The 57,671-nt window shown below is 45.1% G+C and carries 49 protein-coding genes and 1 other RNA gene (2 of these 50 cut by a window edge); 15 read left to right on the top strand and 35 right to left on the bottom strand.

Annotated elements, in window-relative coordinates; all coding sequences use genetic code 11:
* The 7 genes from LZZ85_RS20775 to LZZ85_RS28695 all read right to left on the bottom strand — a co-directional run.
* Positions 1 to 248, bottom strand: partial view of a M13 family metallopeptidase gene (locus LZZ85_RS20775; RefSeq protein WP_237875283.1) — the beginning only. 1,771 nt of this gene lie to the left of the window's left edge; only the first 248 of its 2,019 coding nucleotides appear in the window; the start codon lies at positions 246 to 248; its stop codon lies off the left edge, out of view.
* A gap of 190 nt (positions 249 to 438) precedes the next feature.
* Entirely contained in the window at positions 439 to 1,830 is a 1,392-nt protein-coding gene (locus tag LZZ85_RS20780; RefSeq protein WP_237875284.1) for a TlpA family protein disulfide reductase, read from the bottom strand.
* Positions 1,831 to 2,158: 328 nt separating this feature from the next.
* On the bottom strand, positions 2,159 to 3,112 hold the full coding sequence (locus LZZ85_RS20785) for a purple acid phosphatase family protein (protein ID WP_237875285.1): 954 nt from the start codon (positions 3,110 to 3,112) through the stop codon (positions 2,159 to 2,161).
* 22 nt (positions 3,113 to 3,134) lie between these two features.
* Positions 3,135 to 4,769, bottom strand: coding sequence for a RagB/SusD family nutrient uptake outer membrane protein (locus LZZ85_RS20790; RefSeq protein WP_237875286.1), 1,635 nt, complete (start codon positions 4,767 to 4,769; stop codon positions 3,135 to 3,137).
* 19 nt (positions 4,770 to 4,788) lie between these two features.
* Positions 4,789 to 7,764: a SusC/RagA family TonB-linked outer membrane protein gene (locus LZZ85_RS20795; protein WP_237875287.1), complete on the bottom strand. Its 2,976-nt coding sequence runs from the start codon at positions 7,762 to 7,764 to the stop codon at positions 4,789 to 4,791.
* A 489-nt stretch (positions 7,765 to 8,253) separates the two neighbouring features.
* Positions 8,254 to 9,201 carry a nitrilase family protein gene (locus LZZ85_RS20800; RefSeq protein ID WP_237875288.1) on the bottom strand — a complete coding sequence of 316 codons (948 nt, stop codon included), beginning with the start codon at positions 9,199 to 9,201 and terminating at the stop codon, positions 8,254 to 8,256.
* A gap of 63 nt (positions 9,202 to 9,264) precedes the next feature.
* Entirely contained in the window at positions 9,265 to 10,062 is a 798-nt protein-coding gene (locus tag LZZ85_RS28695; RefSeq protein WP_237875289.1) for a DUF6597 domain-containing transcriptional factor, read from the bottom strand.
* A gap of 375 nt (positions 10,063 to 10,437) precedes the next feature.
* Between LZZ85_RS28695 and LZZ85_RS20810 the strand changes: the two genes are divergently transcribed.
* Complete coding sequence (locus LZZ85_RS20810) at positions 10,438 to 10,815, top strand: DUF3574 domain-containing protein (protein WP_237875290.1); 378 nt, start codon at positions 10,438 to 10,440, stop codon at positions 10,813 to 10,815.
* Positions 10,816 to 10,917: 102 nt separating this feature from the next.
* On the opposite strand, the gene LZZ85_RS20815 is transcribed toward LZZ85_RS20810, so the two are convergent.
* Complete coding sequence (locus tag LZZ85_RS20815; protein ID WP_237875291.1) at positions 10,918 to 12,147, bottom strand: multidrug effflux MFS transporter; 1,230 nt, start codon at positions 12,145 to 12,147, stop codon at positions 10,918 to 10,920.
* A 144-nt stretch (positions 12,148 to 12,291) separates the two neighbouring features.
* Positions 12,292 to 13,542 carry a hypothetical protein gene (locus LZZ85_RS20820; RefSeq protein WP_237875292.1) on the bottom strand — a complete coding sequence of 417 codons (1,251 nt, stop codon included), beginning with the start codon at positions 13,540 to 13,542 and terminating at the stop codon, positions 12,292 to 12,294.
* 501 nt (positions 13,543 to 14,043) lie between these two features.
* Between LZZ85_RS20820 and LZZ85_RS20825 the strand changes: the two genes are divergently transcribed.
* Positions 14,044 to 14,757, top strand: coding sequence for an SMI1/KNR4 family protein (locus tag LZZ85_RS20825; RefSeq protein WP_237875293.1), 714 nt, complete (start codon positions 14,044 to 14,046; stop codon positions 14,755 to 14,757).
* A 280-nt stretch (positions 14,758 to 15,037) separates the two neighbouring features.
* Positions 15,038 to 16,117: an acyltransferase family protein gene (locus tag LZZ85_RS20830; RefSeq protein WP_237875294.1), complete on the top strand. Its 1,080-nt coding sequence runs from the start codon at positions 15,038 to 15,040 to the stop codon at positions 16,115 to 16,117.
* Between the two features lie 353 nt (positions 16,118 to 16,470).
* Here LZZ85_RS20830 and LZZ85_RS20835 read toward each other — a convergent pair whose 3' ends face one another.
* The 7 genes from LZZ85_RS20835 to LZZ85_RS20865 all read right to left on the bottom strand — a co-directional run bounded on the left by LZZ85_RS20835 (position 16,471) and on the right by LZZ85_RS20865 (position 22,240).
* Entirely contained in the window at positions 16,471 to 17,202 is a 732-nt protein-coding gene (locus LZZ85_RS20835) for a glycoside hydrolase family 25 domain-containing protein (RefSeq protein WP_237875295.1), read from the bottom strand.
* Positions 17,203 to 17,307: 105 nt separating this feature from the next.
* Positions 17,308 to 18,171: an alpha/beta hydrolase family protein gene (locus LZZ85_RS20840; RefSeq protein WP_237875296.1), complete on the bottom strand. Its 864-nt coding sequence runs from the start codon at positions 18,169 to 18,171 to the stop codon at positions 17,308 to 17,310.
* A 169-nt stretch (positions 18,172 to 18,340) separates the two neighbouring features.
* Positions 18,341 to 19,387 (bottom strand): alpha/beta fold hydrolase, encoded by a 1,047-nt coding sequence (locus tag LZZ85_RS20845; protein WP_237875297.1) that lies wholly within the window; start codon positions 19,385 to 19,387, stop codon positions 18,341 to 18,343.
* Positions 19,388 to 19,533: 146 nt separating this feature from the next.
* A complete protein-coding gene (locus tag LZZ85_RS20850; RefSeq protein WP_237875298.1) occupies positions 19,534 to 19,893 on the bottom strand; it encodes a nuclear transport factor 2 family protein in 360 nt (119 codons plus the stop codon).
* 54 nt (positions 19,894 to 19,947) lie between these two features.
* The gene (locus LZZ85_RS20855; protein ID WP_237875299.1) at positions 19,948 to 20,622 is read right to left on the bottom strand and encodes a hydrolase; all 675 of its coding nucleotides are present in this window, start codon (positions 20,620 to 20,622) and stop codon (positions 19,948 to 19,950) included.
* 147 nt (positions 20,623 to 20,769) lie between these two features.
* Positions 20,770 to 21,354 carry a Crp/Fnr family transcriptional regulator gene (locus LZZ85_RS20860; protein WP_237875300.1) on the bottom strand — a complete coding sequence of 195 codons (585 nt, stop codon included), beginning with the start codon at positions 21,352 to 21,354 and terminating at the stop codon, positions 20,770 to 20,772.
* Between the two features lies 1 nt (position 21,355).
* Positions 21,356 to 22,240, bottom strand: coding sequence for a pirin family protein (locus LZZ85_RS20865; RefSeq protein WP_237875301.1), 885 nt, complete (start codon positions 22,238 to 22,240; stop codon positions 21,356 to 21,358).
* A 229-nt stretch (positions 22,241 to 22,469) separates the two neighbouring features.
* Between LZZ85_RS20865 and LZZ85_RS20870 the strand changes: the two genes are divergently transcribed.
* A complete protein-coding gene (locus LZZ85_RS20870) occupies positions 22,470 to 23,237 on the top strand; it encodes a hypothetical protein (RefSeq protein ID WP_237875302.1) in 768 nt (255 codons plus the stop codon).
* Between the two features lie 107 nt (positions 23,238 to 23,344).
* On the opposite strand, the gene LZZ85_RS20875 is transcribed toward LZZ85_RS20870, so the two are convergent.
* Entirely contained in the window at positions 23,345 to 24,097 is a 753-nt protein-coding gene (locus LZZ85_RS20875; RefSeq protein WP_237875303.1) for a PIG-L deacetylase family protein, read from the bottom strand.
* A 69-nt stretch (positions 24,098 to 24,166) separates the two neighbouring features.
* Between LZZ85_RS20875 and LZZ85_RS20880 the strand changes: the two genes are divergently transcribed.
* Complete coding sequence (locus tag LZZ85_RS20880) at positions 24,167 to 24,325, top strand: hypothetical protein (protein ID WP_237875304.1); 159 nt, start codon at positions 24,167 to 24,169, stop codon at positions 24,323 to 24,325.
* A 60-nt stretch (positions 24,326 to 24,385) separates the two neighbouring features.
* Here the strand turns inward: LZZ85_RS20880 and LZZ85_RS20885 are convergent, their stop codons facing one another.
* From LZZ85_RS20885 to LZZ85_RS20925, 9 genes are all read right to left on the bottom strand, one after another.
* Entirely contained in the window at positions 24,386 to 24,919 is a 534-nt protein-coding gene (locus LZZ85_RS20885) for a hypothetical protein (RefSeq protein ID WP_237875305.1), read from the bottom strand.
* A gap of 8 nt (positions 24,920 to 24,927) precedes the next feature.
* Positions 24,928 to 25,251 (bottom strand): hypothetical protein, encoded by a 324-nt coding sequence (locus LZZ85_RS20890; RefSeq protein WP_237875306.1) that lies wholly within the window; start codon positions 25,249 to 25,251, stop codon positions 24,928 to 24,930.
* Positions 25,252 to 25,917: 666 nt separating this feature from the next.
* Positions 25,918 to 26,973, bottom strand: a complete 1,056-nt coding sequence (locus tag LZZ85_RS20895) for a hypothetical protein (RefSeq protein ID WP_237875307.1) — start codon at positions 26,971 to 26,973, stop codon at positions 25,918 to 25,920.
* A 23-nt stretch (positions 26,974 to 26,996) separates the two neighbouring features.
* Positions 26,997 to 28,490: a hypothetical protein gene (locus tag LZZ85_RS20900; RefSeq protein WP_237875308.1), complete on the bottom strand. Its 1,494-nt coding sequence runs from the start codon at positions 28,488 to 28,490 to the stop codon at positions 26,997 to 26,999.
* Positions 28,491 to 28,517: 27 nt separating this feature from the next.
* A complete protein-coding gene (locus tag LZZ85_RS20905; RefSeq protein WP_237875309.1) occupies positions 28,518 to 29,243 on the bottom strand; it encodes a hypothetical protein in 726 nt (241 codons plus the stop codon).
* A 10-nt stretch (positions 29,244 to 29,253) separates the two neighbouring features.
* Positions 29,254 to 29,586 carry a hypothetical protein gene (locus tag LZZ85_RS20910; RefSeq protein WP_237875310.1) on the bottom strand — a complete coding sequence of 111 codons (333 nt, stop codon included), beginning with the start codon at positions 29,584 to 29,586 and terminating at the stop codon, positions 29,254 to 29,256.
* Between the two features lie 2 nt (positions 29,587 to 29,588).
* Entirely contained in the window at positions 29,589 to 31,109 is a 1,521-nt protein-coding gene (locus tag LZZ85_RS20915; protein ID WP_237875311.1) for a hypothetical protein, read from the bottom strand.
* 678 nt (positions 31,110 to 31,787) lie between these two features.
* Complete coding sequence (locus LZZ85_RS20920) at positions 31,788 to 32,261, bottom strand: MlaD family protein (RefSeq protein WP_237875312.1); 474 nt, start codon at positions 32,259 to 32,261, stop codon at positions 31,788 to 31,790.
* Between the two features lie 692 nt (positions 32,262 to 32,953).
* A complete protein-coding gene (locus LZZ85_RS20925; RefSeq protein WP_237875313.1) occupies positions 32,954 to 33,583 on the bottom strand; it encodes a TetR/AcrR family transcriptional regulator in 630 nt (209 codons plus the stop codon).
* 415 nt (positions 33,584 to 33,998) lie between these two features.
* Here LZZ85_RS20925 and LZZ85_RS20930 point away from each other — a divergent pair, with 415 nt between their 5' ends.
* The gene (locus LZZ85_RS20930; protein ID WP_237875314.1) at positions 33,999 to 34,247 is read left to right on the top strand and encodes a hypothetical protein; all 249 of its coding nucleotides are present in this window, start codon (positions 33,999 to 34,001) and stop codon (positions 34,245 to 34,247) included.
* Positions 34,248 to 34,769: 522 nt separating this feature from the next.
* Here the strand turns inward: LZZ85_RS20930 and ssrA are convergent.
* The 4 genes from ssrA to LZZ85_RS20950 all read right to left on the bottom strand — a co-directional run bounded on the left by ssrA (position 34,770) and on the right by LZZ85_RS20950 (position 39,742).
* Positions 34,770 to 35,143, bottom strand: a transfer-messenger RNA (tmRNA) gene (gene ssrA, locus LZZ85_RS20935).
* A 104-nt stretch (positions 35,144 to 35,247) separates the two neighbouring features.
* The gene (gene rseP / locus LZZ85_RS20940) at positions 35,248 to 36,633 is read right to left on the bottom strand and encodes an RIP metalloprotease RseP (protein WP_237875315.1); all 1,386 of its coding nucleotides are present in this window, start codon (positions 36,631 to 36,633) and stop codon (positions 35,248 to 35,250) included.
* A 219-nt stretch (positions 36,634 to 36,852) separates the two neighbouring features.
* The gene (locus LZZ85_RS20945; protein WP_237875316.1) at positions 36,853 to 38,019 is read right to left on the bottom strand and encodes a 1-deoxy-D-xylulose-5-phosphate reductoisomerase; all 1,167 of its coding nucleotides are present in this window, start codon (positions 38,017 to 38,019) and stop codon (positions 36,853 to 36,855) included.
* A gap of 220 nt (positions 38,020 to 38,239) precedes the next feature.
* Positions 38,240 to 39,742 carry a GH3 auxin-responsive promoter family protein gene (locus LZZ85_RS20950; protein WP_237875317.1) on the bottom strand — a complete coding sequence of 501 codons (1,503 nt, stop codon included), beginning with the start codon at positions 39,740 to 39,742 and terminating at the stop codon, positions 38,240 to 38,242.
* A 299-nt stretch (positions 39,743 to 40,041) separates the two neighbouring features.
* On the opposite strand from LZZ85_RS20950, the gene rplU reads away from it, so the two are divergent.
* From rplU to LZZ85_RS20965, 4 genes are all read left to right on the top strand, one after another.
* Entirely contained in the window at positions 40,042 to 40,341 is a 300-nt protein-coding gene (rplU, locus tag LZZ85_RS20955) for a 50S ribosomal protein L21 (RefSeq protein ID WP_237875318.1), read from the top strand.
* Positions 40,342 to 40,418: 77 nt separating this feature from the next.
* Entirely contained in the window at positions 40,419 to 40,679 is a 261-nt protein-coding gene (gene rpmA / locus LZZ85_RS20960) for a 50S ribosomal protein L27 (RefSeq protein ID WP_237875319.1), read from the top strand.
* Between the two features lie 105 nt (positions 40,680 to 40,784).
* Positions 40,785 to 40,916 (top strand): hypothetical protein, encoded by a 132-nt coding sequence (locus tag LZZ85_RS28505; protein WP_255724194.1) that lies wholly within the window; start codon positions 40,785 to 40,787, stop codon positions 40,914 to 40,916.
* Between the two features lie 796 nt (positions 40,917 to 41,712).
* Entirely contained in the window at positions 41,713 to 43,401 is a 1,689-nt protein-coding gene (locus LZZ85_RS20965; protein WP_237875320.1) for a DNA polymerase/3'-5' exonuclease PolX, read from the top strand.
* Between the two features lie 87 nt (positions 43,402 to 43,488).
* On the opposite strand, the gene LZZ85_RS28700 is transcribed toward LZZ85_RS20965, so the two are convergent.
* From LZZ85_RS28700 to LZZ85_RS20980, 3 genes are read right to left on the bottom strand one after another with little or no spacing between them, the layout of a single operon-like run.
* On the bottom strand, positions 43,489 to 47,262 hold the full coding sequence (locus tag LZZ85_RS28700) for a sensor histidine kinase (protein WP_237875321.1): 3,774 nt from the start codon (positions 47,260 to 47,262) through the stop codon (positions 43,489 to 43,491).
* The gene (gene mazG, locus LZZ85_RS20975; RefSeq protein ID WP_237875322.1) at positions 47,259 to 48,044 is read right to left on the bottom strand and encodes a nucleoside triphosphate pyrophosphohydrolase; all 786 of its coding nucleotides are present in this window, start codon (positions 48,042 to 48,044) and stop codon (positions 47,259 to 47,261) included. Before mazG ends, LZZ85_RS28700 begins: the two co-directional genes overlap by 4 nt.
* An 11-nt stretch (positions 48,045 to 48,055) precedes the next feature.
* Positions 48,056 to 49,141 carry a DUF3667 domain-containing protein gene (locus tag LZZ85_RS20980; protein WP_237875323.1) on the bottom strand — a complete coding sequence of 362 codons (1,086 nt, stop codon included), beginning with the start codon at positions 49,139 to 49,141 and terminating at the stop codon, positions 48,056 to 48,058.
* Between the two features lie 225 nt (positions 49,142 to 49,366).
* On the opposite strand from LZZ85_RS20980, the gene LZZ85_RS20985 reads away from it, so the two are divergent.
* From LZZ85_RS20985 to LZZ85_RS20995, 3 genes are all read left to right on the top strand, one after another.
* Positions 49,367 to 50,206 carry a hypothetical protein gene (locus LZZ85_RS20985; protein ID WP_237875324.1) on the top strand — a complete coding sequence of 280 codons (840 nt, stop codon included), beginning with the start codon at positions 49,367 to 49,369 and terminating at the stop codon, positions 50,204 to 50,206.
* A gap of 204 nt (positions 50,207 to 50,410) precedes the next feature.
* Positions 50,411 to 52,738, top strand: a complete 2,328-nt coding sequence (locus LZZ85_RS20990) for a TonB-dependent receptor (protein ID WP_237875325.1) — start codon at positions 50,411 to 50,413, stop codon at positions 52,736 to 52,738.
* A gap of 6 nt (positions 52,739 to 52,744) precedes the next feature.
* Positions 52,745 to 53,575, top strand: a complete 831-nt coding sequence (locus tag LZZ85_RS20995) for a DUF4249 domain-containing protein (RefSeq protein ID WP_237875326.1) — start codon at positions 52,745 to 52,747, stop codon at positions 53,573 to 53,575.
* 358 nt (positions 53,576 to 53,933) lie between these two features.
* On the opposite strand, the gene LZZ85_RS21000 is transcribed toward LZZ85_RS20995, so the two are convergent.
* Positions 53,934 to 54,995 (bottom strand): PAS domain-containing sensor histidine kinase, encoded by a 1,062-nt coding sequence (locus LZZ85_RS21000; RefSeq protein WP_237875327.1) that lies wholly within the window; start codon positions 54,993 to 54,995, stop codon positions 53,934 to 53,936.
* A 4-nt stretch (positions 54,996 to 54,999) separates the two neighbouring features.
* A complete protein-coding gene (locus LZZ85_RS21005; RefSeq protein WP_237875328.1) occupies positions 55,000 to 55,677 on the bottom strand; it encodes a LuxR C-terminal-related transcriptional regulator in 678 nt (225 codons plus the stop codon).
* Between the two features lie 123 nt (positions 55,678 to 55,800).
* Here LZZ85_RS21005 and LZZ85_RS21010 point away from each other — a divergent pair, with 123 nt between their 5' ends.
* Together LZZ85_RS21010 and LZZ85_RS21015 are read left to right on the top strand one after the other, a co-directional pair.
* The gene (locus LZZ85_RS21010) at positions 55,801 to 56,820 is read left to right on the top strand and encodes a sensor histidine kinase (RefSeq protein ID WP_237875329.1); all 1,020 of its coding nucleotides are present in this window, start codon (positions 55,801 to 55,803) and stop codon (positions 56,818 to 56,820) included.
* 174 nt (positions 56,821 to 56,994) lie between these two features.
* Positions 56,995 to 57,671, top strand: partial view of a hypothetical protein gene (locus LZZ85_RS21015; RefSeq protein WP_237875330.1) — the 5' portion only. The gene runs 544 nt beyond the window's last position; only the first 677 of its 1,221 coding nucleotides appear in the window; the start codon lies at positions 56,995 to 56,997; the stop codon falls past the right edge of the window.

Consider the following 57,671-nt stretch of genomic DNA (forward strand, 5'->3'; position numbering starts at 1 on the left):
TCCAGGATCCCCTGTAACCGGATCCGCTGGGGAAAATTCAGGAACGAATACGAACCCACCCCAGTCTGGCTGGCAGGTATCACAGCACTGTCATACCAGGTGCTGTTGACGTACATAAAAAAATCATCTCCCGGTTTCTTTGTGGAATCAACCCCTGTAATTACAACGCGGTCGGGGTTTTGGTCAGCTGCCTGCTTACAGCTTAGCGCCAGCAGTACAACCAGCGACAACAAACAGAGTCTTGTCATACGTATTGATTTAAGGAATGTAGGAATTCTTTAAATGTACGTCAATGAGCTTAATAATGAATACAATATCAAACTTTCCTGCAACCGCTGATGGAATGACCGGCCTTCAGGAAACCTTCGCCGGAAACACATTCATCTCAAACCGGAAGTTTACTCCGGGCATTGACCTGTCACCAATCAGTCCTGAACTTTACAAATACCTCCCGATTAATTTCTTCAACTCCAAACTACCCGGGTGCGGTGAATCTGCTGCTATAACCTCACCCGTTTTTCCGATCAGAACATAACGTGGGATCGCCTGAATTTTAAATTTCTTCTTTATTTCAGATCGTTGGAAATCGGCAATAATGAATGAATGAGCCGGGCTGTCAATACGCTCCACCCGGGAAGCCTTTATCCAATCACTGTACCTTTCGTCAATAGAAATGTACAACACCTGTAGCTGATCATATGCCTGCGCCAGTTTCCGGGTATCCGGCATCGTTTTGCGGCAAGGTATACACCAGCTCGCCCAAAAATCGATCAGCACAAGTTTACCGCGTGAACCTTCGATCAATGCATCCAAACTGGTAGATGCCTGATCCATCGACACAAGCTCCTTTTTATTACTGACTGATTTTTTGAATTCAATCTCCCTTTTAAGATATTCGACATACAAAAGATTGTTCTCATTCTGATGGGTGATATATTCTGTAAGATGAGACCGGTCTGACCCTGTACCGTATTTCAGCTGTTCCTTCAGTGTTATAAACAATAAGAACTCTTTCGTCCTGCCCGAAAATACAGAGTCAATAATGTCATGCGCGCTCTCACCGGCCTTGTGGCCATTGTCGATCTTTTTAGCGCTGACCAGGTACTGCAGATAATGATACGCACCCATTCTGTAAGCCAAATCAGGCAGACAACTATCACAGGAAAAACTGCCGCTATCAGCGATCTTTCCTGTATCAGCAAAAGCCGGCCAGCCTTTGACCTGGATCGCAGGCGAACTTAAAATTGCAAAAAGGTTTGCCTGTTTTAAATAATAAAAGAACTGTTTTGCATACTGGTAGAATTCGTCCGACACAGGATTGGGGATCATATATTTCTCCAGAAACTCAAGCGCCTTCTTTTCTTTTTCGCGCTCGAACTTTTCCACCACCGGGTAATCTGCAGACCTGATCACCTGCTTCATCCTCATGGACGCATTAGTTGTAAAAAAATCCGGGTATTGTGCATTGAGCTCAGCAAAGAAGTTAAGCTCGTTATTTCTTTCTTTGAAAGAGGACAGAAATTTGATGCTATGATCATTGGCAGTTAAATAGAGTTCTTCGCCTGGTATTATATAGTACGGTATCCCGCTAAAAGCATCAAATAGCAAAACAGGTTTTTCAATCACTATTTGCTTTTCTTTACTGTCTTTGGAGAGAGGAAAGGGAGGGCTTGTATCATTAAATTGATCGGCATAAAAGAAGGAGACACTAACCTTTGCTGAATCTGCAAGTCTTATCGTCGTGGAGGAACTCACCACTTCCTGGCCGGACGACCTGACAGCTACCAGGAGCAGCATGAACATAAAGAAGCGCGTTTTGACCTCCGGCATATGATTTCATTTAAATGTCGTTTAGTTAATTAATTTCCCGAAAGTTCATTCGATGGACATCGGCCCTCGAACTACTGAAGGCCCTTTGTTTTACAGCTGAAATGTGATGTAAATAACGCTAAATTCCATACTTCACCGGATGAATATCCGGGGAGAGTCAGGATTTCGCGGTGATCTGCGGGAATAATATCCGACAACGAATCACACACCCGGAACGCAGCTCACCTGTTATGTATGATCTTACTAAAGCCTTTTGCGGAATGACCGTCGCGCAAAAAAAAGCCGGCCCACTTTCAGGTGGACCGGCGGGAAATATGATCGTATTCGTTTACTGTTTGATCAATTGCGTCTCATACAGTATCTGATCTTTATAATCGATGAACTGCACCAGCACCTTCTCTTTCGTCACGGAAAAAGTGGCAAAGCCCTGGGTAGGTGCGGCAAACTTACCAATCCCGGGATAGACCGTAACAGGCCTTGCTTCTGACGCAGCACCTGAAATGATATGGTGTGTCGGACCTTCAGGTTTTGTATACTCAAGATGATGTTCATGACCCGCGAGATAAACATCTACTTTATATTTTGTAAAAATGGGTTCCAGGAATTCCCGCATCTTTTTGGTATCAGGGGAATCTTTCCTCCATCCGGCGGTATACAACGGATGATGACCTACCACGATCTTCCAACGCGCTTTACTGGATGCCAGTGTTTTCTCCAGCCATTCACGCTGTTGCTTCACAGCGCCGGCCTTGTATTTAACACCATCATACGCCTGCCCCCTCATTTCCTTTTCCATCGGATCTGTGTCAAGAAACACCATCAGCACAGAATCGTCCTCCACACGGAAGGTTTTTGTATAGTATCTCGAAGGCATGGTCCAGCGGCTGCTGATCTTACTGTACTCCACTTCTGCATCAGGATTCGAGGCATAGTCGTGATTCCCCAATACAGGATACCACTTCACATGCAATGATTGCGCTGTATAGATCGTTTCATAGGAAGCGATCCAATGGTAATCCTGCACGCTGGCCACGCCATACGGATAGAAGTTATCACCGGTTGCCACCACGAACGACGCGCTCAGATCATGCGCAGCCTTGCCCATTCCTGCCGCAACCTCTTTCTGATGATTTTCGCCATTCCTTCCCCAATCTCCCATCGCAATAAAGTGAAGCGCATTGGGCAGCTTTTTAAGTCCGGGTATAGATCCCCCGGTATATCCCTGATCTCCCTCAAGCGGAGCCTGGGCAAAAAGTCCGGCGCCCGCAATAACGATGATCATTATGGTCAATAAGTACCTCATATTAATAGCCCGGGTTCTGTGCAAGATTCGTGTTTAGTGAACGCTCTACCGTCGGGATCGGGAAGATCCTGCGGTAAGTCTGATTGCTTACGACAGGATTTACCGCCGTTACAGTTGATGTCTTAAAACCCCAATCCGATTCAAATTTGCCAAAGCGGATCAGGTCATTACGGCGCCATGCTTCCCAAGAGAATTCACGTGCCCTTTCAGGAAGAAGATCATCCAGCACAACGGAGCCAGCCAGTGTCGCCTTTGCTCTTGATCTGATCTTATTCAGTAAAACCAGCGGGGTTTGCAGCTCGCCGTTCACTGTTGTAGCCGTCGCCCCACGAAGGATCGCTTCCGCTTTCATCAGGATCACATCGGCAAGCCGGAATACGGGAACATCATTTCCCTGGTAGCGCGTACTGGCATTGCCGTTAGGATCGGGATAGTACTTGATGGAACGGATTCCCTTATGCTGTCCGCGGATATCATTACCGATGTCCATCGTCGGTGCATTTTTCAAGGTCAGTTCTTCCCCGATCTCCACATGCCAGTTGATCGCATTGTTGGTGGCAGACGTTTCATCCAGGCTTCTCTCCGTAGTAGCAAAAAGAACAGGCGTTCCATTGAAGTTATTCTGCTTGCCGCGGATCCATAATGTATCACGGATATCACCAGGGAACTTATTGAAGTTGTTATGATAAAAATCCGGGATCGTACTGAGTGCAATACTTGAACGGAATGGGATCCGGTATTTATCCTGCAGGGTGGTCAGCAAACCAAATCGCGTAAAATGGTTTCCCTGGATAAGGTTTGCATCATAAGGAACCGCCATGATCGTTTCGCGGATCGCCGGTCCGTTGGTTGGCGCAAAGATCGACGCATAGTTTGGCTCCAGTACAAATGGCCCGCGCGTGAGTATACTGTCTCCCATCGCCACCGCATCTGTATACCTTGCCGTGCCGGTGTAGTATTCTGCATTGAGATACATCTTCTGCAATAACGCAAATGCCATCCATTTCGTAGCATGACCGTAAGTAGATGCGCCACTTGCCTCTGACAGGTTTGGTAATGCTCTGCGCAGGCTTGTTTCAATAAAATTGAAAACGTCCTTACGGGCAGCGGTAGGCGGGTTCATCTGGGCCGGAAAAGTATCAATGATCGGAATATTACCATACAGATCCATCATGAAGAAATAAAATAAAGACCGCATCGCCGTTACCTCCGCAATAGCAGACTCTCTTACCGGGCCAGCCGGTGAAGCGGCAAATAGGTTAAGAAGTGTATTACACCTCGTGATCGCACCAAATCCCCATTTCCAGTTGCCCACCACATTCGGATGGTCTGCGTTCCAGGAATGTAAGTGTAAAAAACGGTATTGACCGCCATCATCATAGTTACCGCCTCTTGCCGGAATGATCGCTTCGTCGGTTGACAACTCCTGCATTCTCCAGTAATCCACTGCGTAACTGAATCCGGTATTGTTATAAGAAAGATCGGTATACATCGGCCCCATCACCGCTGCATAAGATGCCGCGTTGGTTGGAAAGTTCTCATTGGTATACTGTGACTCCACCGGCACATCGAGCTTTGTGCAACTGGCGAACAGCAGCATTGCAGCGATGATATAAAAGAAAAATATTCGTTTCATTGATTTCGTTTTAATGCATTTAGAAAATAACATTCACACCAAAAATGAATGACCGTGTTTTAGGATAGAAATTGTTATTATCAATTCCAGGTTCAATACCACCCATATTAATCTCAGGATCTATACCGCGGTATTTCGTAATAACGAATGCGTTGTTCACACTTGCATACAGCCGCAACTTGCGGATATACTGACTCTTCACAGGAAGAGAATAACCCAGCGTTGCGTTATCCAGTCTTAAATAAGAACCGCTCTCAATATACCTGTCTGACAAAAGATTGGTAAACAGATCCGCCACCTGATCTCCCTCGTCAATGGTGTATTGAGGAACATTTGATGGTGGATTACTGGTTACCGCCGGGCTGTTCAGTGAGGCAAGGGTAGAGTTCAGGATCTTATTGCCAGACACGCCGCGCACAAAGATGTTCAGATCAAGATTCCTGTAAGTAAAGCTGTTGTTCCAGCCATAGATGAACTTAGGCTGCGCATTGCCAAGGATCATATGATCCGCAATAGTTGGCTGAGCAGCTTTTACGCTTCCATCTGCAAACAGGAAGGTTGAAAGACCTGCCTGGTTTTTTCCCGCATAATGCCATGTATTGAACGTACCGATAGGATATCCTTCACGCAATACCTGCTTTGGAATACCTGACTGCCCTTTTCCGCCTACATATGCCGTAAGGAATTCTGTAACCGCCAGAACATCATTTGACAGGGATACTACTTTATTCTTATTCGTAGAAATGTTGAAAGAAGATTTCCAGGTAAAACTCTTCGACTGAACAGGTGTTGCGTTCACTGCAAACTCAAATCCGGTATTACGGATCTTACCAACATTGGCGATCAGGCTTTCGTTCACATACTGCGTGTTACTTACGGTGTAAGTAGCGATCAGGTCAGACGTTTCTTTAATGTAGTAATCCATCGTTGCCGTCAGACGTCCTTTCAGGAAAGAGGCATCGATCCCTATGTTGCTTGTAGCGGTCTTCTCCCATTTCAGGTTCGGGTTGCTGTTTTGCACAATACCGAATGCATTCGCCATGGCGCCGTTCAGGTAGAAGGTTCCGGTACGATCATAACGATAAACAGCGATCAGCGAAGGAAACCCTAAAGAATTCCCAGTAGCCCCATACCCTGCTCTGAGCTTCAGATCATCGATGAACGTAACATTGTCCATGAAACGCTCTTTGCTGATCCTCCAGCCTGCGGAGAATGCAGGGAAGTATCCCCAACGATTGTTCATACCAAATGCAGATGATCCATCTCTGCGCAATGATGCCTGGAACAGAAAGCGGTCATCAAACTGATAATTTACCCTTCCATAAAAAGAGATCAGTCGCAAGGTGCTGATCCCCGTATTGTCAAACAACACTGTTCCGTTCGGAGGATTACTGAAATAAAGGTTGTTATAAGTCAGGTCGTCTGTGGTAAAGTTTTGTGTACGGACACCAAATCCATCTCCGCGACGGTCTTCCTGCCATGAATAACCTGCGAGCGCCTGTACATAATGGCGACCGAATCCTTTATCAAAATTGAAGTAAGACTCCAGCACCTTTTTATTATTCTCATAAGTACTTCTTCTCGCCATACCGTTTGCACCGGGCGCCAGCATCGAAATGCTGTTGAAGTAAAGATTGCGGTCTTCCTGGTGGTTCTGCGCGGCAAGGCTGAGCGTATATTTCAGGAAAGGAAGGAGCTTCAGCTCAGCAAACCCGTTGATCAGGGTCTTCCGGTCCTTTGTTCTGTCGATATTATTATCAATATAAGCAACCGGGTTATACCAGCTGATCGCTACATCTTCGTTATACTTTCCAGCTGCGTTCTTCACTCCCACTGTGGGAACATAGTTGATCATTGATCCGAATACCTGCGAAGGGATATTGTCTTTGTTATCTGTATTATTCAGAAAGCTTAGTCCCAGTTTCAGGCGGTCATTCAATGCTCTTGTTTCCACGCTCAGGCGGGCAGTGATCTTCTCAAGGGCTGATCCTTTCATCACCCCCTGGTTTTCCAGGTAGTTGATGCTGGCTGCAAAGTTGCTGGTAGCAGAACCTCCTGAGAAAGAGATATTGTGATTATGGGAAAATCCATCCCGCTGCACCTCATCCTGCCAGTCTGTATTTGATCCATCATCATACTGTGGAAGAAGTGAACGGTTGATCGATGTCATATAATTGCGGAACTCCTGCCCGGTCAGCATGTCAATCCTGTTAGACACGCGTTCTGATGCGATATAACCGTTATAAGCTACGCGGACCTGTCCGGCTTTCGCTTTCTTGGTCGTGATCATGATAATACCATTCGCCGCCCGTGCTCCATATATCGCCGTAGCGGATGCATCTTTCAGGATGTCTATGGAAGCGATATCATCGGGAGAAACCAGGTCAGGTGATGCATCCGGCACTCCATCTATCACATAGAAAGGTTCCTGCGCACCATCATCCGTTCTCAGGGTCGATGGGCCGCGTAATAACACCGCAGGCCGTGCATTGGGATTGCCGCTCCTGGTAATATTCAGACCGGCTACCTTGCCCTGCAGCATCTGTGCGGGAGAGGAAAGAACACCCACGTTCATTTCTTCCGCCGGCACTGAAGTAACCGATGCTATAAGATTTCTTTTAGATGAACGTCCGTATCCGGTAACCACCACATCTTCGAGACTGGTTGCTTTCAGTTTCATCGTTAAAGTGATGGTAAGTACCCCTGAGGAAGGAATGGTATTGCCTTCAAGCGTATCTGTTTCATACCCGATCATGCTGACAATAATATTGTAGGGACCGTTATCGGGAAGTTTCGCAACGTTGAAAGAGCCGTCTTTAGTGGAGCTGGCCGATACGGCGTAATGCGTTACCGGGTTTTCTACTCTTACGGTGGCATTGGCCAACCGCTCACCGTTTTCGTTGTTGACCGAGCCGGTGATCGACTTGTTGTTCTGCGCCATCAGCTGCCAGGAGGTAAGTAGCAAAAGACCTACTCCTGCCAATAATTTTCGCATAAGTAATTAGTTTGGTTTAAAAATGAAAACACCGGACGTATCGTTCGGGTCACGATCGTCCATTGAAAGTCTATAAATCAACTACAAACATATCAGAAAGCTGCACGGACAAAGACAGCCTCACATTACGGTATTATTACCTTAATGTTACTCTTCATTAAATTTTGGGAGATCCATTAAAAGTTAAGAATTTCTCAGGAATTTTCTTTATCCGGCCGGGCAGTTAGCCGAAAAATCAGGTAAAAGTCTTTGCTCATGGCCTGATAAGAATTCTTTTAGGATGTCCGTTGTCCATCCACCGTTCACCGTTGTCCGTTGTCCGTTGAACGGATCCCGATGAAATGAAAAGACAAAATAAAAAAGCCTTCCGTCAGCGGAAGGCTCCATATCAAAAACGATTTCAAAAAATCGGACAACGGACAACGGTCAACGGTCAACGCTGAACGGACAACGGACAACGGTGAACGGTCAACGGTCAACGGTCAACGGTCAACACTTCAGCCAGCTGACTGACTGAAAAGACTGGTGATCTTGTCCCAGTATTTCTTTGTACAACGCCGGTCTTCGCGCTTTGATATAGCGGCTACCACCGGCCAGTTGAAGTTTTTCTTTTGTCAGGCAGGCTGTAACCAACGATTCATCCAGTTCTGTACATTCTGCCACCACGTCTCCAAACGGATCGATGATCATCGACCGCCCGTTCTTCAGCTGATCATCATCCATACCGATCGGATTGGAGAAGATACAATACACCGCGTTATCATAAGCCCTGGCGGGCAACCACTTCATCAGCCAGTCACGCCCCTTCATTCCTTCAAATTCCAACCGAAGCGATGTGGGATCAGTGTGCCGCTTTTCCCACAATGCCGGATCAACAAAGCCCGCTCCCGGCCTCGTTGATGGCGTACACATCGTTACATGCGGCATAAAAATGATCTCCGCCCCCAATAGCTTTGTAGCCCGGACATTCTCCATTATATTATTGTCATAACAAATAAGGATCCCGCATTTCCAGCCATACAGATCAAAAACACAATAGGAAGAGCCCGGCTTCAGATGCGGATTGATAAAAGGATGAAGCTTCCTGAACTTCGCAATAAGTCCGTTCTTATCAACGCAGATATATGCTTTGTAAAGATCTCCGTCACCCTCTCTCTCAAACAGGCCCGCACAGATCGCGATATCATACACAGACGCGATCCTGATCAGCTCCCGCACACTCTGCCCATCCGGGATCTCTTCGGCCAGGTCAGTTAATTCCTCTTTCGAAAGTTTACGCGCAAACGTATAGCCTGTTACGGAGCATTCATGAAAGGCGACTACCCTCGCTCCTGCGGCTTTAGCTCTGCCGGCGAACTCCTCTATTTTTGCAAGATTGTATGCCTTGTCCCCACTCCTGTTTTCGAATTGCACTGTGGCTACTGTAATAAGACTCATGTTTTTTCCACAAAGCTAAAGTCAGTAACAGGTGGAAAATTGTAAGAACGCGACAGTTCCATTCTAAATACTGAAAAAGTTCACTGCAAGATGTTCGCGGTCGCGGAAATAATCAGTCGGGGTAATACCGGTAATTGCTTTGAATTCATGATTCAAATGTGCCTGGTCAAAATAACCGCTTGACAAAGCTCCTGCTGTAAATTTTGCCGCAGACATTTCTTTGCGGCTTTCATGAATAAAATTATGTATACGGTTGAGGGTACAAAGTTTCTTGGGGGATAGCCCGACATATTCGCGAAACAGGCGTTCAAGATTCCGTTGGTGGCAGCCCGTCAGCAGCGATAATTCATTTACCCCAATATCACCTTTCCGTTGCCTGATCAACTGCAAAGCGGCATTCACCAGGCTCAGTTTTTCCGGGGTCTTTACAAAAACTTTGTTCAAAATAAATGCCTCGATCAACTCCAGGTTTTCCGTAAGGGTATTTTCCTGTAAAAAACGGCAACTGGTCCTCAGGTCTTTTTCAAGGATCAGATCAGTGCCTGTGATCTGATCGGTCATCATAAAAGCCGGAGTTCTTAGCAAGGACATCATTGCCGCCGGGTAGAACAGGACGATCATCAGCTTTGTACCCGGTCCGGCATATACATCCAGGTATTTTGTAAGTTGGCCGTATACAAAACATTCGGGATAGCCTGTACCGGAAGAAGAGGAAGCCATTAATCGTCCGCTTAATGTAAAGACCATACCCGGATGTCCATCGGGAAAAAGCCGGAAACATTTCACCTCCTTGCTTTTGTTTTCCAAAAAAAGGAAATGCCTGATGATGTTGGTCAGTGCAGGTGAAGGCGGTAGTTGCACAACTTCAATTTTGATGATGAGTAAATCAATCGGACCTTATCGGGCTATCCCTTAGCGTGACAAAATACGCAAAGCGATCATGCAAAGAAAATAAACCGGTTGAACTGCCAGATAGCTCCTGTACATCGTATAAAACCTGCGATGATCTGTATTACCAGTTGAAAGCGGTGATCCGTCAGCAATCAGATCTACCGGTCAGTTGAAATAAGTTCAATCCAATTGCGGCACCTGGTCAACGGTCCCCTGTATGCTGCCAATGACTAAATAACCATTGCCTGAATGGTCTGCTGCGCGCAACTTTGCTCCCGGTTCTAATTATTCAAAGGCTGCGGCACCTTGTGCACGTAGTCTTGCTTCACCCGCAATATAATTCTCATGTTGATCAGGATTATTGTATGCTGCATGATCTTTTGTTCCTGCAGCTCTTCCAAACAGGTAGAGACAAAGCTCTACTTCGGTCAGTTTAAGCTGGACGGAGGCACCGTCTCCGAAAAGGAATGGAACGAATTTATAGCAAATTATGTAAGCAAAGTATTTCCCGGAGGAAGTACGGTTGAGAATGCTTCCGGGAACTGGTATGATACAGCCATGCACAAACTGGTAGTAGAGCCGTCAAAGGTTATTACAACGGTTAATATGCCTTCAGCCAGACTGGATCAACAGATAGACAGCCTGGGGTACTGGTATAAAAAACTCTTCCAGCAGCAATCAGTGTTGCGGGTGGATAGAAAGGTGAATGCGAAACTGTTCTGACCACGGGTATTAAATGCCGGTAAGTTCTGTAGCAGATTGATGGCCGATGACCGATGGCCGATAGATGATGGATCACGGATGATGGACGATGGCCTTCTATCATCAATGACCTGCCACCACTGAATCTCCTGTTACGCCGGTGAACTTCCCTCTGTTGATACGTGTGCTGATCAAAAATACCAGGTATGCGATAACAGCGGTGATGCACATCACGGCGGCCAATGGTACTGCTGACAGACTGTCAAACAAGCTTACGCTGGTTGAGATCAATGCGCCAATACCCAACTGCAAGGCGCCGAACAATGACGATGCAGTACCTGCATTTTTAGAGAATGGAGCCAGTGTTAAAGCAGCTGCGTTAGGGTTCGTCATACCTAAGCAGGAAAGAAACAAAAAGATCATTACGATCGTTCCCCAAAAACCCAGCACACCCAATACAGAACCGGTCAGGAACAGTATACCCACAATTGCCTGTGCAGGCAATGATACTTTCACGATCTGCTCGCTGGTAAAACGTCGCAGCAACAATGTGTTCACCTGGCTGGAACCTATAAAACCAACAGATAGTCCTGCGAAGATCCAGCCATATACTTTATCGTTCACACCAAACACTTCCATGAATACCAATGGAGAGCCCGCCACATAGGCGAACAATCCAGAGAAGGCAAATGCACCTGTTAAAGTGTAAGTATAAAACTGCGGAACTTTCAACACGTTCATAAATCCGGTTATGATCGGCTTGGGCTTCAATGATAAATTCGGATCAGGCTTATAACTATTAGGCAGTACGAAAACAACGCCCAGCATAATCACCACCGCCATGCACGCAAGTATTACAAACACCCATTGCCAACCCGGACCGGCGGTTACATAGCCTCCAATGGCTGGCGCCACCATTGGCGACGCACCCACCACCAGCATCAGGAGGGCAAACACTTTTGCATTGTCCTTCACCGGGAACAGATCCCGTACCATCGCCATGGAAGCAACCGCAGCGGCGCAGCTCCCGAGCGCCTGGATGATCCTTAAAATGATCAGCGCATTCAACGAAGTGGCCATCGCGCAGCCGATAGAAGCAATAATATAAAAACTAAGGCCGAACAACAGGGGTTTGCGGCGACCGAATTTGTCGAGCAATGGGCCGTATAAAAGCTGGCCGGCTGCCAGACCGATGAAAAAACTTGACAGAGATAAGGCCACCCCGGCTACGTCCGTATCAAGATCTTTTGCGATCGCGGGAAAACCGGGAAGATACATGTCGATAGAAAATGGCCCCAGAGCAGTAAGAGTTCCTAATACCAGGATCAGCGAGATATAGCGTTTTCTTCCCATGATAGAGTTGATGATTGTAGGTAGACGATAACAATGATGTGCGAGGTAAGTTTGAAAAGCTGGAAATTATATTACAATTGAGTCGTGCCGGGCTATTACCTGCCCGTCTTTTCTTTGCAAAGACCTGCTTGCGTAAGCGTTCATTTACCAGATAAGCGGCTGCTTTTCTGTTTTCCAGAAAATGATCCTGAATTCTTCGTAGTGATCTCCTGTGCCAATTACATGCTCGTCCCTTTTTCCAGCATCGAGCTTTAGCTTATGAATAATTCCAGCATAAGAAGCGACCCACAAAGTTTTCCCGTCTTCAGAAATTGACATCCCACTTATAGTCGAACCCAGAAAGTAACGCCAAAGATTCCTGCCATCTTTGCTAAATGCTTTTACATAGCCTCCAGCATCCCCCAAAATATAATAATCAGTTGTTGCCACTGCCGCGTACACCCGGCATCCCTCATCGATCACTGTATATCTGTCATCTTCAGTATACGGTTCGATTTTTAAGCCATGAATGTCAGCAGTAGGCACACCAATTGTAATGCCGTTATAGAAATGACATGAATTTAGAATAACCTGCCCACTGTCCTTGGAAAACAGGGCATAATGCGGATAGGACGATTGAGGACCGATTTCAGCAATTTCAACCCCATCTGAATTTAAAATTCGGTGTTCGGAATTCTGGTCACCTACAGCTATAAGGTTATTGTCAAAAGATAACGCCGCATGTTCCATATCAATATCCGACGTCCATTCCTCATCCTCCGGATCTGGAACCGGGTGAATCATAGAGCTTCCCGCTAACCCGAGTAAATAAATCCCTTCCGAAGAAATAAGTAAAACGGAAAGTCCGTCATTGAAAGGTATCATTTGTTTAATGGACAACGATTTATCTTCCGGTAGTTGAAATTCAGCTATTACCTCACCTCTCCACCCCTTATAAGTAGTAATCTTTTTAGCTTCAGCAACTGCGAATACTTCATTTTGATGTGACTTGCCAATGGACTCAATGTGACCCGATAACTTTTCAACAGTTTTACCTGTTAAAACATACGCTTGCCTCTGTTCATAAGAGGTTCCTACAACAAAGGCAATTGAATCATCGCTGATAACACACAAACTTTCAATACTCTGGCCCTGTTCTTCGAGGATGCTGATAAATGGAGCATGTGCAGGCGAAAACATATCTCTGAATTCATCATTTTTCCCGGTTATGTTCGCTTCCCGCAAGAGTGAAAGTACCTGTGATGCAAGATGGTCTCTGTTATCAGACGGCTCTTTTCCTTTCCAGTTTTCCCAACCATGGGTTTCGCCGAATTCAACCATTTCGTTTATGTCATTGGCAAACGATTTTCCCAGATTATCCCATTCTTTTCTAAGCTGCTCAAAACTGACCGGCATTGTTCGATATTGAAATGATAAATTTAATTTTTGTCTCAATAGAAAACTTCTTCTATAACAGCTTCTATGTTTTCCGCTGGAAGTAGCAATCTACAAAATTTGAGAGGCTGAAGATACAGTGAACCATCATCAACTCCAGTACAAGTAGCTAACATTTTCTGCTGATCTTTGCTCAGATCAACTTATCGTGCAGGTCAATTCACGAACAGTAAAGTTATCGAACAGCATTCCTCTCCTTTCCGGCATAAATCCAATCTTTCAAAATACTTTTCTAAAGTCATGGTTATCAAAACAAATGAATTTTAAGTCCCGTTTCCGGAAAAGCAAAGGTGTAGAAAGCTAAATGTTGCTCATTGGGGTTGAAAGGTAAATTAGTAATAGCGAATGATAAACGGGATCACAAGATCGGAACGGCGAAGAATTTAATCTCCTATTGAAGACCATCCGCATCAAGCTCCCGCCAGTTTGCCCCAATGTTATCTTATTCCTATATTAGCAATCATGAACGAACAGGTCAACAGGATAAAAGGCAAACTCAAGCAGCTTAAACAATTAGATAATATCAATAGTTTGTTCGGCGCACAGAAACACCGCTACAAGATCAATCCTCCTATTTCATCAAATACAATCCAGCAGTTTGAGGCTACCCACCAGGTTAAACTACCGGACGACTATATTACATTTCTAACAGAGATCGGCAATGGTGGCGCAGGACCATATTACGGGCTCGAGCCACTGCAAAATTCCATATACGCAGATCTTGATTACCCAACGCAGGATTTCTTGCTGAATCCCGGTAAACCTTTCGTACACACAGAGCCCTGGAATCTAACATTTGAACCTTCGGTTGACGAAGATGAATACGAAGAGGAATATGAAAATGAACAGGCCGCATTTGAAGAAAAATATTTTAACATTGAACACATGAACGGAGTCGTGGCTATTTGCAATTTCGGATGTGCGATTAGCCTGAATCTGGTCGTCAATGGTGCGGAGTATGGGAATATCTGGACAGATGATAGAGCGAGCGATCAGGGAATTTATCCATCTTATGAGCTTGGAAACAAAGAAAAGATAACATTTCTTAACTGGTATGAATTGTGGCTTGATAATTCTCTAAAAGAAATCAGAACGAAGCTATCCTTGCCGGAGAAGGCAGGGGAAACAGCCTTAAAACAAATCGCGAAGCCTAAACCATGGTGGAAGATCTGGTAACAAACATATATTGTTAATACCCTCGCATAGAAGTTGATTTCAATGAGAGTTTAATAATAAGTAACGGACTTCCTGATCAAGAACACTTCCCAAGTATGATCACTCGCTTTCTCCACTGATCATGCTCAAGCGACAATTCAAAAACCTATTTCAAATGTTCAGGGTTAGTTTGAATTTGCTTTCTGCTTCTGGCCCGGAAAACAATCCAAGATGCGTATCTTAGCTTCTCTATGGCTACTTAAAAACTACCAATCATTTTTTCACCTTCACCATTATTCAATTGTCAACGGAAGAAAAAATATCCCCCGACCTCTTAAGATCCAAACAACATTTCGACATTCTCGACGGCTTAAGAGGCGTTGCCGCTCTCGCTGTGGTCATCTTCCATTTTATGGAATGGGTGTTCACCGATCCGGCGAAGAACTTCATCGGTCACGGTTTTTTAGCGGTAGATTTTTTCTTCTGCCTTTCAGGATTTGTCATTGGCTATGCGTATGACAACCGCATCGGGAAGATGGGTGTAAAAGAATTTTTCAAATCAAGGCTGATCAGGTTGCACCCGCTGGTGGCACTGGGCGCTGTACTAGGCTTGCTTGGATTTTTCCTCGACCCTTTTACACCAGGCACCGGTCATGACGCCGGTAAGCTTGCATTGCTGCTTGTCAGCGCGTTCTTGCTGATCCCTCTTCCCATAATGGAAGAACGTTTCTTCAACAACTTTGCATTCAACGCACCGGCCTGGTCGCTTTTCTGGGAATATGTCGCTAACCTGGTCTATGCGTTCGTTCTTTATAAAGTAGGGCGTCGTTCGCTGACTTTACTCACCATTCTGGCAGCTGCGGGTATTCTCTTCGTCAGCTATCGCGCGGGCAATCTACTGGGCGGATGGTCGAAGGATAATTTCTTTGATGGAGGTGTTCGTGTAGCATATTCCTTTTTAGCCGGCCTTCTGATCTACCGTTCGAATTGGATCATTAAGAATAAACTCGGATTCGTTGGCCTGTCGGTTTTGCTATTCCTCGCCTTTATCATGCCGTCGTCTAAATGGAACTGGCTGACCGAAGCATTGATCGTCCTCTTTTATTTTCCGCTGCTTGTTTCGTTGGGAGCAGGATCGATCCTTTCCTCACAATGGAAAAAAGTTTGCCGTTTTGCCGGCAATATCTCCTACCCTCTTTATATGACACATTATGCATTCATCTGGATTTTTGGAAATTATCTTTCGACCAGAAAGCCCGCTGCTGATGAATTGACGATCGTCATTATCGCAGGTGTTATTTTCCTGGTGATCTTCGCTTATGGTGCGATGGTCCTGTATGACATTCCTGTCAGGCGATACCTTGCTAAAAAAAGACGTTAAGAAGTAAGCCAGGGCTGATCAGCAGGCATTCATCACGAAAGCAAATTTTACAAGCCGATAGCAAGGATCGGTCCTCAGGAGATATTTTTTGAACTGACCTGCGCAGGTTCCCGCTGATTACGCAGATTCTACCAGTCTTTTCAAGGATCTGCCTTTTGTAATCCACCTGCGGGTAATTGACAACTCAGATTACGCCGATGACCTCCATCAATCTTAAGCTCATCAGCGTATCTGCGTTGCGAATGAAATCAAAATACGGGGTAATCAGGCAATCTCAGGCTGAGTAAGCCCAATCTGCGTTATGGGCGGGAACCTACGCAGGTCCGATCAAGCAACTGTCCAAACGGTAGCTCTTAAGGCCGCGGAGAGCCCTCCCTCAACCACGTTGCAAAGATCTCGGAGATCTTCCATTCTTTACCCGCATACAATTGTGGATGACCTCTGATATAGTCGAGAAAGGTACTAAGCTCCTTCACCGTACCTGCCTTCATCACATCAAAGATCAACTTGCCCTGATCCAGGCCAGTCTTGATCTTCACGTTCATCGAAGGATCATTCTTCAGGAAATAGTCCGCTGTGAATTTAACATCCCGGATCATTGAATCCATAGCTGCACGTTCATTGCTTTCTGTCCAGGAATTAAAGATCGTAGCCAGATCGTAAACAGGTTTGCCATATACATCTGTGAGGGTAATAGAAAGAGCAGCAATCCTTACAAGACGTTCAAGAAATACCGTTGGCTTCGGTACCGTCACATAGAGAAGATCCCCCGGCTTCGGCTGAGCTCCACTTGCTTTAACGTTGATAGCAAAGTAATAATAATTCTCTTTTATCAATTGACACCGGCCTACACCAATCTCATCGGGTCTGGTAATGCCGGGTTCATATGCCGACTTCAATAACCCTACTTGTTTATCAATGATCAACCCGCTTTGATCGACATACACCTGAACCAGCTTAAAGCTGTCATTGAGGTCAACAATATAATCGGTAATGGGAAATGCCCTGGCCAACTTATCAGTTGAAGATTGGGAAAATACTGCCAACGGGAAAAGCAGCATCAGCGAAACCAGATATTTACCCATAAGGAGATTTTAATTTTCAAAATAGCGCTTTCCTGTGGAAGCTGCAATCCCCCCTTATAGGTATATCATGCGTACAGTGTATGGGGCACAGGCCGCTGGCCCTTACTACTTTCTTTCCAGGAAGTCAATGACCTTATTCGCCAGCGATGCCCGTTTATTACTAAAACTGTGATCTGTATCCCATACCTGGTAGTCAAAAAATAGAGGGTTGCTATTCTTTACCGAATTGGCCAGTTCCTTATTCCGCTGATCTTCATCCAGCATTATTATTTGTTTGCCCTTGTAACTGGCTGGATTTGCCGCAAGATCAAAAAAAGGAAGGTTCTTCCAGGCTGTGAAGAGTATGTCAAACGTCCGGGTCGTCAGCATGGGATAACTTTCAAAATACTCCGGATGTTCCTTTCCAAGCGTTACAAATTGTTGCTCTGTACTGACTGTTTTCAGATTAATATGAAAATTGGCGGTTGACAGCGCAAACACTTTTTTAACCTGCGGAAGTTTTTCCATAGCCCTCAGACTCGCCCACGCGCCCATACTATGACCCAGTAGAACGATCCGGGAGGTATCGATCTTTAGGGAGTCCTGGTACCTGTTGCAATAAGCAACGGCATTCACAAGATCTTCCACGCAATTTTCGAAACCAAACACTCCGGGGCTTCCCCATGAACCGCGATAGTTGAAGTAAAGGACATTCCATCCACGTGCGCGGACCAGTTGGGCCAGATCGAGGTTTCGCTCATTTCCGGGAAGGCCATGCGCAAGGATCAGCGTGGGATGCTTCTCCTTTCCATTCGGCATATACATAAGCGCCGACAGTAAGTTACCGGCGGAGGGGATGGTTAGTTCAGCCATCCCGGCTGGATTTTCCTTATCAAGGGCAAAATCCTTAAGAACGATATTGTCTGTTTGTGCGATACTTTCATAACCTGCAAAAAGCAGGGTTGATAAAAAGAAGATTATTACTCTCATTGTCATACCAGGAGGTTTAGTTTAATCGTTTCCGACCGTATCCAGGCATATCACAACCTGGAATGCCCTTACCCCTATTTCAGATGTTGGGAATAGAAATATAGGCCATTCCCCCCGGATCCAGGCCGAAACATTGGCCGCATAACAAAACCTTTCAGCGAGAATGATTTTACTTTCCAGGTTGAACCTCACCAAGGATCCTGATGATCACTTTTTGAAGATCCTCCGGTTCATCTTTATGTATCTGGTGACCGGATTTTTCAAATACAAACAACGCTTTCCCCGGCGCTTTGAGTTTCCCGAAGTATTCGGTCGTTATCTTAGTGGAGGTCTGAATATCGTTTTTACCAACGAAAAAATAAACCGGACAGTCAACAGTTTTTAAAGACAATGGCAAGTCAATCTTCATTACGTCATTCCAGGCTGGTGACCATGTTTTTGACCATTGCAGAAAACCGATTTTGAATTCGTCGGTTGTAACATATTTTTTCCCTTCTTTATAAAAAAGCCATTTTCTTAAATAAAACAGGTCTTCGTCCATTTTGAAAGGAATATTCACGCTCGCCAGCTCTTTGCTGGCAACAGGATCTTCTTTAAAATGAATCCGCAGTGTCTTGAGTAATTTTTTTTCACTCGCCAGTTGGCTGATCACAGGATTTACGGCAAAGTAAGCATGCAGGAGTTCAGGGTGATTTCTGACCATGTAAAACCCCAGCACATTTCCCCAGGAACTTCCCAACAGGTATATCTTTTCCTGCTTTAGTTCTTTTGTCAGAAAACTGATCACTTCATAAGTATCCTTTTCCATTAATGCTACTGAAGGTTGCACGGACGATGGGTTCAATTCCAGTGTTTTTCCGGCATCTCTCTGATCCCACTGAACAATCGTGAATTTATCCTTTAACATGTTGGTAAAAGGCTCCGCGTTTTTCATCATCGAGCTTCCGGGACCACCGGACAGGAAAAGAAGTACCGGGTTGTTTGCATCAGCCGTTTTGATCTCTATCACTTGTTTTATCCCGCCAATTTCGGGTGTTAGAACTGTGTCAATTTTCAAGGGTTGTACATCACGTAAAAAGTCTTTCTGAATGGATACATTGCCTGCGAAAGACCCGGGACTTATACTTGTATTCTCTCCTTTACCCATTTGTAACGAGGCCTGTGCCAGACAGCATACAGAAAACATTACCTGAAAAAAAACGCTGTTCTTACGCATGACTTCTTTACTCCAATTTGATGTGAAAAATCTTTTGCGGGACAGGTAAAGATAAGGCTTCATCTGCTGGCCGGAATTAGAGGTGCAAAAAAAAGAGAGATGCGGATCATCTCTCTTTTTAACATATTTACCCGGGTCATTGCTATCTACCCATTTCTATCCATAAAAACATATAACTTTTCAACCTTCCCATCCTGCAACAGGAAAAAATCAATGCCAGTCATCGGTGGCTGATCTTTTTTCAGTTGTATATACCAATGGAACCGGACGCCATCCTGCACCTGCTCCATCGGGCGGGCGGCCGTAAATACAAAATCAGGATCCTCGCTTTGTATCTTTCCAATAAAGTCTGATATCTCAGACAAGCCGTGAAAGACTACATGCGGATCATACATCGTAATAGCAGGTGCGTAGACCTCAGCCATCAGCGCATCACGCTTCAGACGGTCACGTTCATTCCAAATGGCGAGATGTGTTTCCTGCAATGTTGTTATTAAAATAGACATGGGATCAATTAACAAAATGAAAAATCAGATAGATCAAAAGAAAAGCAATATCAGTTACATTCCGGCAACAGGCCCGGAGGGAACCGGGGTATTGAGCAACTGTTGCTCCCATACATAGCTGGTACCGACATTTCCAGAATGGGCGACCATCACGTCCGCCAACCCCGCGGCAGTGCCCATACGCGCCCAGTCGCGCTGCAATTCCCCGCCAAACACTCCCGTGGTAATAGGTGTTACACCTGCCTGAACCATCCGGCGTACCGCCATTTCATGCGCTTCAATACTTGCACCACCAGACGCATCTGTCACGGCATAGACTTCGTATCCTTCACCCGCCGCCTGTATCGCGGGAAAAGCAAGACAGATCTCTGTCCATAAAGCAGCGATCACAATTTTCTTTTTCCCCTGTGCCTTTACCCATTTTATAACATTCTCGTCTTCCCAGGTATTGATAAAGGTGCGGTTGATCGGCTTTTGATCCGGAAACAGCTCCTGTAACTGCTGAATGATATAACCACCCCGTTCTTCAATAACAGTCGTCAATAAGGTTGGCACGTTGAATATTTTTGCAGTTTTAGCCAGTGCCACCACATTATTGATCACGCTTTGAGAATCGTGACTGCGCAAACCCGCGAATTGAAAAGGCTGATGATCGATCAGGATCAGTACGCAATTATCGGGCGTGAGAAGGGCTCCAAGACCAGCTTTAGGATTGTTGTTAAGAGACATGGGATGTGTGTTTGATTTTAGTTGATCAGATTGACCACACAAAAATGTCTTGCAACGGTGGGCTGGCAAATGAGCTGGAACAAGTAATCGGGATGATATAGATCAAGTGAAAGGAGACCAGTCTCAAACCTGATGCTGGAAAGGAATCTATTTTGCCTGGATCTGTTTCCGGATCCGGCTCAGTGTCTCAGGTGTAAGGCCAAGATAAGATGCCACCATGTTCTGTGGGAGGCGTTGCAGGAACTGGGGATAGGTATTCATCAGGTGCAGTACTTTTTCTTCCGCTGTATAGCTGATAGATGACTCGATCCGTTTTTGTGTAGCGAAGTAATGCCGTTCATCCAGAACCAGGGAAAGGCAGGTCATAGCCGGGGACGCATGGCGGAGCCGGGTAAGCGCTTCGTTTGTGATGATCAGGAGGTCACAATCTTCGATCGCGTCAATATTATAGCGGGAAGGAGTGAGCATGGTAAAGCTTTCCCGATCGCTCATCCACCAGCCTTCCAGACCGAAACGGACGACATGTTCATTTCCCTTTTCGTCGATGGAATAAAGCCGCATCGCGCCTTTGACAACGAAGGACATATACTTGCAAACAGTCCCTTCATGGAGAAGGAACTGTTTTCTACGCAACTTTTTTTCGGTGAAGCTGTTCCGGATGAGCTGGACCTCCTCTTCCGGAAGAGCGGATGCTGTCATTTGTTCTATGTACTGTCTTAATATATCAAACATATCATGTGGTCTGTGTGATGGTATAATCGATCTCACCGTATTTCCCCTGGAAAAAATCACGGTAAGCATCTGCTATCTCATTCCGGCTGTTCATGACGAACGGGCCTTCCGCAACGATCGGCTCCATATAGGGGCGTCCTCCAAAAAGCAGAAGATCTACAGGATCCACATTCGGGTTTTCCAGCCCGATCGTGACGGGGTGATTGCCAAATATAGCAATTTTACTTTCGGACACAGATTCTCCATTCACCATCACTTCTGCAGCCGGAACAAATGCGGCATATTCTATCCCCTGTTTCGCTGGCAGACTGAACCTGGACCGTGGCGATAGCCGCAAATGATAAACGAACTCCTCCGAAAATGTCCGAACCGGAGACCTTGTATCTCCGCAAACGCCGAGTAATATCTTCAACTCACCAGCACCTTCAGGAAGCGTCACCACGGGTATGTCCTGAGATTGAAGCGACATATAAGCGGGTTCTTTCGCTTTTACGGCTGCGGGAAGATTGATCCAGCATTGCAGTGAATGAAAGAGGGGTCCTGACGTTTCGTCGGCAAAGGGCTGTTCATCATGAATGATCCCGTTCCCGGCGTTCATCCATTGAATGCCACCTGCACTGATCGTGTTACGATTACCCCGGCTGTCGTAATGCGTCAGTTTACCACTCAGCACATAGCTGAACGTCGCGATCCCACGATGGGGATGGGCAAGATCACCGGTAGGTATCGTTTCTCCAACTGTCTTTAATTGCATGGGATAAATATGATCAAGAAAAACGACCGGGCCGACCGCATCAACAGGTTTCCCTGGTAACAAGCGATTAACCAGGAACTCGCCAACCTGTGCATTCACGCCACCATAGATTTGCAGATCTGACTGTTTCATAGTATTCTTTTAGTAGTGAAGTTCGAAAGACGCTAAAAGAACCTGAATATTACAGATCATGGCTTTGCGTTGATCTATATCAACGCATGACCATCGGCCATCGATCAAAGGTACCAGGCACTCCCCTGAACAGGTGATACCTCCGGCCCAAAATCTCATCTTTTCAGGCGATAGCCTGGATATTCTTTTCCTGATACATTTACTTTCTCTGATCACAAAAAATAAACAAATGAAAAGAATAGTTCTGCTATCTACCCTGCTTGCACTGGCAACGGTCACTGTGATGGCTCAGCAAACCACCCGACCCACTGTAGTGAAGCCGACAGCAGTTAAAAACACACCGGCGCCTGTATTGAAAGCGCCTGAACCTTCGAAAGGTATTGTTACTACGCCGCCGCCGCCTTCTACCCCAACGAATCCACCTCCCGCACCGGCACCAGCTCCGGCTCAGAGCTCAACTGTGGTGGAATACAAATTAACAAAAGTGAGAGTCAGGATCACTACGGGGCGTGACAACAAAGAAAGCCCATCAGAGGTTTACACAAAATTCTCGCTGCCTGAACAATACGCCTCTTCTTATTGTGCATTTGCGCAGTGGAACATGCAAAATGAAATGCCGGTGAATGATTATATCGAAGTAGGACTGAACAAACATGCCAATGCAAATCTGTCACTGATCTCAACCAAGCTCACCATGAGTAACCCGGAGCAGTTAAAAACAGGCGGAAAAGATATTTTATTATCCGATATACAAAAGTATGGTGGCAGGTTAATGATCAAGTACTATCCACATCTTTTTACAGATGCATGGCGGATTGAAAATGTGACATTGATGCTGGAGTTCAGAGATAAGAATGATAATCTGCATCCGGTACATGGCAGTAAAACACTTTCCTTTGCCAATGCAAAGACGTTTTTAAATGCCGGGAATGAACGGTATTTGATCTGTGAGGTGGGAACAGATCTGAGTGCGATGGTGTCTTATACAAAGAACTAAAAGGATTAACGGATCATATACAGGCATAACTTTCTCTGCTAAAGGGAAGTCAACATTCATGATTGAATGCTGGCTTTCCTTTACCGTCTGTAATAAGGCAGCTCTTTTTAAAAATCATTTCTTATGCCTTTTTTCACCTCAAATTTCCTGAAGTAAATGGTGTTTGACCTATCCTTTAACTTATTTGCGGCTTCCTGTGTCAATTCCGCGGCAGTATACTGAGTTACATAGCAATTCAACGCCTCTATTGCTTTCTTTTCATCTTCTGATGTAAAGCTGATCTTTACATTGAAATATTGCTCGTCCGTATAACTTCCGTCGTCAACAGATACGATCCCTTTTTTCCAGGCAAAATGGTATAAGGGATATTTGTCCACCCAGCCTTCAGCTAGCAGCAATTCCGTTACAGCAGCGCCTACGACGATGTGTTCGGAATGATGTGTATCGCCATCAGGTCCGGCAGTGATAATGATGTCCGGATTGATAGCCGGTATTCTCGCTTTTAAAGAATCCCGGAATCGCTGGTGTTCCTTAAAATACTTACCCACGCCGATCTTTGTATCCAGCCTTTCAATACCGAAGAATATCGGAGGTTCTGCGCCCAATATTTCACAGCCGCATGCTGACTCTGCCTTTCTCAGCATTCCCAAAGAATCACCGGCGGGGATCTTTGTAACCCTTGTACCGTCTTTGCCGTCTGTAGCAATGATCACAAAAACCTTATTACCCGATCTTGCATATTTATGCAGCACTTCACTGATCGCTGTTTCATCATCCGGATGTGCTCCCACAAAAAGGATCGTTCTGTTGTTCTGCGCTTTTTGTGCACCAGCAATGAGGGCAACAAAAAGCAGGAACATTAAAAAGAAGCAATTACGTAGCATGGTATTATCGCAGGATCTCATAAACAAAAGTCAATTGCTGAATTTATGCGATTAAGAGGAGTTATCAAAAGCATTGTTTCAACCGGGATCGCATTAGGTCACTTTTTCTGCTTTTCTTTCCAGCCACTGGCGACAACCAGTCACCAGGAAGGCAGGCGTGCCAGGCAGGGTGGGAACATTCAAAACCTGGAGATAAAGATCTGACTGCACAAAAAAACGGCGCAAAAAGCGCCGCCTGGTATTATTCATCCTGAACTGATTGAATTACATGGACAAAACCTTTCCGGGAACCCGCAGGCCCTCTTCTGTTGAAACCACTTTGACCATAACCTTTTGAAGCCCTTTAGGGATCAGGTCGATTTCCGTCTGCGAGAGTGGTTGAAGCAGCTCAATGAATTCATCTTCGGAATCGTAGTATCCGAACTGCAGGATCCATCTGTTATCAGACAGCAGGCGGAGTGACATCTCCGTATCCTTGTCATAGTCATGCACTTTTGTAGTTGCCCATAGTCCATCATCTTCATCTTCAAAGTAAACTTCCACAGAATCTTTGCTGACTACTTCTTTTACTATTTTCTCCACCAGGGAGCCTGGCTGTTTTTTTACCAGGTCTTCGTATTTCGTATTGTTTGCCATAGATATCGCAAAGATAAGTATGCTCCGGGAAAAGAAAATAGCTCCGGGACGGTCAGCCCTACGGCTACTCCCATTATCGCTTTGCTCCTTGCCCTTCTCCGATCCGGCAGAGGGTACTGTCCATTGATTGTTCTGGTGGCGGGGTAGGAATGCAATGGTCATCAACCCGGCTATTGGCCAATTTCATCCGTGCCGATCATTCGCAGCAGGTCTTCCACACTTTCTTTCAATGCAGATGAACCTTCATCAAAGAGGAGATCCTTTGTTTTTTTTGAAGCCTTATTATCATTTGACTTTTTAATGGTGGCCCTTATCGGATCCAGCGATTCAAAGAATGGTATCACCTGTTTTTCAAAACGGGCGTCGGCTTCTATGTCTTTTAGCAGATCTTCATACGAATCCAGAATGCTATAGATCTCTTTCACATTGTCTGCGGTATGCCGCCGTGGAATGCGGTCAAATAATTCGGTTATCTTTCCTTTGATCTCACTCATTTGAAAGTGAATATATTACAAATGCGGGAAGTAAGGGTGAAGAAATTTTACCGTGAGTGGGGGCGAAATTGCCTGATCGCAGGTCCTGACCGTATCCACATTAAATATTCAGGCCATTTTATTAAAGCAAGTCGTCAGTCACCCTACTCTATTATCTCGTCAGGTCATTTTACACTCATGGTGTTCGAATTAGTAAGGTGATTCATCGCGAAAGAAAAAGTCACAATTTTGAATGCGCCGGGGCATGAACGCAGATATGCCTGGAATAACCGGTGGGTTTCTACACTAACCCTGAAGAATTCTGCACCAATACCATGAAACTGATAAATTGCCAATCCATTTGCGGATTTAGCTTTTTCTGCAAATGCGATCAACTGTTGAAGAGCCGTACCTTCCTCCTCCACTGCTGAACATTCATGCGACTGATCGCACCGAAAGACTACCCGTATCCTGTCTTAAACGCATAAAGTCAACATCAAAACTCTTTCTTTTGAATTTTTAATGTTGACCTTCAGTCGCCGAAATGAGACCCTTTTTGGGTCAGCATAACCTTAACATGATAACGGTCTTGCCGGCAATCAGAAAACGAATGAAGGTCGAGTCAGAGCCATATAGGTCTTAGTGCCGCCGCCCCGGCTCTTGTTCACAATATTATTGCATGGATATTTACTTCCGTTTCTGCTTAACTCTATTCTTTTTCGGCTCAGGCTTTTTTGCCTGGTCAGTGGTTGCCGGTGGAGTGGGTGCTTTCGGATCAGGGAAAAAGAAAAGCTTCGATTCAACTGTTTCTGTATAATTATTATCACTTAACACTAACCAGCCATTTTGAAATCGCAATAATCCTTCCCAGTTGTCCGGGCAATTGTCAAAAGCAAGACTTCCCACAAGTTCGAATTTTCCTTTTTTTTCCGTGAATGAGATGAGTTCTGAATAACAGTCATCAACATCCTTAAAAATGCTATTGAGACCGACGAGTACGCCTCCATTGTTAGTCATTTCCGAAAGCCTGCTTTCGTTGGGATATATATCAGATTTCTTTGTCGCTTTCAACACTGGTAACCGTCCGGTTTCAATGACCTTTAATTCGCTATTAAGTTTATGATACAGCGTGCCCGTCTGTTCGGAAAATTCAAACACAGCCATCAAAGTGGAATCATTCAGGGCAACGAGACTCTCAAAACCCTGATCGCCTTTCCGCCCGGTATTGGATTTCCTGATCGGGCGCGTTTTATCAAAAACCAGTTTCTGACGACCATTGAGACTGTACTCAAGGTGTGCCATTGCGACATAACATTTATCACTTTCCTCTGCATCTGTCTCCAGTGCAAAGTAAAACAGATCCCGAACAATTGCTGTTGCTTCTATGCCATCATAATTAACTTTCGATCTTATAAAATAATCGAACGACGCCATCTCCACTTCAATGGAATCCACTTTTATCTCATAGTCTTCATCCGCTATCGCTTTACTGACTTCATCCATTGTGGTGTAGTACATGGAATGCGTTAATGGCTGAGCGAGAGTTTCCGTGCGACCGGCTTTCATTGCAGGCACCATTAGTATTCTGTTTCCCCACCATGTCATACTGGAAAACTCATAGGCTTTTTTGCTCGTTGATATAGAGGAGGGAAGTCTGACGCTACGCGGAGCGATCAATTGCCCATAAACTGTGTGGGTAATTGATAAAACAACAAAAAAAAGCATCACGTATTTTTTTTTCATACCTGTTATTTTAAAAATTCAGTCTAGTCACCCAAACTGGAGAGAAGTTTTTCAATCAAGCTGGCAATTAAGGGAGAAGTTGTCAGCAGGATCGCTGAAATGCCTTCCCAAAAAGATTTAAATATTTTTTTCGTGTTGGAATCCCTTTCATCTTCATAATCCTTTTGCTCTTTCGTCAACCTGAGCTGATTAAACTGAAGACGTACCGGGACATAAAAAACCAGCAACAGGACAGAATGAAGCAAGCCATTCAGATAAACAAGATTGTTATCAAAGAAGTTTTTTCCTGACAACTCCCGGTAAAACCTGAAGATCTCAAGATCATTTATTGCACTGAACATAACACCCATCCATAATACGAAAATACTTAGTATAATCGCACTGATCAGAAATGCCAGATCAAATGCTTTGCGAAGTGCCAGGTATTTTTCCTGTAACGCTTGATCTTCAGAAAGCCTTGCACCTCGGGAAAACTCGTTCAGCAACTGAAGCTTGTTTGCCAGGAATAGATAAACGCCAAAACATAAAACTGTTACACCATAACCAAAGAACGCATACCATGTCAGGCGGCCTGAAAAACCATCGAGAAAATACTGGTCTCCTATTATCTGAACATCTATGATCTGGTTATATACCAAAATAACGAACAGCAGGATGACCAATAAAGGAATTATTGTCATCAGGAACCCATTCTTCAAATTGTAAGGAAACACTTCCATAATATTGTTGGTGGATCTCGCGATACCTACCAGGATCGGGATAAGAATGAACCACATCATGATCTGAGCAAGGGCAAGGAAAAACCAGAGACCAAAAGCTGAATTCCTGGAAAAGAAATCCATCAGACCGGAGACTTTATTTTCCTGTCCACACGAGCCAACTTTAAGACGCATAGTATCCAGCAGGCCCGTATCAAGTAATGGAAACCGTTGATAAATCTTTACCAGAATGCCACTGTCTGCGGACGCTTTGAATCCTTTGTTATCCGGATCGATTAAAGAGTTGCGGATCGAATCACGGTCAATGGAAAAGTATTGCTTGAAGAAAGCCATTGATGTGTCCACATTGAGATAGTTCAGCGAGTCAAGTGAACCGTGAAGATCAGCAAGGTAATCCTTAACAACCTTAATTGAGTCGCCATACAACTGTGCTGAGTCTGGTTTTTGAGCCCGCGTTGTTTGAGTAGCCGTTGTCAAATTTCTGGTTGCTGGCTCTGGCACAGGCCTGATCTTTTTCCTCCGGTCGATCAAAGACTCAAGCTTTTTATTCAGGAGTGTAATTCGAATGCGCTGAATAGAATCGACAATTGCCCTTTTGTTCTCCAGGCAAAGATCATGATACCGGGCACTGGTATTACATCCTTTGCCGTTCAGTATCAATATTCCAATCAGAAATCCCGCCAACGCAAAGAAGATCGGAATATTTACTGCCCAATTGCCTTTCCAGGTGTATTGTATCTCTGGCGAAGGAGTTTCATTTCCATTACCGGGTGGGTTGGGGATGGTATTGTCGGGCATAAAATTTAATTCTGTTTATGAGAATAGTTAATTGATGCGGATCATAACAGTTCTGGAGATGGAATCGCCGGTAGCTGCGCCAGCTTTGGCAGTAATATTGAACCGGCCGGTGACCTTAAAGGGATTCGTCAGAGCGATTGTTGCTGATTGGCCGTCCGAAAAAGTGAAAGCCGGATACATCAGGTTGATCGTTGTGTCCAAAGGCACTACAGTAAACAGGACCTTTATTGGGTCGGAAGGCTTTCCTCGCTGAGGATCTCTGAATAGCCTACTGGTCAACTGAAAACTGGCTGCAGTGTCTGCTTCATACTTATCTGGTGACACAAGCATATCATCGGGCATCGCTGGTCTGAAATTTACCATGGTATCCCGTGCATATCTATCCATGACCGATACTCTTATTTTTGCATTTCCGGGACTGTCACTAATAAGGTTGGCCCTAACCACTCCATCTGAATTGGCTGTTATAGTTTGAACAGTATCTCCATTGGTAAATGTGCCAAGGCTGGTAAAAAATTTGACCACCCTGTTGGCAGCGGATGCCCGGGAATCTATCTTAACAGTGATCGTGCATGGTGATACACTGTCAGCTTCTGGTTCCATAGGTCCAACTGCCTGAAATTTTATCACATCATCAATCGGCACACCATGCTCAGTTCCCACATCATACGAATCGTCTTCTTTCTCGCATGAAATACCAGTGATGAGCAGAGATGATGCAAATATCGCGTATGTCAAAACGGAGGATCGCATAGTTACTATTTTAAGGCCTGTATTCAATGAAAGTGCTAAGTGTGGAAACCGCGCCTGCCTTATCCTTTAGCCGCAGCTGGAACTTAACCTGTTTTTTGCTCGTTACATCTGCATTGCCGATGATAACACCCTCAAAAGCCAGTTCATTTTCCCCCTCATCAATCGTCATGTCCCATTCCGGCGTATCGATTTCGATATCGAGTGCGCTGACTACGGTCATTTTTGCCTTGACAGGATTATTATTCGTAGAATTAAGTGTGGCATTGATGTGTATTTCCAACTCGTTGCTTCCTTTTGTTATAAAGGCCGGAACTATCGAAAAAGAATTAAGATGAATAGCCATTATTATGGTGTTTGTTGTTTGAATATTGCATTACCAATTCCATTAAGGAGAGACTGTACCCTCACGTCGATCGAAATGGACAGGAATGGTGTCCCTTTGAATGAATACCTGTTGGCATCATGAAGAGGGTTTTTGGGTTGACTGTAATACAGATAAAATCCCGAATTTATCTTCAGCCATTGCCATAGTTTAAACCCGCTGCCGAGAATCAACGCCTGATTGCCAATTAATCCTTTACGTACACTGTCTTTGGCGATGCCGTCTACAGAGATCCCGATCAGAAATGAAATTCGCGAACGCAGTATCGGCCCAAGTCCTTTGTATTGGCGTAATGGAATGGAATCATTTAGCGGAGCTAGTGATATTTGGGCACCGACATACGGGTTCACCCGTCCAATTCCCCATACATAAGCGAGCCCAAGATCGGACCGGATGAATTCGCCTGCCTGTTTTAAAAATTGCTTCGGAAATGTATTCGATTGAACACGGCCCTTTGAAATATGCTCTACCAGGATCTTCTCTACCATCACTGTCAGAATCTGCTCCTTGTTTGCTATCACCCCGTCTAAATGTTTCATTAACGCTTCCATGGCTGTTTTTAACGTAGTTGCTGCGGGCGTAGAATTGAATACATTTTTTGCAGCCGTGATCTGACTGCGTAAGTTCCGGTATGCAACATCTCCTTTTTTGATATTGTACCAATCTGTATTCAACAGACGCTGATAGACTTTGAATAGTGTCTGCTGGTAGTCGGGCAATTGATTCATAGTAACCCCATCAGTTTCCACCGTGGCATCTATGTCCGTTATTTGTGATCTTATATTGTCCAGACCTATGAATAGTAATGCGAGCAATGAATCCAGCTCAACAGGAGTGAAATCGTAATCCGGACCTGCGTTTTTAACAATACGGGTAACAACAGCATTCAGATCGTTGGAGAGCGCATCAACGTTATCCACTGTTTTCTTCGTATCGGAGATATACTCCCTCGCAAATTTGTTGATGAATTGTTTTATTTGCAGATCAGCTCTGAATTCCTTTGCGAAACGCTCTTTTTCGGCCGTCGAAATAGGATTTTTTTGGTAGGTGGTGATCTCAATGAAATACCCGGCACTTGGCTTTAAGGTAATCAATGATTGCATGTATGCCGTCGAGTCTGCAAAATCCGTGTATTTCACTATTGAGTCAGGCCTCATAATGATTGTTCCGGGCTGACTTAACACTAAGCCATTTGTTAGCTGAACAGATGCTGTAACTTTCTTTCCTTTCCCGAGCTTTGTTGTATCAGCGCCTGCTCGCAACAGAGTCCGGTAGTTGGTAATACTCGTTTCATAAATCCTGACCACTATTGCGCTGACCCTTCCCGTATCAATATGCGTGAACTTTATTGTAAAAGGACGGTCGAATGGAAGTTCACCGAATAAGGTATCCGGTCTGTGAAAATTATATTCTACCTGGGCGCTTATTTCAGCCCGGCACAATACCTGAATCAACGTCAGGAAAACGATGCATTTTTTTTTCATTCGTCAGTTTTTGACTGTCTTGTATTTGGCACGGATCTGTTCAGTGCGTCTCGCCGCATGAACTCGGATTTTGCAAGGGGGGATATAAGCAATACCCGCTCCCCATCGAAGGGGCCAACGAGATAAGCCTGAAAAAAAAAGAAACTACCCAATTGAGAAGAGTAACTGAAAGCTGCTTACAGAACGTAAGGTACAATTAAGCATGAGCCTTGTGAACCGTCTTTTCACGGTATTTGCAGGGCGAAAAAACGGGAGTCTGTCCATTGGCCTCGATCCGGCAGCTATTCAAAGACATCGTCCGTTTGAAATATCAGCCTTTGATGAACTGTTCCGATCTGGTGATTCGATCCTTGTATCACCACCATAAACCGCATACAATGTTCAAAGGATCGCAACGATTCATCACATGAACTTGCTTCATGTGGGACAACAGATCATTAATATCTGATCGAAGGATCTATCCACGCAGTGCCTTGCCTGTTCGCCCCCGGTGTCTACCTGATATACGATTCCGGCCAAATAGGCCTTATAAACATCAAGCTGAAACCAGCCGACACAGATATGATCTGTGATCATGTTCCTGCGGCAGCAAAACCATATCTTACCTGTTTTTTAATCGCAAGTACAACGCAAAAAAGTCCGACTTAAAAGCCGGACTTTTTTACCATGAGGGTCTCATCATTTCATTGTATCCCTGAGTGTTCTAACAATCGATCCGACCTCTCTTATTGCCTCTAAAATCTTTGCTTTGGTAATTGAGTCCAAAATTATCGGTCTACCCGGTTGTTGGACTTCATCCTTGTTGTGTATAACAATAGTATCTCCCGATTGATAGACTTCCTTCGAATATGAGAACTTAACCTCAATATCTGCTTTTGGATCGAGGATGTTTGATAACACAACTTTAAACGCCGAATTTCGGGGGATGGGATGCTTAGGATCGATCCTAACTGTGACAAGCGCTGCCTGATCTTTTAAACCTAATTCGGTCACTGTTCCGATCTTAACACCGCTGGATTTAATGATGGTACCTGACCTAATGCCTTCCGCATCGTCAAGGAGTAAATAAAGCTCATCTTTCTCTTTGCATCCATTACCTAAAGCCATAATTGCAACTATATAAATTGCTACCCGGCTTGAGAATTTAGCCATTTTATTTTTTGTTATCCTATTCTGACTGGTGTGCATACTCTACTATAATTACGCATTCACTGTATGATAAATGCTCTTATCATAAGACCATTGTCGTATTTCTTTTTTGTGATCGTGCCGTTTTTACCCAATTTCTCATGATATAATGTTTCGAATGATAGAGTTCTCTTTCATTTAGAGCATCCGCGCGACCTTACAAAGCATTATTATATTCTTTTACAATTCCAAATACGTCAATTTAGTGTGTGGTCATGTACCGAAGCAGCTGAATTGCGTTTTTGCAGTTCTGGTAATTACATATGGTACTTTATTCCCGAATTGGCCAGACTCTTCTATTCCACCTCTCAGTAGTGATCCGTATTCAATTCCTGTGATGTAAACTTAATTTCCTTCTGCAGATCTCAAAAACGTATGGCAGTCCTGGATATCAGCACCGTAGTGAGACCGAAGGGTGAATAATGCGTCTCTTCCGGAAACATTTCAGACAGTTTCAGTATGTATCGCAGAGATCTGCAAATTGCGATTTAAACTCCACATTAATAAGCCGTGAAATACTCAAACTGGATGATTTGGATCTGTCCGCATATTGAGCCACCACCACCAAAACCAATTCTTTTTCTACCGCAGTAAAACCGGTCGTGACCACTCCAAAGTGGATGCATATTCTATATTTTATTCCCCGCCAGACTAGCTCAGAGGGCTTCATAAGACTGATCAACCAGGAACGCAAGGGCCTCTTCAATTTCCTTTCTGCCTTCGGTACTGCCGAGATCTATTCCACAGAATGGTGCTCCATTAAAAGATCCGTGCAGGTTAAGGTAATAACTGCCTGCAATGATCACCGCCATGATCGACCGGTATTTCCTGGCCTTATCACCAAAAAACGGATCTGTTATATTCTCAAATATCTTTTCGCCACTCTCTTCCATCTTTTCGGCCATCTGTTTAAAGGCAGGCCTTCCATCGGCCAGTCCCCAGATCAGTATTTTCTGGAACTCCTTATTGCGATGTACATAATTAAAATGTTGCAGGACCATTTCCCTGGAAAATGCCTGACCACCATCCTTACTGTTTTTGGGCGAGTGCCGGGAGGCCGTAACCTGCCAAAAATCCTGGCGTTTCAGGTACTCATCAATAAGTTCATCCAGCCCACCGAAGTAGGTATATATCATCTTTTTGCTCAAGCCAGCCACCTCGGCAATATGGTTGATACCTAATGCCGCAAAGCCTGACTCGCTGACGATCTGGCCAACCGCGTCCAAAAACTTTTCCTTACTTCTTTCCGCATTCCGGATGCTGCCCGCTACTGTTTTTCGCTCCATCTATTTAATTGAATGGCCTAAGTTAAATTTTCAAAACAACAAATAAGATACCATTTGGTAACTTATTTTTCTATCTTTGCGTCCCGATTGTTTGCAGGGCGCTGATTGAGGTGTAATCCTATCTGAAAAGAATACAGGCTGATTGTACTTATCGTGCCCACGGTTAAAGTGTTTTCGCTACTTGGAACGGCAGTGATCAGGTGAACATCTAGTGATTCTATTCGACAATGCCCCCCTGAATGCAAGCCTGAGATCAGAGAATAACATCTATAAAGAACTACTTCACCGTATTGGCCGTGATGAACCCACCAATACGGGTGAAAGTTGGCTTGTTGAAAAAAAAGAGCCAGTAAAAAAACTGTTTCCTATTCGTTAAAGGTTTTCAATTAAACTAAAGACTATAACAAAGAACAGCATGAACAAAAATTCCTTTTCAAAAATGACCACAGATCAACTGCTTAAGAGAAGGTCAATCTTAAAAATATTGATCAACATGTGCCTGGTAGCTGCAGCAATACTGCTCTGCACGGTGATATACCTGATCATCGCCAAGCAGAAGTTCAATGTGCTGGTCTTCTTACCGCTATCGATGGGTAGTCTGGTCCTGGTCAATGTGAACACTCTGAACATGATCAAAAAAGAGTTGAAAGCGCGCGGGCTTTAGTTTGTTTGGGATCAGCATATACATGCGCTGAAAAAATTAAATTCTGAAGGCGGTGGATCTTTATCAATAAGGTGAATTATTTCATTGGGGTTAGTGATTAGAGAATCCGGGATATAGATGTGTATCCACCATCACGCATAAAGTGCATGGCCAGGTCGCTTTCGAAAACTGGGAAGGGTGTGCTGGTCCATCGCATCCAGAGTACCCTGTCGCAAACATTGTCGATAAACCGTCATATCCCGATGGAGGAATTTCTGGCGATCAGGCTTTATATCTAGTTATACGAATCTTAAAACGGCTATTGATTAGCAACAGTTTCTAGATCGTCTGGGCATCGACTAATACTAGCAGGTTGGCGCTTCACCTTTTCCTGTCAAACCGCATTAGCAATCACAAAATTTCTGTTTTTGTAGGGGAGTCATTAGAATCATTGGACTGCCAGGGATAGAGAACACCTTAAAACAAAAAAAGTCAAAATTAAAAACTCATATTTTGAATTTTTAATTTTGACTTTTTACTTATTTGTGGAGCTGAGGGGATTCGAACCCCTGTCCAAACACATTCTCCAAAAGCTTTCTACATGCTTATTTCATTATTGATTGTCGGCATTATGCAGGAAATGAACAAACCAACATAATACTTATCTGGATGGTCTTAAGCAATGGTCACAGACTTCCATTGCAGCAACCTGTTTTGTTTTTTAGTCGGCGGCGGGGAATGGTAACAGATCAACCGTCCCGGCGGCCCTAATGACTAACTAATCACTGATTAGGCAGCCATGGCATACTGAGTATTGCCATTTATTATTTTGAATATTCAGATTAGCGTGCTAATTATCCAACGCACGGCATGCTTACACCTTCAAAGATCTATGCTGTCAAAACCGGTACAGCCCCGGCCAAAGCCGAATGCAAAAGTAAAAATTAAAAATTAAAAAACCTCCCATAAGGGAGGTCTTCTCGAATATTAACTTTTTTACTTTTCAATTTTTACTTTTTACTTACCCTCTTCCCCATCCAAACCAATCATTCCCATTCGCATATAACATCAATCCCAGCAATAAGACCATACCCACCATCTGCGCATATTCCAGGAACTTTTCATTTGGCTTGCGGCCACTGATCATTTCATAGAGTGTGAACATAACGTGGCCGCCATCCAGTGCCGGGATCGGGAGCAGGTTCATGAAGGCAAGGATGATCGAGAGAAACGCTGTAATGTTCCAGAACGCTTCCCAACTCCAGGTGGTCGGGAATACAGAGCCGATCGCTTTAAAACCACCAACTCCTTTATAAGCACCTGTTTTAGGGTTCAGGATCATTTTGAACTGATCAATATATCCCTGCAACTTCTCCCCCGTCTTCATAACGCCGGCGGGAAATGCCGCGAAGAATCCGTACTTACGCGTTTCTGCGGTGTATACTCCAAGCTTTTCATATTGCTCATCCTTGAGGAACGGTAACCCGATCTTTCCTTCTCCATTTACACGGGAAACCAGCTGCAGCGTATCGCCGTTGCGGTCAACTGCAATAGTTACAGAGCCATTTTTATGCTTTGTGACGAGTGGTTCGATTTCATCATAGAACTGCACCGGTACAGAGTCAACTGCAATGATGCGATCCATTTCTTTCAGACCAGCCTGTTTCGCATAGGCTGAATCCAGTATCTTGACCTTTGAGTTGAACTCACCCACATAAGCAGGAATCCGCGCGTCCAGTAAACCGCCTTTTCTTTTTCTGCTTTCCACCAGTTTTTCGATCAGGTTGATCGGAAGTTTGAGGTCAACCTGCTTGCCATCGCGCTCCAGCACGATCTCTTTGCCAAGCAATACCTGGAGGCTGAGATTTTCAAGGTAATCGACAGGTTTACCGTTTACGGAGATGATCTTATCGCCATTCCGCAGACCGATCTGGTTCATCAGGGTATCCTGCGTCCAGATACCATACTTCAGCGATTTCATCGGCGTCTTTGTTTCACCCCAGATCATCAGTACAAAAGCGTAAACGACAAATGCTACCAATACGTTCATGATGATACCACCGAGCATGATGATCAGGCGCTGCCAGGCCGGCTTGCTTCGGAACTCGTATGGCTGCGCGGGTTGCTTCATCGCTTCTTTGTCCATGCTTTCATCGATCATGCCGGAGATCTTTACATAACCTCCAAGCGGTAGCCAGCCGATCCCGTAAGTTGTTTCGCCCACTTTCTTTTTCACCAGTGCAAACCAGGGATCAAAGAAGAGGAAGAATTTCTCTACGCGGCAGCCAAACCAACGGGCCGTAATGTAATGACCAAATTCATGAAGAACGATAAGGATAGATAAAGCCAGCAGCAACTGCCCTACCTGCACACTCACTGCCGCCCAATTAATAGCTAATAGCATCATATATTAAAATTCGTTAAGTCTTTGCTTAGTTCGCAAATATCCGGTAAATCAGACAGATTCAGGGAACCGTTCGTGAATTATTTGATTTCGTTAGCAAACCGGGCTGGGTAGCCGGAAGCCAACGGGTACAACAACCCGCAGCGGGCGCAACGTCCGCTGCCCCGGGATTGGTCTCGTGTGGATCGCGTCGGTTCGTTCCGCCGCGTTCCACTACGCTTTTTATAACTTGATGATATCGGCAGCATAGGTCCTGGCCTCTCCATCACTTTCGAAGTATTCTTCCAGTGTGGGATTCGCGATGAACGGGATCTTGTTCATGGTCTTCTCGATGACATCGGTCATATCGAGGAAGTTTACCCGGTTACGCAGGAATGCAAAGACAGCAACTTCATTAGCCGCATTCATTACCGCCGGCAGGTTACCGCCTTTGGCCAGTGCGTCGATAGCGAGACCCAGATTGCGGAACGTACGCAGGTCCGGCTCTTCGAAAGTCAGTGTATTGAATTTTTTAAAATCCAGGCGTGGGAATTCATTCGGGATCCTTTGGGGAAATGCCATCGCATACTGTATTGGCAGTTTCATATCGGGCAACCCCATTTGTGCTTTGATACTACCGTCTTCGAACTGCACCATGCTATGAATAATGCTTTGCGGATGCACCACCACCTGGATCTCATCCGGCTGAAGATTGAACAGCCATTTAGCTTCGATCATCTCCAGGCCTTTATTCATCAGTGTGGCTGAATCGACGGTGATCTTTGCCCCCATGCTCCAGTTAGGATGCTGCAGCGCGTGCTCACGCTTTACATTTACCAGATAGTTTGGTTTCTTTCCAAGGAAAGGGCCGCCGGAAGCGGTCAGGATCACCTTCTCGATCTTATTCCTTGACTCGCCGACAAGACACTGGAAAATGGCCGAGTGTTCTGAATCCACCGGGATCACAGGCACCCGGTGCTCTACCGCTTTCCTCATCACGATATCACCGGCAACAACCAGTGTTTCTTTATTCGCCAGCGCAACGGCCTTACTGTTTTCAATCGCCTTAAGCGTGGGTTTCAATCCTGCGTATCCAACGATCGCAGCCAGCATCAGGTCATATACATCCATCGCCGCCACTTCTTCCAGCGCACGTTCCCCGGCGAATACTTTGATATTTGTATTTGAGAGCGCCTGCTTCACTTTAGCGTATTTGCGCTCTTCGCCGATCACCACGATATTGGGATTGAACTTCAGCGATTGCTGGATCAGCAGTTCCTCGTTACCATGCGCCGTCAACACTTCGGCGGAAAACTTATCAGCGTTGGCCGCAATTACCTCCAGGGCCTGTGTTCCCACAGAACCTGTTGAACCAAAAATGGCAATGCGACGGATTGGTTGATCAGACATAGTAGTGTAAGGTATAAAAAGTTTTAAAGTTTAGGGGTTTAATAGTTCAATAGTTGGGGATAGTGGAGCGGTGCAGAAGGTTTGGTAGGTTTGAAAAGCCTGGTTGGTGAACGTTCATTTTTATCGGGATAGAAGAATCAGTCAGTTATTAAACGTATAAATAGTTTCAAACTCTATTTCCCAAACCTACCAAACCTTAAACTTTCAAACTTTTAAACTTTCAACTTCCCTCCCTCTTCCACTCCTGCAACTCCTCCGCAATCTTCCTGTCATTGCTGAGGCGGGGCACTTTGTTCTGGCCGCCAAGTTTACCTATCGATTTCATATAATCGATAAATCCGTTTTTGCGGATCCTGGTGATCTTAAGTGGTTCGAGAATGTTGCCGGCGATCAGGTCATCATAATAGACATTCTTCTGGCGAAGATTGTCGTCGAGTTTCTGGATGAACGCCTGCATGTTGGCGGGTTCCTGTTCAAATTCAATAAACCATTCATGGTAGGATTTACCGGCATCGCTGCTTACGAAAGGCGCTACAGTAAATTCAGTAACGCGGACATTTTCTTCATCAGCCGCGTGTTTCATTGCCTGTTCAACCTCTTCGCCGATGACGTGTTCGCCGAAGGCGGAAATAAAATGTTTGATCCTACCGGTAACAACGATCCTGTATGGGTTGGTGGATACAAAACGAATGGTATCGCCGATATTATATCCCCAGAGGCCTGCATTGCTGTTAACGATCAGGGCATAGTTCTCCCCTACTTTTACATCTCTGAGGGAAAGACGGGTGGGATTTTGATTAAAGATCTCTCCTGCAGGCACGAATTCGAAGAAGATGCCATCGTTTGTATTCAACAGCAGTCCTTCGGCTTTTAAGGTATCCTGGAAAGCGAAGAAGCCCTCACTGGCCGGATACAATTCCACGCAATCGACCTTGCGGCCGATACTTTCAAACAGGCGGGCTTTGTAGGGTTCAAAATTTACACCGCCCTGCATCATTACGCTGAAATTCGGGAACAGATCGCCGATCTTTTTCCCGCTGCGTCGCATCAGCTCATCAAAATACATCTGGATCCATGGTGGAATGCCGCTGATCAGTGTCATGTCCTTATTGATCGTTTCATCCACGATCTTATTCAGTTTGGTTTCCCAGTCTTCTATACAATTCGTTTCGTAAGAAGGCAATTGGTTTGACCTTAAGTAGGCAGGGATCTGGTGATTGGCGATACCGCTCAACCGGCCCGTAGGGATATCGGCCACTCGTTCCAGCACGGGTGAACCCGACAAAAAGATCAGCTTTCCATCAAAAAACCGGGTGTTTCCGGTTTCGGCCACATAGCAAAGCGCCGCATTCCGCGCGGTGCTGAAGTGATTGTCGACAGAATCTTTGGTGATGGGAATATATTTGGTTCCGCTGGTGGTGCCCGAAGTTTTGGCAAAGTACAGCGGCTTACCCTTCCATAATATATTATGCTTTCCTTCTTTGATCTGGTCTATATATGGCCTGATCTGTTCGTAATCCCTGATCGGGACGGCCTGTTTGTATTCCTCGTAGTTGGTGACCTTATCCAGTCCGGAATCTTTACCGAACTGTGTATTCCGGCCTGTTTTGATGAGCATTTTAAGGATGGCGTCCTGGTCCTGTATGGCGGTGGCCATTCCTTTCTGAATCTGCTTATATATATATGAAGCGAATGGCTTCGCTAGTAATGACTTGATTTTCAAAACACTAACTTTTATTGGATCAGATGACCCGGTTTTTCCAATGACAGTTGGTCCTTTCCTTCGTCCCGGATGATCTACATTTGCAGGCAACCCGGTGAAATTGAAACGCAAAGATAAAGGTTACGGTTAAGGCGGGCAAAACCTTGATTCGTTGACCGTTGTCCGTTGACCGTTAACCGTCTATAATCGATTTCCCTGATTTCCGGTGAACGGTCAACGGACAACGGTCAACAAATTGAAATTTTCCTTTTGGGAACATCACAATTTCCCCCTACCTTTGCGTCCCTAATTATAGATTTATGATAGCAGTAGTAAAAGTAGCCGGCCAGCAATTTAAGGTTGAAAAAGACCAGACTTTGTTCGTTCCTCGCGTTGAGGGTAATGCCGGGGATAAATTAAACCTGGAAGTTTTGTTGGTGGATGCCGATGGAAAACTGTCTATTGGTTCAACTGTTGGCGCGAAAGTGCAGGCAGAGATCGTTGATCAGGTGAAAGGTGATACCGTGATCGCGTACAAACAGAAAAGAAGAAAAGGCTTTCACAAAAAGAAAGGCCACCGTACTGCGTATACAAAAATCAAAGTAACAAGCATCGCATAATTAATTCCTAATAAGAGATTCCGAATTCCGGTGACATCTTATGTTGGAATTAGGAATAGCATTAAAAACTTTTAGCTATGGCACACAAGAAAGGTGAAGGTAGTGTAAAGAACGGCCGTGACTCACAAAGCAAACGTCTTGGCGTTAAGATCTTTGGTGGTCAACCTGCAATATCTGGTAACATCATCGTACGTCAGCGTGGTACAGAATACCATCCTGGTAAAAATGTTGGTGTTGGAAGAGACTTTACTCTCTTCGCATTGAATGATGGAATCGTTGAATTCCGTAAGGGAAAAAGCAACAGAACCTTCGTTTCTGTAACAATTGCAGAAGCCTGAGTTTGTTGATTGCCATTTTTTTGTGGAAAAAAATTTGGGTAGTATAAAATAATTATTATTTTTACTATCGATAACCCATTTTACTAAACATTAAATTCTACAAAAATGGCAACTAAAAAAGCAGCTAAAAAAGCAGCTCCTAAGAAAGCAGCAAAGAAAGCAGCTCCTAAAAAAGCAGCTAAAAAAGCAGCTCCTAAGAAGAAAGCGGCTAAGAAGAAAGCAGCTAAAAAGAAATAAGTTTAAAACTTATTCGATCTTAATACAGTCCTGGTCTAACGGCCGGGACTTTTTCGTGCCCGGATCTGAACGGGTAAAGATTGTTACTGATCTTGAACTGACCCGGACTGACAATGAAGATGCCGATGGCCAAACAAAATACGGATCAGGAACAAAGGTTGGGGATGGTCTACAAAATGGCTTGGGTTGAAATGTTCCGGATGAGCATCGCTCGCATAAACTTCTGGTGGCCCATCCACCTTAGCGAAGCGAAGAAGGGAACCTACGCCAGTCGCTCAAAAGATTTATCCCCTCAGTGTGTCAGCTTGTCACCATTTTTCACTGCCTAAAATCCCGTCGAACTTTGGACGGCCAAAGGACGACCAAGAGACGAACTAACGACGACCAACAACCCTTGTAAAAACATGCGAAGTTTGAGCCTGAATGATTATCATCAGTCAACACATCAGCTGCCTTCGCGTGCCAGAATGTCGTATCTAAGGAGCGTATATCGCCTCAAGGCGCGCTCACGTTTTTTCTGCCCGATCAGACAGCTATCGCTTACAAACTTGTAAGTGGACAAGTGATAATGCAAAAACTTTAAACTTTTAAACTATTAAACATTTAAACAACCATCCCACAACTTTTACACTTGTCCCCAAAATACCCGGGGAGTCTCAGCAGAGAATTTCAGCAGGAAATTCCTTTTCCATTCCATCCTTCCTTCTCATAATTTTGACCACAACAAAACAACCCAAGTTTCGATCAACAACAGTTGAACTGTTAAACCCCTAAACTTTTAAAACTGGTCCTTCCAATGGATAATGCCGCAATTGCCGACAACTTCACCCTCCTTTCCAAACTCATGGACATCCATGGAGAGAACTCCTTCAAAACAAAAACCTATTCCATCGCAGCCTATCATATCGAGAACCTTGATGTTCAGATAAAAGATACGCCGCGTGAAGACCTCTTCAGGCTGAAAGGGATCGGCGAAAGCATCGGCAATAAAGTGATCGAAATGCTGGATACCGGTAAACTTTCCGTTCTCCAGGAATATTTATTCAATACACCTCCGGGTGTGGTTGAACTGCTCAACATAAAAGGTATTGGACCGAAAAAGATCAACACTATCTGGAAGCAGATGGAAATAGAATCTGTCGGAGAGCTTCTTTATGCCTGCAATGAAAACCGTTTGACGCTTTTTAAAGGCTTTGGTGAAAAGACACAAAAGAACGTTCAGGAAGCGATCGAGTTCTATATGCTGAACCAGGGCAGCTTCCTTTACGCTCAATTAGAAGAGCTCTTTCCTCAGGTGGATGGTTATCTTAAAAAACTATTTGGCGCTGATAAAACGCATGTAACGGGCGCTTATCGCCGCCAGGAACTGACCATCGATGAACTGGAGTATATCGTACTTGATGAAACAGAGAATATCAAACCGAAGTTCCAATCGGCCCAGCCACCGGAACTGCTCGAAGACTCTTCCGCCACGCTTTTGTATAAGCTTAAGAATGGTTTAAAGCTGCGGCTGTATACGGGAGGAAAAGATCTGGCGGAACAATTATTCCTGACCAGTGGATCCGTCGGATTCATCGACGCATTTGAAGAACATTTTCCTTCCCGCAACTATGCCGGGACCGGTGCATTGAATGATGAAGCGATCTTTACGCGCGCAGGCCTGCCCTACATTCTTCCCTGTCTTCGCGAATCGGCAGCCATTATTGATACCGCTAAAGCAAACCAGCTCCCGGTGCTTATCCAGCCGGGTGATGTAAAAGGTGTGATCCACAATCACAGTACATGGAGTGATGGCGCGAATTCCATCGAAGAAATGGCAAAGGAATGTATCAGTAAGGGGTTTGAATACCTGGTAATGTCCGATCACTCCAAAGCTGCGGCTTATGCAAAAGGCTTATCAGAAGAGCGGATCAAAGAACAGCATGCACAGATAGACGAGCTGAATAAAAAACTGGCGCCGTTCCGGATCTTCAAAAGCATTGAGTGTGATATTCTGAATGACGGGAGCATGGACTATACTGATGATGTGCTGGCCAGCTTTGACCTTGTGATCGCGTCTGTGCACAGCAATCTGAAAATGACCGAAGAAAAAGCAATGGCGAGAGTTTTAAAAGCGATCAGCAACCCGTATACCACCATTCTCGGCCACCCGACGGGAAGACTTCTCCTCAGCCGTAAAGGCTATCCGCTGGATCATCAAAAACTCATCGATGCATGTGTGGAGCAACATGTGGTGGTGGAGATCAATGCTCACCCGCGGAGGCTTGATCTCGACTGGAAATGGATCCCTTATGCAATGGAAAAAGGAGCATTGCTGTCTGTGGATCCGGATGCGCACCATTTGGAAGGGTTTGCAGATATAAAGTATGGCGTGCTTGCAGGACAGAAAGGTGGATTGACAAAAGAGAGAAATCTGAGTAGTTTTAGTTTGAAGGAGTTTGAATCTTTTCTTGCAGAAAGAAAATTGAAAAAAGGATTGTTGTGAGATTATCGCAAAGGACGCTAAGTAACGCAAAGGTCGCAAAGGTTATGCTGGCGATCTCAGCGATACTTAGCGTCCTTTGCGACACTTCTACGACAATCCGCTTTTATTGATCACCGGTAATTCCACATGGAAGGTAGTCCCGAATCCCTTTTTCGTTTCAAACCAGATGCGCCCTCTCGCCTGCTCCACGATCCCTTTGCACATCGCAAGGCCGAGCCCGGTTCCGGAAGACTTTGTTGTAAAGTTTGGAATGAAGATCCGTGACTGCATCTCTTCCGCAATACCTTCCCCATTATCCTTAATGCTGATGCGGATCATATTTCCTTCCAGGGTTTCCATTACTTCAATGACAGAATGATCTTTTGAACCACGGGCTTCCACCGCATTTGCGAAAAGGTTGGTGAAGAGCCTGTTCATTTGTGTTTTATCGGCATGCGTCAGTATCTGCTGATGAACAGGATTCCAGATAAATTCAGTATTTGGGTCTGCACTGTAAAGTTCCTGAAGGGAACGCATCACGGTGTGCAGGTCAAATTCTTCGATATTCGTATTACTGATATTGGCAAACTGCGAGAAGTCAGCCGCGATCTTAGACAGGTGATCAATCTGCTCAACCAGTGTATTAGCCACACTGCTCGACAACTCTTTCACGTTCGGCTGGTTGTTATTAATGGCTTTTTGAAGATACTGGATACTGAGTTTCATCGGCGTCAGCGGGTTTTTGATCTCATGGGCAACCTGGCGGGCCATTTCGCGCCATGCTTCTTCCCTTTCAGTTTTCGCTAAAGCTGCGGCACTTGCTTCCAGCTTAGCCACCATCTTGTTATATTCTTTGACCAGGTCACCGATCTCATCGTCTCGGTTCCACTGGATCTCTTCGTTCATTTTGCTCAGGTTCACATCCTTCATCTTATTGCTGATGATAGAGAATGAGCGGGTGATCCGGTTGGTGATGTACAGCGCGATCAGACCCGCGATCAGCAGGATGAATGCGTTCAGGTTGATCACCGTCACGATAAAATTTGAGATCTCCAGATCCAGTTCAGGCTGCGAAGTGAAATAGGGAATGCCGATATAAGCATAGGCTTTGCCGTCCTGATCGCGCACAGGCGCATAACTACTGAGATAGGTATAGCTTGCTATCCTTTCTTCCTGCACATGCTGCACCTGGTTAAGCCTGTTCAGGCGATAAAACGCCGTAGGATCCATCTTCTTGCTCAATACGCCCTTATCATACACATTTGTCCCGGATGTGACCTGCAGATCACCATTAAGATCAAATACATTTACATCCACGCCATGGATCTGGGATACTTCCTCAACAAGACTTTCGATCGTGCGGCCCGTTGCAGAATCATTGATGACCACCATTCCCGTTTCAAGATCTTCCGGAGGTACCTGCCGCTCCACTTCAGCCACCATGATGTTCATCGTCTTGCTCAGTTTATCGCTGTTCGTCCTGTTGTACCTAGTTTTAAAGAAGTTGATCGTAGCGATCCCGATAATAATGAATGAGAATATGCTGACAAAGATGATCGTACTGTGGACCTGGTTCCGGATATTAAAATGAAAGAATCTCCGGAATCCCTCGGGATCATATACAGCTTTTACCAGCAGCGACAGGATCTGCACCACAAGGATCAGGAATAAGAAGGAACTGAAAATATAGGAGAACAGGGTGATCGCTTCAATCAATGTATCCTGCTTCCGCGCCATCACGACGATCCGCTGGTTATCCGCTTTGTACCAAAGCTCATCATAGTCGTCGCGCACAAACCGTGTCGTTTCTCCTGTAAGTTTTAACACCTGCTCATCCGAAAGCCATGTTACAAAGGGATACTTGTTGGAGAGCCTGATCAGTTTTTTCTGATTATAGACCGCATAAGAATAAATAGGGGAATTCTCCGGATCATCCTTCTTATTATGTTTGAAAAGTTCGGCGAGCAAAGCGTCGTCCGAAGAATAACGGGTTGGATTGGAGATAATGTAGAGGTAACCGATCGTTCGTCCTACTGAATCGGGAATGGTTTTTTGAGTAATGTAAGTGAACTGATCAAATGATCTTTCATAATAGTAAACACCCGGCATCCTTGTCGGATGTGATTGCTGTGTTACGATCGTCCTGATCGCTTCAAACCTGGTCGCATCCGGGTTGAACAATGGCGCGCCCGAAGAATCGTAGAAATACAGCATCGTTTCAAACTCGGAAGAATACCGGTTATAAAAAGATGAATTGATACTGTCACGCAGATCCTTGTTACTTGCACTGTCCCTTACCCGGTCAAAATTGGAGGAAAGAAAGTCATCGTCCAGGTAATTCAGCCCGATATTGATCATCCTGTCGATTGATTCGTTGGTCAGCAACGCAAGCCTGCCGGCAAAATACTTCCGTTTCTCCCATTCCACTTTCTTGTTCTCCACCAGCATGATGGCAGCTATAGATACAGAGAATACAAAGATCCAGAAGATGATACCGGCAATATTGATCCGGATCCTGTTCAGGATGATCCCTTCCCTGTTCACTAACCATGTATATAAAAGCAACCAGGCAAGTACAGGAATATAAAACAATACGGCAGGATCTCCGCTTTTAAGCGTAAGATAGACCAGGCCTGAAAAAGCGATGGCAAAATAGACCAGCCAGATCTCTCCTCTTAAAAAAGGAAAGATGATCCGGAATAAAAGCTGGGTGAAGTAGTAGTAAGAGAGTGTCAGTGTTGCCAGCACAAAGAAGCCCACGACCGTATACCGGTTCAGGCTCCAGAAGTTGGTAACGTCAAAAGAGATCTTTGAATCAGCCACAATACTTCTGATCACCGAGGAGATCAGGAAGGTGGAAAGGATCAGCATGACCAGTGAGAAAAAGCCGGTCAGCGTTTTTATCCATTGTGGCCATGGGCTTACAAGGCTTTCAAGGCGTTGGACCTTATACCAGATGAAAAGGACAAACCAGCAGAAGAATACTGAGTTCATCAGCAGATCACCGAGTGAACGTTGCACTGCCGTTGCACCATATACTGCAGGGTCGAACAACTCGAACTGGCGAAGATTCAGCAGGGACGGCACCAGGAAAATGACCACCCGGATGATGACCAGCGATGCTCCGAGGAACAGTACACCTTTCCAGAGCTTTTGCTGGGTAAGTGTTTCAGCGATCAGGTGAACAAACAGCAGCAGCAATAATAAACCGGTGAAACGAAGCAGGATCGTCAATGCATTGTTATAAGGAATGACGCCAATGTTTTTCTGATCGAAATAAAACAGCGGGCTGCCGGAAAGAGACTTTACCGGAAATCGGGTCACCTTGTTTTCTGCTAAAGAAACCCGTTGATCAGCTGTTTTACTGTACGCAAAATCTTCAGGAAGTTTCTCCGTTTCTAACCAGTAGGAATGTTTGAAGGGAATCATCGCATAAGCGACGATAGTGCCTGATTGTAAGCGGACCAGTTTCTTCACCAGTACGTAATAGCCATTCTCCGTTTTAACCGGCTCCACCGTCTCTCCTTCATGGAATGTATTGGACGGCGGCAATACGGAAGATGTATTCCAGAACTTCAGGACCAGCGTACTTGCATTGGTCAGTTTGTAAAGAAAGATGCCGTATGCTTTTGAGGTGATCGGATTGAGATCCGTGAGAGGTTCAGTATTTTCTGAGAGCCGGTGTAAAAGTGCGGTATCAGCGAGGAAAAGATCAAAGTCGGTTTGCTGTTCGTGTATGTATTTCTCGGCAGATCTTACTTCATCTGCCACCGACGATCTGTTTGTATAAATCTTGTTGAAGAAGAAAGACAGGGTAAACAGTAGAGCTGCCAGTACCAGCAGGCTATATCTTACCCGGTTATTTGAAAGTAGTGGCTTCACTGCGGCCGTTGCTTTTTAATGCTGTTCCAGATGGCATCCATTTCTTCAAGTGACATGGCAGCCAGGTCGTTACCCTGCTTCAGGGCTTCCTCTTCCATCTGGGTAAAGCGGTGGATGAATTTTTTATTGGTCCGTTCGAGGGCATTTTCGGCATCCACCTGCAAAAACCGTGCGTAATTGACGAGAGAAAAAACCAGGTCACCGAACTCCTCTTCCACTCTGTCCTGTTCACCCAGCCCGATCGCTTCTTTCAATTCCCCGATCTCTTCTTCCACTTTGTCCCAGACCTGTTCTTTCGTATCCCATTCAAACCCTACCTGTTTTGCTTTTTCCTGGAGGCGCATTGCTTTTACGGTTGCCGGCAGTGAGCGGGGAACTCCTCCCAGTACTGACGTCTTTCCTTCCTTCAGCTTAAGTTTTTCCCAGTTCCGTTTAACCTCTTCTTCATCCTTCACCTGCACATCACCATAGATATGCGGATGCCGGGAGATCAGTTTTTCACTTATTCCATCGATCACTTCCTGCAGCGAGAACTGCGCCTGTTCAGCACCGATTTTAGAATAGAATAGAATATGCAATAACAGATCGCCTAATTCCTCTTTGATCCCTTTCCAGTCAGTGTCGGTAATAGCATCGGCCAGTTCGAAAGTCTCCTCGATGGTCATCTGCCGGAGAGTATGGATGGTTTGCTTTTTATCCCAGGGGCATTTTTCCCTTAGCTCGTCCATGATCTTAACCAACCGTTGGAATGAGTCATTCAGTCCCGCACTATTTGCATCCATATTGAAAAGAGTTAAAGTTTAAAGACAGACACGATACCAAACACTGCCATCAGGAAAGCGATCATAATAAAACCAAGCAGGTTAAGCAAACAGAATTTCAGGAAAGTCTTGCCCCGTCCCTGTTTATAAAACCTGCGCATGGCCTTGTATGTATGAAAGGGCCACAGCAGCAGTGTAATAAAGATCAGGATGTCCCAGATACCCCAACCGCTTTTATTTTCCAGCCATCCGAGAAAAATACAGAGCAATAGAAAAATAAAACTGAAAACATAGTGGTGGATAGAAAAGATCCCATGGTCTGCATAATAATATTCCTTTCTCTTCCGCACATACAGCAGTTTTAAGATAAGTGCGAAAAGTGGCAGGGAAGCGAACAGCATATAAGGCATACTGTGCAGAAATATATCGATCAGTTTACGTCCTGCTTCTGCATTACCCAGTTCGCCGGACAATTTCAACACCTGGCGGTTCCAGAGAGCACGCATCCAGCTATCCTGTTTGGCAGGAGGTAAAGCGGCCTGTTTCGCGTCGTATTCGGTTACGGTTGTAGCATCTGTGGAGGTAGGCATTCTCGTTCTTACACGCCCCTCCCGCGATTTTTCAATATCATCAAGCATGCGTTGCGTTACCACGAGGGAAGAATCGAGCAGCAGAAATTTCTGCCTGATCCGTGGAGAATCATTCGGTACCGTTTCCAGTTTCTCATCCAGGCGTGTCACTTTCTTTTTCCGCTCGCTCCAGCTCAGCGGCTGATCCCTGGAAGAGCCGGAGATCTTTTCCGGCGCTTTGGTGGCAAAAAACGCAAGAAAGAAGAGTGCCGATGTAAACACATACATTCTCACCGGGTTAAGATAGCTCATCCGTTTGCCTTTCATGTATTCGGCGGACAAAAAGCCGGGTTTAAAGAGCAGATCCTTTAAAGTGGTAAAAAACTTACCGTCGAAGTGGGTGATATCGTTGAAAAAGTGGGTGAACATCGTCCAGAAGTTCTCCTTCGGCTCGATATTCTCCTGGCCACAGACCTGGCAGTATTTGCCCAGTACCGTTGTGCCACAGTTAAGGCAGTTCTTCTCTTTGCGTTCGTGGCCGTGCGACATGTAAATTTTTCGCTAAAAATAAGTACAAAGAGCCAAGTAAAAGACTGTTTTTCCGATGGTAATGAAATTTTTTGAGGAGTCTGCCGTTAAAGGCAATTGAGTTAAATTTGCGGTGCGGTGACCCAGCCTTCTCCGGCTGCCAGAGCGGAGCGAAGAAAGGCGCCCGATCTTCGGCATTCAGCGCAGGCAGATCAAGGCCACTAACCCGAAAAACACAAATATTACATGAAAAAATACCTTATTCTCCTCTCCTTTTTCTTCTCTGTTCAATCCTTTGGCCAGTTCTACTACAAAGATCTTGTAGATGCTGTGGCGAACACAGAGAAAATGAAAGTGTATCTGGCGAATAAAGTATCGACAGTGACGGCTACAGGATTTGACGCCCGTGGCGCCAAATCGCCCGACTATTACGAACTACAGGAAGTATTCCCGGGCAAAAGCCTCCTGAAAGTGAGCACCCGCAATGGTCAGTCTGTTGTACGCATATATTACCGTTTTGATCCGGAAGGGCGGCTTGCGTCTATTTCGGATTCCACCAACGGCATAAAAAGCCGTACCAGCTACCAGTATACCGGCAATAACCTCACTTCTGTCAAAACAGAATCAAGAGATTCTTTGAACGACTTCACTTCCGTGGAAGAACATGTTTGGATATACAATACAGCGGGCAAACCGGAAAAAATGTTCAAGATCGTTAACAGGAAAGACAGTACAGAATACAGCTTTTCGATTGACGAAAAGGGAAATGTAACGGACGAACAGCTTGTCAAACGCGGCGTCAAAGTAGGCGACCCCGTGTATTATTATTACGATGAGGAAAACATGCTGACAGATATCGCACGCTACAGCAAACGCGCGAAGAAAATCCTTCCGGATTTTATGTTTGAGTATGACGAACAGAACAGAGTAATTCAAAAGATCACCACACTCTCCACGCTACGCCCGGACTATCTCACATGGCGTTATATTTTCAATGAAAAAGGCTTGAAAACAAAAGAGGCTTTATTTAACAAACAAAAAGAACTGACAGGGAAAATCGAGTACACATACAATTTTCAGCCTTGAGATCCAGCTTTTGCCTGCCTAAAATTTAATACTCCTGCGCATAGGGGTAGATGTATGCACTCTTGTAAATAGAGTGCATGCAACGGCAATCATCCTTCCGAACCGGTGATACAGCCGTTCATGCATTTTAACATATTTAACAAGTATTAGCGCAATGCACGCAAATATCTTTGCGGCGCTATGAATCATGTAACCACAACCTATATGCAAAAATTCTCACTGGCCGTCTTATTCTTTTTATGCGCAACAGCATTAAGCGCACAGAAATTCACACTTAGCGGCACAATCAAATCAAAAGCAAAAGGAGAAACGCTGATCGGGGCAAGCGTTCGCGCAGTCAATGGCGAACAGACGATCAACGGAACTGTCAGCAATGAGTATGGATTCTATTCCATCACGCTCGAAAAAGGCAGCTACTCTATTGAATTCAGCGCTGTCGGCCTGCAAAACCAGTTAAAAGACATCACACTCGACAAAGACGTTACGCTGAATATCCAATTAGACGATGAAGTAAAAAATCTGGAAGGTGTGGTTGTTACCGCACAATCCCGCGGACGCAGTATCAGCAGTCCGCAAATGGGCATCGAAAGAGTGTCAACAAAAGAGATCAAGAACATCCCTGTTCTGTTTGGGGAACGTGACATCTTAAAGACCATCCAGCTGCTGCCCGGCATCAAATCAGCAGGTGATGGGAACAGCGGCTTCTTTGTCCGCGGTGGCGCCGGTGACCAGAATCTCATCCTCCTGGATGAAGCCCCGGTATACAACGCCTCTCACCTGCTCGGCTTCTTCTCTACCTTCAACTCTGATGCCATCAAAGACATCACGGTGTATAAGGGAGGAATGCCCGCGCAATACGGAGGAAGACTCGCTTCCGTGCTGGATATAAAAATGAACGATGGCAACAACCAGGATTACAATGTGAGCGGAGGTCTTGGCCTCATCTCTGCCAAACTGAATGTGGAAGGTCCGATCCAGAAAGACAAATCATCCTTTCTCGTTACAGGGAGAAGAACCTATGTGGATGCATTTCTGAAACTTTCCAGCGACTCCGCCGTAAACAGCAATACGCTTTACTTCTATGACCTGAATGCAAAGCTCAATTATCAGCTCGGCGAAAAAGACCGTTTGTATCTCTCCGGCTATTTTGGTAAAGATGTATTGGGTGTTGGAGAAACATTTGGTATCGACTGGGGTAATGCAACCGGCACACTACGCTGGAACCATATTTACAGCAGCAAGCTGTTCAGCAACACCTCCATGATCTTTAGCAATTATAACTACAAGATCTCTATCCGCAGTGGCGGGGACGACTTTGATATTCTTTCAAAGATCCAGGACTGGAACCTGAAGCAGGAATATCAATGGTATGCGGGCCCGCGTCATAACCTCCGTTTTGGATTTAATACCATTTATCATACCATCACTCCGGGTGAGATCAAAGCCTATCAATCCCAAAGCGTGAATGATGCTGCTTTGCAGAAAAGATTTTCCTGGGAAAATGCCGCCTTCATCAGCGATACCTGGAAAGCTTCCGATAAGCTGAACCTGACCTATGGCCTCCGCGCTTCTTCCTTCAGCATCCTCGGTAAAGGAGACTTCTATAATATCGATGCAGATGGGAAAGTAACCGACACGATGAGCTATGAAAAAGGAGATTTTGTGAAGACCTATGTAAACCTTGAACCAAGGATTGCTGCCAGTTACAGCTTCAATACACAAACATCACTGAAAGCTTCTTATGTACGCAACGTGCAGAATATGCATCTCGTGTCAAATTCCACTTCATCTAATCCAACAGATAAATGGATTGCAAATACCAACCTGATCAAACCGGAAATAGCTGACCAGGTATCACTGGGGTACTACCGCAACCTGTTCAACAACCAGTTTGAACTCAGTGTCGAAACCTATTATAAATGGATGCAGAACCAGATAGACTACCGTGATGGCGCAGACATCTTCGCCAACAGCGATGCGATCGAATCTGAGCTGTTATTCGGTAAAGGCCGCGCTTATGGCCTGGAATTACATCTGAAGAAAAAAGCCGGCAAATTTACCGGTTGGGTGAGCTATACCTTATCAAAAACAGAAAGACAGATCGACGGGATCAATAACAATCAATGGTACAATGCCCGCCAGGACCGTACGCATGACGTTTCCCTCGTCGGCTCCTATCAGCTCAACCGTAAATGGACATTCTCCGCAGCCTGGGTTTATTATACGGGTGATGCGGTTACTTTCCCTGCGGGAAAATACAGCATCGATGGAAATACGGTTTATTATTATACGGAAAGAAATGGCTACAGAATGCCGGATTACCACCGTCTTGACCTGGGAGCAACCTGCATTCTGAAACAGAAAAAGCGCTGGTCCTCGGAACTCACCTTCAGCCTTTACAACGCTTATGGACGGGAGAATGCTTACACGATCAACTTCCGGGATAACGCCGATGACCCTAACAAGACTGAAGCCGTGCGTTATGCTCTTTTCAAATTCATCCCTTCTGTTTCTTACAACTTTAAATTCTGATCTTTTATGACAACGGGTAAACTGATATATAAACCGGCATTCAATGCGATCATAGCTGTATCAGCTACGATCTTCCTGACCTCCTGTGAAAAAGTGATCGATCTGAACCTGAACAGTTCAGAGAAACGATACGTCGTAGAAGGTATCATTACCGATCAAACGGGTGCGCGTGTTACGCTCAGCCAGACAAAAGACTTTGATGAAGACAATAGCCTGGCCGGAGTAAGCGGAGCAACAGTTGAAATGAGCGAAGCCGGCGGGGCTGTCACGACATTGACTGAATCATCCCCCGGGATCTATACCGCGCCGGGAATGAATGGAACAAGCGGTAAAACATACTCTCTCAGTGTAAGGGTGAACGGGCAAACTTTTACAGCTGTATCAACCATGCCGCAGCTTGTTAACTTCGATACCCTGTATGTAACGGATGAATTCCTTTTCGGCGAAAACAGAAGAACTGCCAATACCGAGTACCAGGATCCTCCGGGCCGCGGACAGTATTACCGCTTTGTTCAATACATCAATGGTAAAAAAGAACCCACGATCTTTTATCAAAGCGACGAATACACTGATGGAAACTATGTCAACAACAAACTCTTCTACTTTCCTGAAGATGATGACAACGAAGATCAGAAGATCAAAACGGGTGATCAGCTACGCATAGATATGTTTTGCATTGACGCAAATGTTTACAAATATTGGTTCAGCCTCGACCGTAGTGCCACAGGTGAAAGCGGACAGGCGACACCTGCCAACCCGGTGACCAACCTGAAAGGCGGTGCTCTCGGTTACTTCAGCGCGCAAACCACACAAACTAAAACGATCACCGTTCCCTGAGCCGGAAACATTATAACAATAAACGTCTCTCAAAAAGAAACCGGTCCCCGCATTACTGCGCAGGACCGGTTACTGATTTATATAGAAGGGAGTATTTTAGTGGCCCGATCCAGAGCTTCCGGTTCCCTATCCCGGAGGTTCGTTGAAGGACGGCCGAATACTTTTATTCAAATCAGGTGCCATGTCAGAAATACGCTGATTTCCGGCAGGTGACCAGTATTGTTGTTGCTGAAATTCCTCACTTGATTATTTTAGCGTGAAAAAAATACTCAGGAGCATACAGGAGAGTTTCAATAATGCACAAAAAAACCTGCGACGGCGTTGTGCAGGTCTTCAACATAAACTTCTCAATTCCGGGTCAGTCTTTCGGCAGTTCAATAGAAAATACAGAACCGCTGACTTCGTCAGAAACAAACCAGACTTTTCCATCGAGCAATTCAACAAGTGCTTTTACGATAGAAAGGCCGAGGCCGGTGGAAAACTCGCTTTTCAACCCTTCGCGCCGCGCGCGCGTGCGTTTGTCAAACAAGTGGGGTTGCAAGGCCAGCGGAACGCCGATGCCGTTATCCTTTACATGCACCTGGAAGGTGTCAGCTGTTTCATTTACAATGATGTCAATCTCTCCATTTTCCGGCGTGAACTTAATTGAATTGGAAACCAGGTTGTGAATGATCTGAAAAAACTTCACACTATCCGTATTGATATTCAGCGTTTGCAGATCTGTGATCAGGCGGAAACGCTTGTCTTTATTGGTAGCGATGAGTTTATCCAGCGTCACAACGATCCTTTCCAGTACATCAAACCGCGTTTTCTTTACATAGATCTTTTCAGACTCCAGGTGCTCTTCTTTCAGAAAGTCATTGATGATATCAATACATTGCTGGGTGTTATCCTGTATGTATTGCAATTGCTTCCTGATCTCCTCACCGTTTTCACCGGTATAGGTATTTTGCATCCAGTGGATGATATTCTTGGAAAGGTGAAGTGGTCCGGCGAGATTATGGCTCATCATATCCAGCATGGTATCTTTCTTGGCGCCATAGTTCACGATAAAGTCTTCATGCTCCTTATTCCGGGTAATATCTTTCAGAAAACCGGAGATCATACCGGTTTCTGTCGACAAATAAGAGTTCAGGCAAAGATGCTTTATAGAGAGATCGGGGAATTTAAGCCGGAATTCCACTTCAAGATGCGATTGTTTCAGCAGTTCCTGATAGCAATGCAGCAGGTATTTGCTATCCTCCGCATAAAAAAAGGGAATGATCAGTCGCGGATTTTCCATAAGCCCCGGTACAGTAACACCAAAGATCTCCGCAAATGGGCCGTTCACGTATGCGAAAGATTCTTTTTTGCCATCAAAGATAAAAACGCCTTCCCGGGAGAGTTCTCCGATCTGCGGGATTGTGTGCTGCCTGATCATGTTCCTAACGCTTTAGAAAACCCCTGGCGGAAGCAAAAGCGATAAGCTCGGCTGTGTTTTTTACGCGCGCCTTATCGACCATGTTCTTACGGTGAGATTCCACTGTTTTTTCCGTGATAAAAAGCTCCTGTGCAATATTCTTGGTGGAGAAGCCTCTGGCAAGAAGATCAAGTACATCCTTTTCACGCTGTGAAAAAAAGTCTTTTTCTCCCCGCAGTGTATCTACAATACCTTCCAGGAATTCATTAATGTTTTTTAATTTCTTGGAGGTTTCTTTACAAATATACTTTTTCCCGGAATGAACAGATTTAATGGCCTCAATTAATTCTTCATAACCAGCTTTCTTTGAAACAAACCCCATTGCTCCGTTATTCATGATCCGGGCAACCCGGTCAGCATCATAATAAACGGAGTGGGCGACGATCTTTATTCCCGGGTAATTTTGATGAACATACTCACAAACGCCAAAACCATCAAGCGTGGAATGCTCCTCCATACCATCGAGGTAGATATCCAGTAATAATACATCGATATCTGCGCCGGGAAGTTTCTCGATCAGCTCCTCCCCCTTCCTGGCCTCCCCCACGACTACGATCCCGGGATCCTGAGTCAGGAGAAACTTGATACCATCGCGCATGATCTTATAATCTTCCAAATGAAATACCTTAATCCTGTCGTCCATTAGCTAGTTATTTATCCGCGATAAAAATAGTGATAGCGATATGCTTTAAGAAATACCTGACAGAAAATCAGGGATTTCCCTGATATAATTAGTCCCAAAATGGTTCGTAATATTGACTTACTGATGAACGAACTAACCAGAACTAATATCAGCACCGCTGCAGACAGTGCACATGTCTATAAACTGGCCTTTCAGGCTGCCGGTGCGGCAGACCTGCCTGCGGTCGATCAGATCCGTTTTGCCTGTATAATTGTCGACCTTTTCTTTCTTTCCAACACCGCTGAAGGAGATCTGATGTTCAGGATAGGTCATAATCACGATGATCAACCCGCCCTCCAGGTCCTGTTACAGGGGTCCGACCTGATCTTTGAAACGATCCTCCCTTCTCTTCCATCAACTGAAACGATCCAACGTTTTTTCCCTGCATCAACAGAACCAACTCTTCAGCTCAGATACGAATTACTGCAACAACGCAGCCGGGATATGGAGCAATTCGCCTTCGCTGTGTCTCATGAGCTGAAAAACTCACTGACCAAACTCAAGTTGGCCGTTTCACTCCTGGAGATCGATGACGATCCTGAAAATGTACGAAAGCATTTTCAGATCATCCAACGCTCATCCGCTCAGTTAGAGCACACATTGCTGGATCTGAATAATATCATCCAGATCAAACACAATACTCCCGTTGCAAAATATATCCGCCTCGAGGATGTATTTTCCAAAGCCTGCGAAGAGCTGGAAGAAAGAATACAGGCGTCAAACGCCAGCATTTCAACCGATTTTAGTGATGCATCCGGTCTTATGTACGTAGAAGTTTACCTGCAAAGCATTTTCAGCAACCTGCTGACAAACGCTATCAAGTACTCAGATGCAAACAGGAGGCCAGAGATTGTGATCAAAGCCGTAAAACATCCGGGCGGGGTGCAAATAGTTTTCTCCGACAATGGCGTGGGGATAGACCTCGACCGTCATAAAAACTCGATATTCAAACCTTTCTCGCGTTTTTCCTCACATATACACGAAGGTAAAGGCCTTGGCCTCTACATCATTAAAAGCATGATCGAACGCAACAATGGAAATATTCAGATAAAGAGCAGACCAAATGAAGGGACAACCTTTTTGATAGAATTGGTGGAATACTGATGGAAGAAATAATGGCCGGCTCCATCAACCAGTATTACCAACAACTAATGCGGAAGAAGCTTTAGCAGAAGAGGCAAATCATGAAACATTAATTCCCCCCTGAATATCCCTCAGAATGAAGCTCCCTTTTCTCCTGTTCCGCCTGGCTAATATTTTTAGTATCTTACACCCTTAATGGCACAATTCGATCATCTAAAACATTTGCTGGAAACAATCAGGACGATTGGGTTCTGGGACAGGCTTTTTCACTGGAAAAAAGTGAGGGATCAGCTCGTGTTGGCGGACAGGGATCTTTATTCCAACGAAACAGTCGTGAAAGAACAGGAAAAGAAACTGATCCTTGCGCAGCAGGCGGCACAATTGCAAAAGCAGGAGAACCAGACGCTGGGAGCAAGAAAAGATGAACTTGTTTCCGAAGTAGCGCACTGGAAAGAAAGTTTTTTCTCTTTACAGCGCGAAATGGAACAGGTTAAGCAGCAACATAACACCCTTCTTGCTGCTGAAGAGATCAGGCAGCATGAACATGGCAAAGCCATTCAGTCGCTGACGCAGATCGAAACAAGGATCCGGAATGAACGTCTCTCTGAGTTGGAAGTACAGCAACAGACGGCGATAGATAAGCTGCGCTTGTTGAAAGAAAGCTGGAACCAGCATGAGCAGCGGGTGAGATCTGCGATCAAAACCGTCTGCCAGCGTCATACGATAGACTATATAGACAAACCTCCTTTTCGCGGTATACCAGACAATACGATTTCTATTTGCAATGAGTTTGTGATCATTGATGCGAAAAGCCCTGCAGGTGAAGATCCGGGTAATTTCCCGTCTTACCTGAAGGATCAGGCAGAGAAGGC

The organism is Terrimonas ginsenosidimutans (assembly GCF_022012415.1).
Lineage (GTDB): Bacteria > Bacteroidota > Bacteroidia > Chitinophagales > Chitinophagaceae > Terrimonas_A > Terrimonas_A ginsenosidimutans.

Bases quoted from the DNA above. Each gene is read 5' to 3' on its own strand.
- LZZ85_RS20885 (WP_237875305.1), bottom strand. From the start codon at position 24,919: ATGACCATTGCATTCCTACCCCGCCACCAGAACAATCAATGGACAGTA.
- LZZ85_RS20845 (WP_237875297.1), bottom strand. From the start codon at position 19,387: ATGCGTAAGAACAGCGTTTTTTTTCAGGTAATGTTTTCTGTATGCTGT.
- LZZ85_RS20795 (WP_237875287.1), bottom strand. From the start codon at position 7,764: ATGCGAAAATTATTGGCAGGAGTAGGTCTTTTGCTACTTACCTCCTGG.
- LZZ85_RS20785 (WP_237875285.1), bottom strand. From the start codon at position 3,112: ATGATCATCGTTATTGCGGGCGCCGGACTTTTTGCCCAGGCTCCGCTT.
- mazG (WP_237875322.1), bottom strand. From the start codon at position 48,044: ATGGATGCAAATAGTGCGGGACTGAATGACTCATTCCAACGGTTGGTT.
- LZZ85_RS20910 (WP_237875310.1), bottom strand. From the start codon at position 29,586: ATGGCTATTCATCTTAATTCTTTTTCGATAGTTCCGGCCTTTATAACA.
- LZZ85_RS20820 (WP_237875292.1), bottom strand. From the start codon at position 13,542: ATGCCGGTCAGTTTTGAGCAGCTTAGAAAAGAATGGGATAATCTGGGA.
- LZZ85_RS21010 (WP_237875329.1), top strand. From the start codon at position 55,801: ATGAACGAACTAACCAGAACTAATATCAGCACCGCTGCAGACAGTGCA.
- rseP (WP_237875315.1), bottom strand. From the start codon at position 36,633: ATGATGCTATTAGCTATTAATTGGGCGGCAGTGAGTGTGCAGGTAGGG.
- LZZ85_RS20965 (WP_237875320.1), top strand. From the start codon at position 41,713: ATGGATAATGCCGCAATTGCCGACAACTTCACCCTCCTTTCCAAACTC.
- LZZ85_RS20895 (WP_237875307.1), bottom strand. From the start codon at position 26,973: ATGAAAAAAAAATACGTGATGCTTTTTTTTGTTGTTTTATCAATTACC.
- LZZ85_RS20905 (WP_237875309.1), bottom strand. From the start codon at position 29,243: ATGCGATCCTCCGTTTTGACATACGCGATATTTGCATCATCTCTGCTC.
- LZZ85_RS20990 (WP_237875325.1), top strand. From the start codon at position 50,411: ATGCAAAAATTCTCACTGGCCGTCTTATTCTTTTTATGCGCAACAGCA.
- LZZ85_RS28505 (WP_255724194.1), top strand. From the start codon at position 40,785: ATGGCAACTAAAAAAGCAGCTAAAAAAGCAGCTCCTAAGAAAGCAGCA.
- LZZ85_RS20780 (WP_237875284.1), bottom strand. From the start codon at position 1,830: ATGCCGGAGGTCAAAACGCGCTTCTTTATGTTCATGCTGCTCCTGGTA.
- LZZ85_RS20890 (WP_237875306.1), bottom strand. From the start codon at position 25,251: ATGAGTGAGATCAAAGGAAAGATAACCGAATTATTTGACCGCATTCCA.
- LZZ85_RS20850 (WP_237875298.1), bottom strand. From the start codon at position 19,893: ATGTCTATTTTAATAACAACATTGCAGGAAACACATCTCGCCATTTGG.
- LZZ85_RS20870 (WP_237875302.1), top strand. From the start codon at position 22,470: ATGAAAAGAATAGTTCTGCTATCTACCCTGCTTGCACTGGCAACGGTC.
- LZZ85_RS20995 (WP_237875326.1), top strand. From the start codon at position 52,745: ATGACAACGGGTAAACTGATATATAAACCGGCATTCAATGCGATCATA.
- LZZ85_RS20930 (WP_237875314.1), top strand. From the start codon at position 33,999: ATGAACAAAAATTCCTTTTCAAAAATGACCACAGATCAACTGCTTAAG.
- LZZ85_RS20915 (WP_237875311.1), bottom strand. From the start codon at position 31,109: ATGAAAAAAAAATGCATCGTTTTCCTGACGTTGATTCAGGTATTGTGC.
- rpmA (WP_237875319.1), top strand. From the start codon at position 40,419: ATGGCACACAAGAAAGGTGAAGGTAGTGTAAAGAACGGCCGTGACTCA.
- LZZ85_RS20800 (WP_237875288.1), bottom strand. From the start codon at position 9,201: ATGAGTCTTATTACAGTAGCCACAGTGCAATTCGAAAACAGGAGTGGG.
- LZZ85_RS20825 (WP_237875293.1), top strand. From the start codon at position 14,044: ATGAACGAACAGGTCAACAGGATAAAAGGCAAACTCAAGCAGCTTAAA.
- LZZ85_RS20875 (WP_237875303.1), bottom strand. From the start codon at position 24,097: ATGTTCCTGCTTTTTGTTGCCCTCATTGCTGGTGCACAAAAAGCGCAG.
- LZZ85_RS20835 (WP_237875295.1), bottom strand. From the start codon at position 17,202: ATGGGTAAATATCTGGTTTCGCTGATGCTGCTTTTCCCGTTGGCAGTA.
- LZZ85_RS20945 (WP_237875316.1), bottom strand. From the start codon at position 38,019: ATGTCTGATCAACCAATCCGTCGCATTGCCATTTTTGGTTCAACAGGT.
- LZZ85_RS20985 (WP_237875324.1), top strand. From the start codon at position 49,367: ATGAAAAAATACCTTATTCTCCTCTCCTTTTTCTTCTCTGTTCAATCC.
- LZZ85_RS20880 (WP_237875304.1), top strand. From the start codon at position 24,167: ATGCGATTAAGAGGAGTTATCAAAAGCATTGTTTCAACCGGGATCGCA.
- LZZ85_RS21000 (WP_237875327.1), bottom strand. From the start codon at position 54,995: ATGATCAGGCAGCACACAATCCCGCAGATCGGAGAACTCTCCCGGGAA.
- LZZ85_RS20815 (WP_237875291.1), bottom strand. From the start codon at position 12,147: ATGGGAAGAAAACGCTATATCTCGCTGATCCTGGTATTAGGAACTCTT.
- LZZ85_RS20790 (WP_237875286.1), bottom strand. From the start codon at position 4,769: ATGAAACGAATATTTTTCTTTTATATCATCGCTGCAATGCTGCTGTTC.
- LZZ85_RS20810 (WP_237875290.1), top strand. From the start codon at position 10,438: ATGTTGATCAGGATTATTGTATGCTGCATGATCTTTTGTTCCTGCAGC.
- LZZ85_RS20860 (WP_237875300.1), bottom strand. From the start codon at position 21,354: ATGTTTGATATATTAAGACAGTACATAGAACAAATGACAGCATCCGCT.
- LZZ85_RS20925 (WP_237875313.1), bottom strand. From the start codon at position 33,583: ATGGAGCGAAAAACAGTAGCGGGCAGCATCCGGAATGCGGAAAGAAGT.
- LZZ85_RS20920 (WP_237875312.1), bottom strand. From the start codon at position 32,261: ATGGCTAAATTCTCAAGCCGGGTAGCAATTTATATAGTTGCAATTATG.
- LZZ85_RS21005 (WP_237875328.1), bottom strand. From the start codon at position 55,677: ATGGACGACAGGATTAAGGTATTTCATTTGGAAGATTATAAGATCATG.
- LZZ85_RS20840 (WP_237875296.1), bottom strand. From the start codon at position 18,171: ATGAGAGTAATAATCTTCTTTTTATCAACCCTGCTTTTTGCAGGTTAT.
- LZZ85_RS20900 (WP_237875308.1), bottom strand. From the start codon at position 28,490: ATGCCCGACAATACCATCCCCAACCCACCCGGTAATGGAAATGAAACT.
- LZZ85_RS20855 (WP_237875299.1), bottom strand. From the start codon at position 20,622: ATGTCTCTTAACAACAATCCTAAAGCTGGTCTTGGAGCCCTTCTCACG.
- rplU (WP_237875318.1), top strand. From the start codon at position 40,042: ATGATAGCAGTAGTAAAAGTAGCCGGCCAGCAATTTAAGGTTGAAAAA.
- LZZ85_RS20980 (WP_237875323.1), bottom strand. From the start codon at position 49,141: ATGTCGCACGGCCACGAACGCAAAGAGAAGAACTGCCTTAACTGTGGC.
- LZZ85_RS20865 (WP_237875301.1), bottom strand. From the start codon at position 22,240: ATGAAACAGTCAGATCTGCAAATCTATGGTGGCGTGAATGCACAGGTT.